This window comes from Bacillus sp. 22190, assembly GCF_052045575.1.
Taxonomy (GTDB): Bacteria; Bacillota; Bacilli; order Bacillales; family Bacillaceae; genus Bacillus; species Bacillus altitudinis.
In genome coordinates, this window is sequence record NZ_JBQEPF010000023.1 from 1 (window position 1) to 40,517 (window position 40,517).

A 40,517-nucleotide genomic window follows, 5' to 3' on the forward strand; every position below is an offset into this window, starting at 1 on the left:
GGGAGGTCTTTTTCATGTTTTTCCTTCAATCTCATCTATCATAATGATGGTGAAAATAAAAAAGATTGTAGAAAAACATGAGTTTCTCTACAATCTGAGAACTGCCAAGAGCAGTTCTTTTTTATTTATGCTTTAGTAAACACGCGAAATGGTTGTCCAACTGGCAGTACTGTACGACCAAAATGTGTATTCAGCACAACAGCTGCAGAACCATAAAATGAAAGAAGAGAAATAATCAATTCTGCAATACCAGCCATCGTATGAGTCACATCGTACATCACACCAAACGAGCTTAGGGACAGGCCAATGAATAAGAAATCAATAAAGACGAAAATCAAAAACAATACTTTATGTGTTTCCATTGCACCGATCGTCATAAATAAGCTGAAAATCAAATAACCAATAAAAGCAAAACCTAGTTGTTTTGGGTCCGCAGCTCCCGCAAGCGTTTTCCCAAAAACGCCCGCTTGAATGAGCCAAGTGGTTCCAACGCCCATCCAAAAAAGACCGAATGCGCCGAAGGCAGTGGCTCCAAAAATATTATGATGCTTTGAATCTTGTATGGACGCAATCAGCTGCGCGATTCCTCCAAGGAAGATAGCCCAAGGTAAAATAAGGGATGTGCCATCTGTGATTCCTAGTTTTTGTGAAGACGCAACAAGCGTCACCATTGCTAAACCAAACAAACCAAGTGGTGTTGGGTCTGCGATTGATAATCGAATTGCTTGAACATTCTGTTTTTCCATAATGACCTCCTACAATTTGCACTTACAAAAGATACTCGAATTCGATAGAAACGTCAAGCTCTTTTTTAGTAGACACTTGCAACGTCTTCCAAATAAATCTATATTTAATACAATACATCATACATGTGATAGAAAAAGAGGGATGAGAATGAGTAAAGGCTTAGCTGGAAAGACCATTGCCATATGCGGAACAAGAAAAACAGAAGAAATGCGTACACTTGTTGAAAAGCAAGGAGGACAAGCTGTTATTCGTTCTCTTCAGGGCACTGTATTTTTAGCCAAAGAGGAATTGAAGCCAGGCATAGAAACCTTTGTAAAGAAGGGAGCTGACTGGGTCATTTTAACAACGGGTATCGGCACAGACACATTAATTGAAAGTGCACAAGAGCTGCAGCTTGGAGAAGCATTTATGAACATTTTATCAAGTGCCCATATCGCTTCAAGAGGATACAAAACGTTTGCGGCTCTAAAAAAACACGGCATTCAGCCAGATGTTTCTGATGAAGATGGAACCGTTCGTGACCTCATTTCAAAGTTAGAAGACAAAGAACTTCAAGGTAAACGGGTCATGGTGCAGCTTCACGGCGAAAATGCACCAGCTCTCATTGATTTTTTACATCACAAGGGAGCAGACGTTTTGCAGCTCATGCCATATCAGCACACGCCCCCTGAACCAGAGGCGGCGGACACTTTGCTTCAAGAAATGAAAGAAGGGAAGGTCCATGCCGTTTGTTTTACAACCGCTGTTCAGGTTCATGCCTTTTTCAAACTAGCAGAAGAATGGGGCAAAAAAGAAGAACTGCAACATCTATTCGAGCAGCATGTATTAGCTGTAGCTGTTGGAAAAGTCACAGCTGAAGCATTAAAAGAAGAGGGGATAAGCCGAATTCTAGCCCCTTCACTTGAAAGAATGGGTGCAATGATTATGGAATTATCTCAATATATGAAAAAACAATCGACGCACGCATAGAAAAAACGCCTTTCACATGACGAGTGAAAGGCGTTTTCGTTAGATTGTCCGTTTTCGATTTGTGCGAATTTTTTTCAAAACGAAATACAGTACGATGAGAACGATGGCAATGACCATAATTGGTGTTGTATACGTGTGAGCGACACTTTGAATGTGGTCCCATTTTGTCCCAAGCTGCATTCCAAGATAAATAAATAGGATGGACCAAGGGATGGCGGCTAATCCGGTCAAAAGAACAAATTTCAGAAATGGCATCTTTGCAATACCAGCTGGAATTGAGATCGCGTGGCGCACGACTGGGATAAAACGAGCTGTAAATACGACACCCGTTCCATATCGGTCAAACCAGCGTTCTGCCGTGGCAATATGATGCTCATGGATGAATAAATACTTCCCATACTTTGTTAAAAAAGGTCTTCCGCCGTAAAGGCCGATCCAGTAAATAAAGCACTGGGCAAGTGTTCCTCCAATCACCCCAGCGATGACGGCTCCAACAAATCCAATGCTTCCTGTTGACACCATATATCCGCCGTAGGCAAGTACAATTTCACTCGGGATAATTTCAATCATCAGTCCAAGTGCAACACCTGCGTAACCAAGGCTTGTCAGCCAGGTTAAAATTTCATTAAACAAGGTTCCCATTCATTTCACTCTGCCTTTAAATACGAATTTTCTTCAAGCATCCTTATAAGAGCCTATGCTTGTTTTGCTTCTCTCATGAGTATGCTTTGCATATATGCTAGCATGGCTGGCCGCATATCATGACGCATCAATCCAATTTCAGCCGCTGCCTTAAATGAGCCCAGCTTATCACCAACGTCAAATCTCATCCCATCTAATTGTTTTGCATAAATGGGTGATTCATGTGCAATGATTTTCAGGGCATCTGTCAGCTGGATTTCGTTCCCGGCACCTCTCTCGATTCCTTGTAGAATAGGAAAAATCGATGGTGTTAACAGATACCTGCCCATCACGGCTAAATCGGAAGGAGCTTCATGAATAGCTGGCTTTTCCACTAAGTCTGTGACTTCAAACACTTGACCGTCTACTCTAGCTGGTCTTATCATACCATACTTACTGACATCTAGACGATCCACTTGCTGGACGCCAATGACCTCTCTTTGTTTATCTTCAAAGACGTCCATGAGCTGAGAGAGTGCAGGTCTTTTTGACACCATGACATCATCACCTAAAAGCACCGCAAAAGGATCGTTTCCAGTAAAATGACGTGCACATAATACCGCATGTCCAAGACCTAAGGGCTCCTTTTGACGAATATAATGAATATTGGCCATATCCGCAATATGTTTGATTTCAGCCAGCTGTTCTTTTTTTCCTTTTTCAAGCAACGTGTGTTCTAGCTCAATCGAACGGTCAAAGTGATCTTCAATCGATTTTTTATTTCTTCCTGTGATAATCAGTATATCTTCAATGCCTGATTGAACAGCCTCCTCAACTATGTATTGAATGGCGGGTTTGTCGATAATCGGTAGCATTTCCTTTGGCTGTGCTTTCGTTGCGGGTAAAAAACGTGTGCCTAATCCGGCTGCTGGTATAACGGCTTTTTTGATGTTCATTGAATCATCGCTCCATTTCTGATCGTTTATTTTCTGATGGAAACACCCATAGGCGGCTTCCAGTAAAAGTGATCATCATGCCAAGAAGGGTACCAATCGCTTTACTAATGAATAATGAGAAACCTGCTTGCTGCATGACATATAAGACAACATAGGTGAGGAGACACGCGACGCCGTTGACTGTGGCCCACTTGATCCATTCCCACCTATCCGCTTTCTTTTTTACTTGGAACGTCCATTTTCGATTCCAAACATAACTGTTCAGCATTCCTGCTGTATAGGACAGGCACTGTGCAAGAAAAGAGGGAACAAAGCAAGCAGTGAAAAAAAAGAAGAACAGAAAGTCAATCATCGTATTGCTTGCGCCTATAGTTAAAAATGTGACATAGGTCCGAATATTTTTCTTTGTCATGCGAAGGATCATCACCTCCTAGTGTTTGAGTGGGTGTATGAATACTGTACAAAAGCGAGTTGACGAATCAGTGAAGAAAAGATGAAAAAAACATGAACAAGCGATATCTGTTTTTTCACCAGCTCGTGATATAATTTGTAAGATGAAACGAACGGTGGTGCACATGCATGTATTTAACAATTGGAGAAACAGCTGAATACTTAGAAGTATCAGAAGCATATGTTGAAAAATTAATCCAGCAAAAAAAGATTCGTTACGTATTTGACAGGGAATCGTATCTCATTTATCAAGGGCAGTTTCAAACCCATATGAAACAGCTAGAACAATATAAAGAGCTCATTCAAGACATCTTAAATGAACCAATCCCTGAGGACCCGGACGTAAAAGATGAAGATTAAAAAAGACTGTACGAGAAGGGAGAACCTTTTCATACAGTCTTTTTTATTGGCTGACACCCGTTTGAACAATGTTCATATGACAATTCACTTGAACATCTGCATCTGGGTAGAGTTTTTGCCATTTCTCCGGTGTCATGGCTTTATCTTTAGAGCGATATCTCAAACCAAGTCCAAGTGGATCAATTTTTTGCTTTTTAAAGGATTGAACAAGGTCTCTTCCTTGCTGGGCCACACGCTTCTCCACTTCTTTTTCAACATGCTGCAAGATAGAAGGCGTATCGATTTTTTTTGATTTCATGAATTCTTTTAACTCACCTTTCAGCTTGATATCAATGGTGATATGAGGCTTTTTTGAAAGGTTTTCAGTTGGTTTAATGTGATAAGACACATGTGATTTGATATTTTCAATGACAACATGGGTTTTCTTTGTGTCATTAAATCGAAACTCATAAATCCCATTTTTATGAGTTTCAATCATCGCTTTAAACGTAAACGTATCTTCCCCTGGAATATGCCCAACCATTTTTTCTTGATCAAAAAGAGCGACACCTGACACTTTAATAGAGTTGCTTGTATTTTTAATGTAAGGGAGGTAGGCATCCACGCCTTTTGCCATCATCTGATTCATAAAAATATGCTGATTGGTCACAGGTTGATTGCCGTTTCGCATGTTTTGAGCCAGTAAATCTGAAAGATATACACCGATATTTAAGTTGGTTTGATTCATCTTTGTATACAACAAATCTTCAACTTCTCCGCCTACTATGGCAAATACTTGACGGGACCCAATGATCGGATCACGATAAATGTAATTCATCAAATCAATCATACCCACTTCTTTCGCCAGCTTTTCACTTATTAAAATCACGAGTACTTGTCCCATGACAACGGGGAAAGGCGATTTTTCCGACACAAGAAACTGAATATTACTAATGGTATTTGACTTAGCACTTACAATTTGATAACTTCCTTGTTCTTCGCTTTTAAAAACAGGGAAAACAAAGAAGCCCTTCATTTCTCCATCTTCCAATAAGTCAAATCCCGCCGCCTGCGAGATACTTAATTCATCTAAGAGACGAGGCTGTGCACAGCTCGTTAAGAAAAGGCTCAATAACATGAGACACACCAGAATATAATGTTTCATGTTCGTTTTTTCACCCACCTTTTTTTCAGCAGCAGCCCAATGATCATACATCCAATCAATCCATAGACGAGGATGTATCCGCTATATTCCACCCATTTATTAAATGTCTCAAATGAGGTAGCTCTAATAAAAAATGAAAACATGACGAGAATGAGAAGGCTGAGAACTATTAACGTGGTGCGCTGGCTCGTGTGAAACACTTGTTTTGCCATTCTGCTGGCTGCCCATAATGGAATGGCGATATTTGGAACGATAAGCAAAAGCCATAGCGACACTTCAATAAATTCAAAGCGCTGGATAAACGGAAGTTTGACAATGCTGGTTAATGTCAATGTTGGCCATTTCGTTAGTTTGAGCTGAGCACTTGAGTAGTACGCAATAGAGACGAGAAATACAAGCAAATTCAGGCATGTAGTCAGCAACACTCCCATATGTGCAAATTTTTGCGACGTTTGTGCCTTTTTAATAAAGGGATAATAGACAAGCAATGTTCCAAAACCAAACATGGATAAAGAGGCATCTTTGACCCCCATCATGAGTTGTGAAAATGAATGATCAAACATTGGGAACATAAACCGGATGTGACTATATTTCATGACATAAAAACAGATAAAGGTCATCCAGTACGTTAGGACAATGCTAAAGAATGCCCAACCGGCGATTGTTCTAAATCCGCCTGTGTGAATGTAATAGACGAGGATGAGCAGCACTGATGCAAATAAAAGACCAGGAATTTCTTTAAACAGCCAAACATGGATTACATCCATATAATGAACAAGCACAATCAAAGACAATGAAGAAAAATACAAAATGTAGAGAATGTTGATGAATTGTCCGAGCCATTTACCAAACACAGATTGCGTAATGTCACTAAATTCGTCAGAAGGTGCTTTTTTAAACAAAAAGTAAATGAGGAAGATCATCAAATTGACGCTTGCACCAGCAATTAAAATGGCGATCCACCCATCATTATTAATCGTCCGGACAAGATTCGTCTGGAAATTTAAAATACCAACACCTACTTGATTGGCATTGATCAGAAAAAACACAAAAAAAGGGGATACTTGAAATTTTTCTTTCACAGAAGAAGAGCTCATGCCTTCACTTCCTTATTCATAAAAATCATTTTTCCCCTTACGGCCTTGCTTTGGCTTTTGGCGGTGTATCGTTTCATTTTGCGGCCGTAAATTTTCTGGACGTTTTTTCAAAAAGCGGAGTTGGGGCCGAATCAAACTACCTTTTAAATCGGCCAATCGAAGTGGAAAGATTGGCTCTAAGTAAGGTTGTCCTATAGACGTTAATTTCATTAAATGTGTAAGAAGAAAAGCCCCCATTAGCGAAATCCCTAGCGCTCCCCACACTTGTGCAGCAAAAAGAAATGGGAAACGTAAGAGACGAATGGTTGTCCCCATTTTATATATAGGAGTGACAAAAGAGGCAAGAGCTGATAATGCGACGATAATGAGCAGGATATTACTTGTTAATCCCGCTGCAACCGCAGCCTGTCCTATCACAATACCTCCAACAATCCCGAGCGTCTGTCCGACTTTTGCAGGAAGGCGAGACCCGGCTTCCCTAAGCAGCTCAATCGATATCTCTAAAAATAATGCTTCAATAATAGGCGGAAAGGGCACGAGATAACGTGATGCTACGATCGTTTCTAATAAGTCCTTGGGAATCAGTTCATAGTGAAACGTTAAAACTGCTACATACAAAGGGGTTGCAAAAATAGAAAAAATCACAGCAAAAATGCGTAACAGCCGAAAGGAGGATGCTGCGATCCAAGACATGTTATAGTCTTCCATTGTAGAAAAATACTCGAGTAAAATTGTAGGTGCAAGCAGGGTATGAGGCGAACCGTCAACCATAATGGCTATTTTTCCTTCCGTTAAACCTGAGGAAACCCTGTCTGGCCGTTCTGTATTTAAAAACAATGGAAAGATTGTATTGGACACATCATAAAGCATTTGCGCAAGATAATTAGAATCTAGAATTTGGTCATAGTCAACATCTTGAATCCGCTGAAGAACGGTTTCAATGTTCTGCGGGTTGGCGATATTCTCTATGTATACAACGGCTACTTTCGTTTGAGAAAGGGTACCAACTGTGTGTTCAACTACTTTAAGGTCAGGAGTGGGCAGCCTGCGCCTAATCAAGTTTAAGTTTGTGTCCAGCCCTTCCACAAATGCTTCCTGCGCACTAATGATTCCGAATTCAATCTCAGGCGGGCCCACTTGTCTGCCTTTCTTTTCTTCAATCGGCAAGAGAAGCGTATTGCCCCAATCTGTCTCAATCCGAACAGCAATACTGCCTCGATGAAGAGCTTCTTCCACTTTTTGAAGGTCCTTCGTAATCACAGCTTGTTCAATTGGGATGTGTTCTTTCAACTCTTCAAGGGTGGGTGTTAGATGCAATTGTTGAATAAAAGGCAAGATTTGTTCATGAAGGAGATTGCCATTAATTAAAGATCGAAAAAAAGAAATTCTGTAAAGAAAACCTCCGGAACTTGATAATTCATTGATAAAATCAGAAGAGCGCGATAATGCTTCAAATACTGAATTCGGGTCTTTCTGTTTTGATTTGTTTTTCTTCAGCACTTGAACCATCTCCTTCCGCGATTTGCCTCTATTATCCAACCGATCTTCTGAAGATATGCATAAAAAAAGCGTTCAGCTTCATGAACTGGACGCTTTTTTTCCATATTGAACGGCTTCTAATAAAAAGTCAGCCAGATGAATCGCTCTCATGCTAGGCATATGTCCTGCCTTTTTGACGCCTGCTGCCATTTGTAGTTGACAGCCTGGATTCGACGTCACAATGGCAGCTGCAGCTGTGTTGTTCGCTTCCGTCATTTTATGATCTAAAATTTGCATCGACATGTCTGGCTGCAAGATATTGTAGATTCCTGCAGATCCGCAGCAGCGGCCAGCATCTTTCATTTCTTTAAACGTTACCCCTTGAATGGCTTTCATGAGCACCCTCGGCGCCTGTTGTACATTCATCCCATTTCGTAAATGACAGGAGTCTTGATAGGTGATCACTTGCGCTGGCAAAGCCAGTGGCAAGTGGCGGTGAAATTCCAGCTCTACAAGGATGCTTGAAATATCGGTTATTTTCTGTGAGAAGGCTTTACTTCGTTTTTGAAAATCTGGGTCATCCTGAAGCAAATGACCGTAATCACTTAAAAAGGCGCCGCAGCCGCCCGCGTTCATGACAATCGCATCGGCATCTGTTTCCTCGAATGCTTCAATATTCCGCTTGGCTAACTGTTTTGCTTGGTCTTTTTCTCCGCTATGACCATGTAGCGCGCCGCAGCACGTTTGTATAGGAGGAACGATCACATCGCAGCCTGCCAGCTGTAAGAGATGAATGGTCGCTTTGTTTGTGTTTGAGAAAACTGTATCCATTAAACAGCCAGTAAAAAACGCCACCCGTTTTTTTGCCTGACCAATGGCTTTATATTCATTCAAACGTTTTTTCTTTTTCTTTTGAGGCGGCACCTTTGGAAGTGCCTGTTCCATCAACTGTAAATGGGAGGGAAGCACCTTCAGTATGCGCGTCTTTCTGGCGGCTGTTTGCAGACCAGATGTTTGATAAAATCGAAGAAAACTAGCAGCTTGTCGCATACGACTTTGTGACGGAAAGAGACCTTTAAACACAACACGTCTCATCAATTTGACGGGAAACGATTGTTTTTTATGTTGTTGAATAATGTCTCTTGCATCTTCTAGCAGCTGTCCATACTTGACGCCAGAAGGGCAGACTGGTTCACATGCACGGCAGCCAAGACAAAGATTAAGGGAATGTTCAACATCTTCATCTGGCTCAATGACGCCATCTCTTACAGCTTTCATTAACGCAATTCGGCCCCGAGGGGAGTGCGTTTCTTGTTGTCCAGATTCAATATAAGTAGGGCAGGAAGGGAGGCAGAATCCGCAGCGCATGCAATTAAGCAGCTCCTTTTCATCCATTTGCTCCTGAAACTGCTGCTGGATCTCTTTTTGCTTAGAAGAAGAACTCATGAGACCACCACTCGCTTTCTTGAGGCTTTTCCAAACACTTTATCTGGGTTCATGATATGTGCAGGGTCAAGTGCCTGTTTAATCGCCTTCATGGCAGCGATTCCTTCTTTTTTGACCTTCAGCTCCAAATAGGGCGCTTTCATAAGACCCACGCCATGTTCGCCTGTAATCGTGCCGCCAAGTGCAACGGCTTTTTCAAAAATGGCCTGAAAGGCAGCTTCTACCCGTTTCATTTCTTCTTCATTTCTTGCATCTGTCGCACAAGTGGGGTGTAAGTTGCCATCACCTGCATGACCAAACGTACAAATGTTCACCTTATACTTTCGTGCAATGTCTTCAATTGCACGAACCATATTGGCAATTTCAGACCGGGGAACGGTAGCATCTTCTAAAATCGTTGTAGGACTTAATCGAGCGAGGGCAGATAAAGCAGAGCGTCTCGCTGTTAAGAGAGCACTTGCCTCTTCTTCTGAATGTGCAATCTTGACGCTTGTAGCCCCGTGTTGCTCACAGACTTCTGCGATTTTTTGGATATCACGAGAAACAGCTTCAGGGTTGCCGTCCTGTTCAATTAATAACACAGCTTGAACGTCAGTAGGCAGGCCGATGTTTGCAAAATCTTCAACGACTTCAAGGGTCGGCTGATCCATAAATTCTAATGTAGCAGGAATGATACGCTCAGCAATGATGGCCGATACAGAAGTCGCAGCTTCTTCAAGGCTTTCGTATAAACAAAGCATTGTTTGTTTCGTTTCTGGAAGCGGCAGGAGCTTTAGCACCGCTTCTGTGACAATCCCGAGTGTTCCTTCTGAACCAACGAACAATCGAGTCATATCATATCCAGCGACATCTTTTGCAAGCTTTCCGCCTGTTTTGATGATGTCACCATTTGGCAAAACCACTTCAAGCCCAAGGACATAATCCCTTGTCACTCCATACTTTAACCCCCGCAGCCCCCCTGAATTTTCGTTAATATTGCCGCCTAATGTGGAAATTTTCATAGAGCTTGGGTCTGGCGGGTAGAAGAGACCTTTTTCCTCTACTTGATGAATCAATTCCTGCGTAATTAAGCCAGGCTGCACCGTTGCGGTTAAATTTTCTTCGTCTATTTCTAATAATTGATTCATTCTAGTAAAGAGAATTACCAATCCGCCCTGAGTAGGGCATGTTCCTGCGCACAGATTCGTCCCTGAGCCTCTTGGGACGATCGGCACTTTGTAAGAGGCGCACAGTTTCACAATTTGCTGCACTTCTTCAGCCGTGTGAGGCCGCACGATCGCATCTGGCATCTGTTGAAAATTTGGTGTCGCATCATAAGAGTAGGCAAGACGATCCGCCTTGCTGTCTTGGACATTAGGCGCACCGACAATATCTTTTAATTGATTTGAAAATTCTGAATCTAGCATATACAATCACTCCCGCTCATTTAACGTCTCGTTTCTACCAGTATAAAAAAAGAACCGTCACATGACTATAGACGATTCTACAAAATATCAGGCTGTTTTATCGTATTTTTTGTATCATGATCTAAAAGCAGCAAGGCCAAATAAAAAAGCATCGCATCTTGCATACGCTTTGGATCAAGTGTCGTTAAATCCTGAATCCGTTTTAATCGGTAATGAAGTGTATTAATATGGACATGCATAGCTTCTGCTGTATGTTTCAATGAGTAATCCGAAGCGATGAGTACCCGCAATGTTTTCACTAGTTCTGGATAGGAGAAAAGGGACGCAATCGTTCGATCAAGAAACGCATCTTTTGTTTCCTGACTGATTTCCTCCATAAAAAGTTCAAGCGTCAAATCTTCATCAAACACAATGGGTGTTTCAGCATGCGCCAATTTTAAAGCGCGAAACGCTTGATGAAAGGACTGCTTCATGACATGAGAAGCTGCTGGTTTTCCTGCCCCCATTAAAATCCTCGATGGTGACAGCGCTGTGAGCGCAGCATGAATATGGAACAAGCGCTTGTGCCATGTATCACGACCATCTGGTGTGGCTTGTAGCATGAGCAAAAAACGTGCATGCCCCCAGCGCACAATGATCTCCTGATTGGTGAGTTGCAGTTTGTCCTTCATCAGTTTGTATTGATCCTGCTTCATAAACGATTCGTCTTGACAATCAATGAGAATAGCGACACGCTGCTTGTTGACATCAAGGCCAAGCCGCTGCGCCTTCTCGGTCATACCTGCCGCTGTCTCTGGCAGATGAAGCCAGTCGAACACAAATGCTTCAAGCTGCCGTTCATCTGTTTCCGTTTCTTGAAAAAATTCATGTTCTTGAATGAGCAGCTCCGTCATTTTCCGTAAAATGTCGCCAAAAGGGGAGACATGCCTAGGATCACCTGTCATTCCAATGACCCCAATGACTTCTTGTTTAAAATAAATAGGCAGATTGATACCGGCTTTGACGCCTTTCATCTGCAGCACATCATCCTTTGTGAGAATTCGTTTCTGCCCTTCTAAGGATGTGACATATGCTCCTTCATGAAATTGACCAATGCGTGCTGGATCTGTTGCAGCAATAATGGTACCGTTTGTTTGTGTGATGATGATTTCTTCCGTCAGTACCTTTTTGACCTCATCTACGATTTTTTCTGCCAGTGTCATTGTGAGCAAAACGGTCCCCTCCGAGATGTTTCTTTTTCCACTATCATACCATCATATGCTCAGGCATATCTTTCTTTTCATGTGTTATGCTAAAATAAAAACGCATATGAAGTAGATGAAAGGAGACACAGCCATGTCACTGCAAAATCGCTTACAAGATTTACTGAAAGAAGGGCAGGCGCTCACCGACTTTGAATATAACAAAGCCGCAAGTCAAAATTGGCCGCTAGAAGGGGCAAAAATGACAGAAGAAGCACGCTTTGCTGATGTTTATATAGAACGTGTAGACAAGGAATCGGAGGAAATGATTCAAACAGAAAATGCTTCCTTTTTAAATACACCTCTTACATACGTAAAAAAACAACAAAAAGAATTCATTTATATCGAGTCGAAGTGGTTTGATGTGGTGAGAGCCGACGGACTTGCCATAGAATGGGATGAAGTATTTCAGACGTATACCGTGTTATTCGGATTGAAGCGTCCTAAAAAAGATACTGGATTACTAAAAGAGATGCTCTCAACATTAAATGGTGCTCAGCTTCAATTTAATGGGCAAGACGGGTTATTTGATATCAACATTCCGCTTCTTGAACTAGAGGACATCAAAGAAGATACACCTTTGATTGGTGTGATCTCAGCAGTGTACCGCTATTTATTCAACTTGCTCATGCAGCTTGAAAATGAATGAATCAAAAAACGGCTCACATTCCTGAGCCGTTTTTTTAGAGCCATCCTCTTATGAATTGAGCCTCACCCATCCCAAAGCTCCAATCGGCGTCTCCATTTTTCACGATGGAGATCATCACATCCGACTTGGCAACCCCGCATTCTTTTTCTATACGTTCTGCGATTTGTGCATAAAGCTGTTCCTTTTGCTCTTTCGTCCGCTGTTTACTGACAACACTAATGACAACCAGATCCTTTGTTCTCGGATAACCAAGCCCAGTGTCTTCGATGATCATTTCTTCAGGGCGGTGCTGATGAACAATTTGATAGCGATCTCGTTCAGGTACCCCAAAGGCATCAACCATTGCTTCATGGCAGGTGTCCAGCAGTTTTTTTAATTCCTCTTTTGAACGGCCCTCTATCACGTCAAATCGTAACAACGGCATCAGGTCAACCTCCAAATATGTGTTTAATATACAATCATAATGTAACCAACACTTCGCCGGTTCACTCTTTTGCGCATAAGAAAAAAGCCAAAACATTGGCGCTTGGCTTTTTCGCTCTGGACTAAGGCGTGACAAATTTCACATCATGCTCTTTTCCATATTGAAGGTAATCTTCATTTGGTTGTTCATTCGTCACGACGATGTCTATGTCTTTTAAGTCACAAAACGTGGTCAAGGCATAATGGTCAAACTTACTATCATCGACTAATAAAAAGGTTTTGGCGTTTTTTTCAACGAGCGTTTTTTTAATATCTGTCTCAAGCGGGGAGGAATTCGTGACGCCATGATCAATGGATAAACCAGTTGATGCAATAAATGCTTTATTGACATTGTATGCTTTGAGACGCTCAACACTTTGATAACCAACGAAAGAATTTGTTTTTCGCTCTAGCATACCCCCGGTTGAAAAGATGGTGAGGTGTTCATAAGGCATAGCCTGTGTAATGAAATCCACGTTATTTGTCACAACGGTAATCCGTTTCTCCTTCAAATAGGGAAGCATCTCCAGTGTCGTTGTACCAGAATCAACAAAAATCATATCACCATGTTCAACAAAAGCAGCGGCTGCCTGTCCGATCAATTGTTTTTTACTCAGCTGACGAGTCTTTCGCTCCTGATACACCACCAATGTTGAGTGATTCACAGCGACGCCGCCGTACACTTTCTTTAGCACGCCGGATTCTACCAATGCTTGTACATCTCGGCGTATGGTGTTTTTTGAGACGCCAAAATGCGTCACAAGCTCATCAAGAGAGGCAGATTCCCGGTCAAATACATACTCTTTTATTTGCTGAATACGTTTTGTTTTTATCATGCTACAATCTCCAATCAATACGAATATGCTAGTTCTATTATAACAATAATTCCACGTAAAAGATGTCACTGATCAACATGGGAGAATCGAATGATCTTTTTCTCTTATCTTTTCTCATTTTTCATAAAAGCGTATGATAGAGAAAAGAGGATAGAAAGGATTTTCACTTCTATGAATGAACACAACATACAATTTTCAAAGCTTGCAAATTTTAGAGAGGTAGGGGGACTCCAAACAACGGATCAGATGGTCATCAAACAAGGAATGATTTATCGATCTGCTGATTTATCACGTCTCACGAAGCAAGACATAATGACGTTCTCAACACTTGGAATTCAAACGATTTGTGACCTGCGTACAAGCTCAGAACGAAAATCACACCCGCCAAAGATCATGGAACATGACAAAATTGTTCATATCCCTATGCAGCCTGACAGCATGATGCCTAGCAAATGGACCATGTTTCGTATGCTGATAGCAGAAGGAAAATCTCTATCCTTTACACCGATCATGAAAGATGTATATCAAAGCATGCTCTATGAGCGAAAAAAAGAGATTCAGCAATTGTTTACATTACTGTCCGATGAAAAAAATTATCCGCTTATGCTTCACTGTACAAGCGGAAAGGACCGTACAGGCTTTTTATCTGCTCTTATTCAATTAGCAGCGGGTGTGCCGGTGCATACCGTTTTAAGTGAATACATGCGTTCCAATGAAGGCGTGAAAATGCTAGTGAAAAGACAAGAACGATTTGTTCGCATGATGAGTTTATATCGGGTGTCAAAAGAACAAATTCAGCCCCTGCTTGGTGTGCAGCAAGATTATCTTGAAGATGTACTGAATGAGATGATGGATACATACGGAAGTGCAGAGCGGTATTTACTAGAAGCCTGCGACGTCCCGAAAGATCAGCTACTTAAAATGAAAAACATCTTGCTTACACCATCTGCTGGCATTCCATCACAAAACGCAGAATAAACTTAATATGAGGTGATGCAAACCATGCTGAAAAAGATCAGTATGACGGTTCTGACACTAGTTTTCATGGGTGTCTTCTTATTGATTCCGTCTAGCAGTCTAGCTCGTTCGATGCCAAAAGGGAAGCTTGAGAGCACAAGAGAGATGCGTGCAGTGTGGGTCGCATCAGTTTATAACTTAGATTGGCCTTCAAAGAAAGGACTGCCCGCAGATGAGCAGAAACAAGAGTTCATTCAACTGTTAGACGACATCAAAGCGATGAATATGAACGCCGTCATCATGCAAATTAAACCAACAGCAGATGCCTTTTATCCGTCGAAATTCGGGCCATGGTCTGAATATTTGACTGGTACACAAGGGAAAGACCCTGGATATGACCCGCTTGAATTTATGATAGAAGAAGCACATAAACGCGGCCTTGAATTTCATGCTTGGTTTAACCCTTATCGAATCACCATGAATCATACCGATCTCAACCGGTTATCAGCCGATCATCCTGCAAGAGCACACCCTGAGTGGACCATCGCCTACGGAAATCAGCTGTACTTTAATCCAGGCATTCCTGATGCTCAGGACTTCATTGTTGACGGGATAGAGGAAGTAGTGAAAAACTACGATATTGATGCGGTGCATATGGATGATTATTTTTACCCGAATAAAATCGCTGGTGTGCCATTTCCAGATCAAGAAACGTATGAAACTTACGGTCAGAAATTCACACATATAGAAGATTGGCGAAGAGATAATGTGAACGATCTAGTGAAGCAAATCAATAACACCATTAAGAAAGAAAAGCCGTATGTGAAATTCGGTATTAGCCCATTTGGTGTATGGCGCAACATAAAAGATGACCCAACCGGTTCAAACACAACAGCAGGGATGACCAATTATGATGATTTGTATGCTGATACAAGAGAGTGGATACAGCAGCACCATATTGATTATATCACCCCGCAAATTTATTGGAGTATTGGCTTTCAACCCGCTGCCTATGATGTGCTGACGAAATGGTGGTCAAATGAAGTGAAGGGGCAGCCTGTTCATTTGTACATTGGTCAAGCGACGTATAAAATCAATCAAAACAGTGATCCTGCTTGGTCTGATCCCGAGGAGTATTTTCGCCAGATCGAGCTGAACAGGCAGTCACAGCTCGTACAAGGAAGCATGCATTTTAGTCTGAAAGATATCAATCGGAATCCCTTGAATGTAAAGAAACGATTAATAGAAGAAACCTATAGCAAACCGGCTCTCATACCAGAGATGCCATGGCTTCATCAAAAAGCGCCAAAAAAACCAATCATCCAATCTGTGAAAAAGACAGAGGATGGTGCAGTTTTACGAATACAAAATGATCCGCGCTCTAGTGCATCCTATTATGCAGTCTATCGATTGTCGAATAAAGGGACATACGAATTTGTGCAAACGGTCAGAAAAGAAACTGGTTCCTTCACTCAAACGAAAGACATTTTAGCCAATCAAAAGAAGAGCTATACCTATAAAGTGACGGCACTCAATCGCCTTCATCATGAAAGCAAACCTTCTACAAAAACAGTAAAATAACAAAGACAGCATAAATGAGGGTTTTCCTCCATTTATGCTTTTTTGCTTTCTCTATTTTTCTACTATTTTTATTTTAATTTTCTGAATTCAATCAAGCTTGGCATGAAGCAGCTATTTCAATAATAAATATGATAGAAAAGCGCCAAAGGGGGAAGCACAATGGATTTTGAATTAACGAAAGAGCAGCAAATGATCCGTCAGATGGTCAAAGAATTTGCAAAAACAGAAATTGCACCGCACGCTCAAACTGTTGATGAACAGGCAGCATTTCCCGTAAAAACATTTCAAAAAATGGGGGAGCTCGGTTTTATGGGTATACCTTTTCCAGAGAAATATGGAGGATCTGGAGGAGATACGATCTCGTATGCACTGGCAGTCGAGGAAATTGGAAAACAGTGTGCGAGTACAGGTTTAAGTTATGCCGCAGCGGTTTCCTTAGGCGCAAGTCCACTTTATTACTTCGGCACGGAGGAGCAAAAGATGGACCATCTTGTTCCATTAGCCTCTGGAACAGCGCTTGGCTCCTTCGGATTAACAGAACCAAACGCCGGATCAGATGCAAAAGGAACAAAAACAAAAGCCATTCAAGACGGACAAGAATATGTCATCAGTGGGGAAAAGTGCTGGATCACAAATGCCAATTATGCCAGAACGATTATTGTCACCGCTGTGACAGATCATGATGAAAACGGACGTCCAATCATCTCCGCCTTTATTGTGGAGAAAGGACAAAAGGGACTGTCGATTACAAACCCATATGACAAAATGGGGGTTCGTGGTTCAGATACGGCTGAAATCATTTTAGATGAAGTGCGTGTACCAGCGCATCATATATTAGGAGACAAATCGAAAGGATTCAAGCAATTTTTATATACATTAGACGGCGGACGAATTTCCATTGCAGCCTTATCTGTCGGAATTGCGCAAGCGGCACTTGATGCTTCACTTTCCTATGCAAAAGAAAGAAAGCAATTTGGAAAGACGCTCTCATCCTTCCAGGCCATCCAGTTTAAGCTGGCGGATATGGCGATGCAAATAGAGCTTGCAAGACAAATGGTCTGGAAAGCCGCTTGGCTGAAAGATCAAGGCAAACCATTTACAAAAGAAGCGGCCTATGCCAAACTGTTTGCTTCAGAAATGGCCACAAAAGCGAGTCTTGATGCGGTCCAAATTCATGGCGGAACAGGCTATATGAAAGAATGCGGTGTTGAACGGCTTGTGAGAGATGCCAAGCTGATGGAAATCGGAGAAGGAACCTCTGAAATTCAGCGGCTCGTGATCGCAAGACAGCTGTTAGCGTAATACCTTAATGAAAACGCTTACTATACATGAGGGAGGAAAGCAATGATGTCGATTCATCCGCAAACGATTGGCTCCCTATTAAGAGAAAAAAAAGAACAGCATCCAGCACATGAAGCCATTGTTTACCCAGAACGTTCTTTACGTTATTCGTACGAAGCGTTTTATCAAGAGGTCAAGGCAACAGGTAAAGGTCTCATGGCATTAGGGGTTCAAAAGGGAGATCACATCGCCATTATGGCACCAAATATACCTGAATGGCTCATTCTTCAATTTGCCTGCGCCTCCATTGGTGCTGTTCTTGTCACTGTGAATACCAATTTTCAATCACAGGAACTCGCCTATTTACTCAAGCACTCTGACAGCAAAATGTTGTTTATTGTAGACGGCTTTAAAGAAACGTCCTATGTCAACATGCTTGAAGAGCTGATTCCAGAACTTCAAACCGCTCATCAAGAGGAGATCACTTCCACACAATTTCCTTATTTAAAAAGATGTATCTATATCGGTCAGCATCTACCAAACGGCATGCTCAGCTGGGATCGTCTTCAAGTGGCAGCCAAAAGAACCGAAGAGTTTGAATGGGAGAAGCGAATGAATGAGCTCACGCCTGATGACGTTATTAATATGCAGTACACTTCAGGCACAACCGGCTATCCAAAGGGCGTCATGCTCAGCCACACAAACATCGTCTGTAATGCGAGTCAGATCGCAGATTGTATGAAATTAACAGAGCAGGACCGTATGTGTATCCCAGTGCCGTTCTTTCATTGCTTCGGCTCTGTTCTTGGTGTACTTGCTTGTCTCACAAAAGGGGGAACGATCATTCCACTTGAATCATTCCATCCAGAACGAGTCCTTCAAACAGTAGAAAAAGAAAAATGCACCGTTCTTCACGGTGTACCAACCATGTTCATCGCAGAGCTCGATCATCCAAATTTCCACTCTTATGACCTGTCCACATTACGAACGGGCATTATGGCCGGTTCACTCTGCCCATCCCATGTCATGAAAGCAGTCATTGAAAAAATGGGACTGAGAGAGCTCACGATTGCCTATGGTCAGACCGAAAGTTCACCGGTCATTACCCAAACAAGAACCGATGATTCGTTTGAAAGACGAGTTCAAACGGTCGGACGTGCGCTTCCTCAAATTGAAGTCAAAATTGCTTTACCAGGAACATCAGAAGAAGTGCCAAGAGGACAGCAAGGGGAGCTTTGTACAAGAGGCTATCATGTCATGAAGGGCTATTATAAAAACGAAGAAGCAACAAATGAAGTCATTGATGAGGACGGATGGCTTCATACAGGGGATTTAGCTGAGATGGATCATGACGGTTATGTGAAGATCACAGGCCGGCTCAAAGATATGATCATCAGAGGCGGAGAGAATGTGTACCCAAAAGAGATTGAGGATGTCCTATACACTCACCCTGCCATTCTTGACGCACAGGTCGTTGGTATTCCTGACGAGACATACGGCGAGGAAGCAGCCGCATTCATTCGGCTGAAACAAGGGAAGTCGGTCTCAATTGAGACATTAACGAGCTATTGTCAGTCACAAATGGCACGCTACAAAATCCCGAAATACTTTTTCATTACAGATGAGTACCCAATGACCGCCTCAGGCAAAATTCAGAAATTCCGCTTGAAAAAGCAGGCGCTTGATCTAATAAAGGAGTGAAGGCAGCGATGTTTGAACAAGTATTGATCGCCAATCGAGGCGAAATTGCCCGTAGAGTGATTCGGACATGTAAACGGCTCGGAATCAAAACCGTTGCCGTTTATTCAGAGGCTGATCAGCATGCACTTCATGTGCAAGAAGCAGACAGCGCTTATTATATCGGCGGCGCTAAAGTTTCTGAAAGCTATTTAAACATGGAAGCGATCATTAAGGTTGCCAAACAAACAAATGCTGATGCTATCCACCCAGGGTATGGTCTTTTATCAGAAAATGCGGCATTTGCTGAGCGCTGCCGGAGCGAAGGCATTGCCTTTATTGGCCCATCTGCACAAGTCATTCAGCAGATGGGAAATAAAATTGAAGCGAGAAAAACGATGGAACAAGCGGGCATCCCAATCGTTCCTGGTGTTTCAGCCCCACTCCATGATGCAGACGAAGGGGTTCATAAAGCACAGACACTCGGCTATCCCATTATGCTAAAAGCATCGAGTGGTGGCGGCGGGATTGGTATGCAGCTCGTCCGTAACGACGAAGAACTGCATCGAGCGTTTGAAGGAAATCAAAAAAGAGCACAAAGTTTCTTTCAAGACGGTACTTTATACATGGAAAAGGTGATTGAACACGCACGGCACATCGAAATTCAAGTTCTTTTTGATTCGTTCGGTCACGGCGTTCACTTATTTGAAAGAGATTGTTCACTCCAAAGAAGACATCAGAAAATTGTTGAAGAGGCACCAGCCGTCTGTCTTGAAGAAACTGTGAGACAGCAAATGGGACAGATGGCCGTCAAAGCTGCCAAAGCGATTGGGTATGAAAATGCGGGCACGATTGAATGTTTAGTCGATCAAAACCAGCAATTTTATTTCTTAGAAATGAATACGAGATTGCAAGTAGAACACCCTGTCACTGAAGAAATTACTGGGATTGACCTTGTCGAGGAGCAGCTAAAAATTGCAGCATTAGAGCCCCTGTCTTTTAGCCAAGAGGATATTCATCAAATTGGGCATGCGATTGAAGTCAGAATATACGCTGAAGACCCTGTGACATTTTACCCTTCGCCAGGCACGATCACTCGGCTTTCTACACCTGATGCCCCATATATCCGTCATGAGTTAAGCGTAACGAGCGGAAGTGTCATTACCCCATTTTACGATCCAATGATTGCGAAAATGATTGTGTACGGTGATACTCGAAAACTCGCCATAGAACGATTAAAAGCAGCATTACAAGCATATGAAATAGAAGGGATCAAAACCAATGTACCGCTTTTAAAGGAAATGGCCGAATCAACTGCCTTTTTACATGGCAGCATCACAACCGATTTTCTGATGAAAAAAAGGGAGGAAAACCGTTCATGAAAACTGTCACGATACAAATGGCCGGAAACTTATGGAAGCTTCTTGTGAAACAGGGTGATGATGTGCAAAAAGGACAGGAAGTCGCCATCTTAGAATCCATGAAAATGGAGATTCCCATTGTTGCAGAAGAAGCAGGTGTGATCAGTAAAGTGTATAAGGCGGAGGGGGACTTTGTTGACGAGGGAGAGGTACTTTTGGAGCTGACAGAATAGGGGGAAAGCCGCATGGCATTACCAAAAAACGTGCTCATTAGAGAGGTCGGCCCGCGCGATGGCCTGCAAAATGAATCCGTTTGGCTGGACACAATGGAGAAGCGAACATGGATCCATTTACTCGAAGAAGCCCATCTTCCTTATATTGAAGTCACCTCATTTGTTCATCCGAAATGGGTTCCAGCCTTAAAAGACGCCAAAGAATTAGCCCAATCATTAAACAAAAAAGAGGATATTACCTATGCCGCACTCATCCCAAATGAAAAGGGGTTAGCTCATTTTTTTGAAGCAAACCTTGAGCTAGGGGCTATGTTTATCTCAGCGAGTGAGACACATAACAAAAAGAATATGAATCGATCTATACAGGAAACATTGCCTGTGATCAAACAAATGACAGCCGATTTAAAAGCAGAAGGACGGCAAACGCGGGCCTATATTTCAACCGTGTTTGGATGTCCTTATGAAAAACAAGTGCCGATGGACCAAGTGCTGCGATTAACGGAACAGCTGCTCTCCTTCGGCATTGATGAAATATCACTCGGGGATACCATTGGGGAAGCCCATCCGCTACAAGTAGAAAGACGGTTAGACCTTTTACTTGAACGCTTTCCTGCTGATAAAATTGCGCTTCATTTTCATGATACGAAAGGAATGGGGCTTGCCAATATTTATACAGCATTAAAAGCCGGCATCACCATATTTGATGCCTCTAGCGGGGGGCTTGGCGGCTGTCCTTATGCACCTGGCTCCAGCGGAAACGTGGCGACAGAAGACGTGGTGCACATGCTTCACAAACTCGGGATCGAAACAAATGTCGACCTCCCTCGCTTGATTAAAGCGGTTGAATGGATTGAAGCAAAAGTGGATCGAACCCTGCCAAGTCACTGTTTACGCGCTTTTCAGTCTCACACTACTTGATAAAGGGTGAATCACATGACTTCATTGGTCCATTTTTCAATACAAGATGATCACATTGGCATCATGACCTTAAACAGACCAGCACAAGCCAATGCTCTATCAGCTGCTATGCTAGAGGAAATCAATCAAACGATTCAAGAAATCAAACATGATGAAAACATCCGCTGTTTGCTCATGACAGGAGCTGGCGCTAAAGTTTTTTGCGCAGGAGCAGACTTAAAAGAACGGCGATTGATGACAGAACAAGAAGCCAAAGAAGCCGTTCTGACCATTCAGCAAACCTTTACAGACATTGAATCTTTGCCTGTTCCTGTCATTGCCGTGATAAACGGACACGCACTTGGCGGAGGTCTTGAGCTCGCGCTCGCCTGTGATCTCCGCATCGCAAGAGCGGGTGCAGCGCTCGGCCTGCCGGAAACAGGACTAGCTATCCTGCCGGGAGCAGGGGGCACACAAAGACTTCCGCGCCTGATCGGACCCGGGAAAGCGAAAGAAATGATCTTCACAGGCACTTCTTTACGAGCAGAAGAAGCCGTTCAAATCGGACTGATTGAACGTATCTCTACAGCCGATTCACTGATGAATGATGCCATCACACTCGCAAAACAAATCACCAAAAATGCACCGATCGCTTTAAATGAAGCAAAACAAGCCATTCAATCCAGCCTTGATCACGATTTACAAACAGGTCTGACGAAAGAATACGAAGCTTATCTGCGGCTTATTCATACAGAAGATCGACTAGAAGGTCTCAAGGCTTTTCAAGAAAAACGAACGCCTTATTACAGAGGGAAATAGCAAGAAAGGGGAATGTTTATGATCGAAGAATATGAATTAAAAAAACAACGAATTGAAAAGGGCGGGGCAGAACGCTACCATCAAAAAAATAAAGAAAAAGGAAAATTATTTGTCCGTGATCGGCTTCATTTGTTATTAGATGAGGATTCTTTCATTGAAGATGCCATGTTTGCAGAGTGCAAAGATGAACATTTACCAGCAGATGGTGTCGTCACAGGAACCGGGCGTATGAATGGGCAGACTGTTTGTGTCATGGCAAACGACTCTACGGTTAAAGCAGGATCGTGGGGCGTCAAAACAGTAGAAAAAATCATTCGAATTCAAGAAACGGCCGAGAAGCTCAATTGTCCTATGCTGTATTTAGTCGATTCTGCGGGTGCAAGGATCACCGATCAAATCGCCATGTTCCCAGGCAGAAGAGGAGCAGGGCGCATTTTTTATAACCAAGTCAAGCTGTCTGGGCGCATTCCTCAAATTTGTTTACTATTCGGTCCTTCTGCAGCCGGTGGTGCCTATATCCCTGCTTTTTGTGACATTGTCGTGATGGTCGAAGGAAATGCCTCTATGTATTTAGGCTCGCCGCGAATGGCTGAAATGGTGATCGGTGAAAAAGTATCACTTGAGGAAATGGGCGGTGCGAAAATGCATTGCAGCATTTCTGGATGCGGAGATATATTAGCCAAAACAGAGGAAGAGGCCATTCAAATTGCACGTGATTATTTAACCTATATGCCTGCCAACTATATGGAAAAACCAAAAACGACAGCAGCAAAAGCACCTAAACCATCTGAAACCACCATCCAAGACTTAATCCCTAAAGGCCAGAATACCCCATTTGATATGTATCAACTCATCGATTTACTGATTGATGAAGGGTCATTTTTTGAAATCAAAAAGCTGTTTGCCGCAGAGTTAATCACAGGCTTTGGCAGAATGAACGGTCAGCCTGTCGGTCTCATTGCCAATCAGCCAAGGGTCAAAGGCGGCGTATTATTCCACGACTCAGCTGATAAAGCCGCCAAGTTTATTCAGCTCTGTGATGCCTTTCATATCCCGCTGCTCTTTCTCGCGGACATACCAGGATTTATGATTGGAACAAAAGTGGAACAAGCCGGCATTATTCGTCATGGGGCAAAAATGATCTCCGCTATGTCAGAGGCGACCGTTCCGAAAATATCCGTCATCGTCCGTAAAGCATACGGAGCAGGACTATATGCAATGGCAGGCCCTGCTTTTGAGCCAGACTGCTGTCTCGCTCTTCCATCGGCGCAAATCGCTGTGATGGGTCCAGAAGCCGCTGTAAATGCCGTCTATGCAAATAAAATTGCAGAACTCCCGCCCGAAGAGAGGGCTTCATTTATACAAGAGAAACGGAAGGAATACCAGGAAGATATGAATATCTATGAGCTTGCCTCTGAAATGATTGTCGATGGCGTCATCCCATTTGACCGTCTAAGAACGGAACTTTGTCATAGATTACTAGCCTATTCATCGAAAGACATGACATTTACGAAACGAAAACATCCGGTCTATCCGGTCTAAAGGGGGCAGTCCTCATGATCAACCTGAAACCAGAATGGATACCGGAAGAAAAGCAGAGCCAAAAAACACGTTTGCATCAGTGGATGAAATCTCTTGGTTTTTCTACGTATGACTCATTCTATCAAGCCAGTATTGCACGCACAGACTGGTTTTGGAGAGAAGCGGAAAAGGCGGTTGGAATTCAGTGGAAAAAACCATATGAAGCGGCATTAGGTCACCACTCATTGATGTGGCCGAAATGGTATCAGGGCGGCACACTTAACATCACCGAAACGGCTGTGGACAAATGGGCAGAAAAAGAAGAGACGAAGCATCAGCCCGCCATCATTTGGAGCAATGAAGCCGGTGAAGAAAAGAAATGGTCATTTCTCGAACTTCAAGAGAAAGTGAGCCGTCTTGCAGCTGGCTTTTTGAAAGAAGGACTTCAAAAAGGGGATGTAGCCATCATCTATATGCCAATGCTTCCAGAAACGGTCGCCGTCATGCTTGCCTTTGCAAAGATTGGTGTGATTTTCAGCCCAGTCTTCTCAGGCTATGGAAGCGAGCCACTCGCTGTACGCATTCGTGCGTCAGGCGCATCCATTGTCGTCACAGCGAATGAAATGATGCGGCGAGGGAAAACGATCAACATGCGGGAATGTGTGGCTGATGCCATCAACAGAACCACAACTGTGCAAAAAGTGATTGTGCACACTTCCTCTCATACTGGATATCAGGACGATGTCCTGCTAAATGATTTGTTACAAGAACAGCCGATCACCGGCGCAACCTATGTCACAAATGAAGACCCGCTGATGATCTTGTATACGTCAGGCACAACCGGCACACCAAAGGGAGCCGTTCATACACACGCAGGCTTTCCGATAAAGGCAGCTTTTGATGCCGGGCTATGTATGGATGTGGCAAAAGGAGACCGGCTGTTTTGGCTGACTGATATGGGCTGGATGATGGGGCCATTCCTCGTCTTTGGCGGCTTGATCAATGGCGCTGCTATCGTTTTATATGACGGCGCTCCCGATTATCCAGATGAGCAGCAGCTCTGGTCATTCATCCACGAGAAGAAAGTCACTCATTTTGGGCTTTCCCCTACATTTGTTCGTTCTGCGATGCAGCAATCGATTGATGGGGTCGAGTTACCGCATGTCAAAGCCATTATTTCTACTGGGGAGCCGTGGAATGAAGCTCCGTGGCAATGGTTATTTCACACCATTGGTCAAAAGAACATTCCCATCTTAAATTATTCAGGAGGAACCGAGGTTTCTGGTGGCATTGTAGGCAGTACGCTGCTTCGACCCATCAAACCGATTCTCTTTAATGCGGCGATCTTAGGAATGGCGGCAGATGTATACAATGAAGCTGGGCAAAGCGTGATGAATGAGGTAGGGGAGCTTGTGGTGAAAAAGCCATGGGTCGGCATGACATGTGGTTTTTGGAACGAACCGGAGCGTTATGAAGATACGTATTTCAAACGATTTGATGGTGTATGGACACATGGAGATTGGGTCATGCAAACAGAGGACGGAGAATTCCACATCACCGGCAGATCGGATGATGTCATTAATACAGCAGGGAAACGTATCGGGCCAGCTGAAATTGAATCCATCCTTACATGGCATCCTGCCGTGCATGAAGCCGCTGTGATTGGGGTAAAGGATGAGGTGAAAGGGGAGGCGCTCGTCTGTTTCATCGTGACCAGTCCTCATGCTTTTGAAGAAGCAACCCTTATCCAAGAGCTTTCAGCCCATGTTGGTTCACATGCTGGTAAAGCGCTCACACCAAAAGAAGTTCATCTCATTTCAGCTTTACCGAAAACAAGGAATGGAAAAATTGTACGACGTTTACTGAAAGGGGCGTATGAAGAGCAGCCTTCACCCGATCTATCTTCATTAGACAATCCAGATGTATATAAGAGTCTGACCGAATACTTGAATAAGAAACAGAAAAAATAAAAAAGACAGGATGGTTCCTGTCTCTTTTTATTGCACATGAAAATTCGTTCCATCTGTTGTCTCTTTCACAATCCCTGCCCGAATGACATAATCGCCGAAATGTTCATTTTCTTCTCGTTCTTTTGCGTAGCGGGGGAGAATAGAGCCAAGTTCTTTTAGAATGTCTTCCTCACCCACATTTTCACGGTATAATTTACTTAATCTGCTGCCATCAAATGCGGCACCAAGATACATATTATACTTACCAGGTGATTTTCCGATAAATCCAATTTCTCCAAGCGCATGACGAGCACAACCATTTGGACAACCAGTCATTCGAATGGTGATTTCTTTATCACTTAATCCGTTTTCTTCAACGATGTCTTCGATTTTATCAATCAATCGTGGAAGGTAGCGCTCTGCTTCAGCCATCGCTAAACCGCAAGTTGGCAAAGAGACACAAGCCATTGAGCTGCGGCGCAGGGCAGAATGCTGCTGGCCGTCTGATAAACCAAACTTCTGAATGAGCTGTTCGATTTGTTTCTTTTTATGAGTTGTCACATTCCCAATGATTAAATTCTGATTGGCGGTTAGACGGAAGTCACCTGTATGAACTTTGGCGATTTCGCGGATGCCTGTCATCAGTGGATAATCATTATAGTCTGTGATGCGTCCGCCTTCTACAAACATCGTATAATGCCATCTGCCATTAATGCCTTTTACCCAGCCATAACGGTCACCGTTATGATCAAAATGATAGTCCTTTGCCTCTAAAAGAGTAAACCCAAGACGGCGCTCAAGTTCTTCTTTTACATTCTCAAGACCAAGGCGGTCCACCGTATATTTAAAGCGGGCATTTTTTCGCACGGAACGGTTTCCGTAGTCACGTTGAATGGTGATGACTTGTTTGGCAATTTCTACGACTTGTTCAGGTGTACAAAAGCCGATGACCTTTGCAAGCTGCGGATAAGTCGCTGTATCACCATGCGTCATACCCATTCCGCCGCCAATTGCGACATTAAAGCCGACCAGTTGATCGTTTTCTATAATGGCAATAAAGCCTAGATCCTGCGAAAAGACATCAATGTCATTAGCAGGAGGGACGGCCACGCCAATTTTGAATTTCCTTGGCAAATAAAGCGGACCATACATCGGTTCAACTTCCTTATCTGGCGTTGCCGCAACCTTTTCCTCATCAAGCCAAATTTCGTGATAAGCTCTTGTTTGCGGGAGCAGGTCATCACTTAATTTTTTCGCCAGCTCGTATACATCATGGTGCACTTCTGATTGATAGGGGTTTGAAGTACACATGACATTCCGGTTCACGTCGCCGCAAGCTGCGATCGTATCAAGCATTGTAGAATGAATGTCTTGAATGGTCTTTTTCATATTCCATTTTAAAATACCGTGAAGCTGGAAGGTTTCACGAGTTGTCAGCTTTAAAGTACCGTTGCCATATTGATGAGCAAGCTCATCCATCACAAGCCACTGCTTAGATGTGGCGATTCCGCCAGGCAGACGGACACGCAGCATAAATTGATAGGCAGGTTCAAGCTTTTGTTTTTGTCGTTCATTTCTCAGATCACGATCATCTTGTAAGTAGCTGCCGTGATGCTTCATCAGACGGTTGTCATCATCCGGAATTCCCGCTGAAATCGGATCAAGCATCACTTCTTTTAACGTACCCCGTAAATAATCACTTTTTTCTTTGATTTCCTCTACGTCGCTCGGAGGTCCATCCGGCGCTGTTAATGCTGTCTTCACCATGTAAGTAAAAGCTCCTTTCTTTCAAGCATCAAATCAATAAACGTCACGCTGATAGCGTTTTTGTTGCTGTAAGTTGGCAAGATAGCTTTCTGCTTTTTCTTTGCTCATCGCACCTTCTTCTTGAATGATGGATAGAAGGGTATTGTGGACATCATGCGCCATATGCTTTTCATCTCCGCAAATATACACGTAAGCACCTTGCTCAAGCCATTCAAATAATTCTTTGCTTTGTTTCTTCATTTGGTGCTGGACATATACTTTTTCCTCAGTATCTCTTGAAAAAGCCACGTCCATTTTCGTTAAGACGCCATCTTTTAACCACTTTTGCCATTCCGTTTGGTATAAGAAATCCGTCACAAAATGCTGATCACCGAAGAATAACCATGACTTTCCGTTTGCACCCATTTCCTCACGCTCCTGCATAAATGAACGGAAAGGGGCGATGCCTGTGCCTGGTCCTACCATAATGATCGGTGCATCTGGATCTTGAGGAAGCTTAAAGTTTTGGTTGTGCTGAATATAAACAGGTAACGTATCACCTGGCTGCAGGCGCTCTGCACATAGAATCGAACAGACACCTTGGCGTTCTCTGCCGTGCGCATCATATCTGACAGCCCCTATCGTCAAATGAACCTCTTCGTCATTTGCTTTGAGACTGCTTGCAATGGAATAAAGGCGTGCAGGGATTTTTCTTAAAATGGACGTGAAATCTGCGGCGGTTCCTTCAAAAGGACCGAAATCACGAGCCGCATCTACTAAGTCCCGGCCTGCGATATATTCTTTCAGTTTTTCTTCGTTTCCTTCTTCTAAAAGGGCATGCAAGGATTCGCTTTTTGTCAGTTCAGCGATCTTTTGAAGAAGTGGTTTTGTTAAAACCGTGATCTCAAAATGCGAGGTGAGTGCTTCTTTTAAAGGAAGAGTGTCTCCATTTTTATGAACGGTGACGGATTCTTCTGCATTCCACCCGCATGTTTGAATCAGTTCATCGACAAGCGCAGGATCATTTGTCGGGTAAATGCCGAGACTGTCACCTGGCTCATACACGAGACCTGAACCTTCAAGCGAAAGCTCTAAGTGACGTGTTTCTTTATTAGATCCACGCCCATTTAAGTTGATATTTTCAAGAACTTCAGCATAAAAAGGATTCGTTCTTGAATATTCAGAAACGGCTTGATTGTTGGCTCCCGCTGATTCTTGCGGCAGTGATACAGCTTCACCTTCACTCAAAGAAGAGGCAACACCTTGAAGCCATTCTGAAAACGGCTCATCATAATCAAGGTCACAATCCACTCGGTCAAACAGGCGAGTACCGCCAAGTTCTTCGAAGCGTTCATCAAATTCTTTTCCTGTCTGACAGAAGAATTCGTATGAGCTGTCACCTAATGAAAGGACAGAAAAGCTTAAATGATCGAGCTTTGGCGCACGTCTGCCGTGAACATATTCATGGAACGAAAGGGCATTATCCGGCGGATCTCCTTCGCCATGTGTGCTGACAATGACCAGTAAATTGTTTATTTTTTTCAGATTATTCGGTTTAAAATCGGACATAGAAGAGAGCGTCACTTGAAAGCCTTTCTCTTCAAGATGCTGGGCTGTCTTTTTTGCTAACCCTTCGGAATTGCCTGTTTGCGACCCATAAAGCACGGTCACATCTTTGCTCACAGGCTGGACAGGTGCTGCGGCAGAAGGCGCCGAAGTGACAGCTTCTGAGCCGGCAAGCGCTGCCTGCGCTGATAAATAACCAGTAAGCCAAATTTTTTGCTGATCTGTTAAAGTCGGAAGCAGCTGATTGAGTAACTCTGCCTGCTCCTGGCTAAACGGACTGTTCAATACATGAAGTTGCAACAATATCCACCTCACAAGGAATATAAACATAGATTAATTCGATAGGAATTATATATATAGGTTTAATTTGAACTTTACCGAAAGTTTGCCATTAAGTAAAATATATAATATTGATTGTCATGATTAAGATTTCTAATGACAAAACACGGATGAATAGGGGAGAGGGCACAAAAAAAGGAAAACGGATCACCGTTTTCCTCTTTTTCGCCTGACTTACGCCGTTGGAAGTCCCATCACAGCTTTCACTTCTAAATATTCTTCGATACCGAAGTCTCCCCATTCTCTTCCGATACCAGACTGCTTAAAACCGCCAAATGGGGCAAAGTAATCTGTTTCAGCATTGTTAATGGTGATTTGACCGGCACGAATATGTTCAGCGACAAATTTTAATGTTTTTTCATCTTGACCAACAACATACCCGGCAAGACCATACACTGTATCGTTGGCGATCTCAAGGGCATGATCGAGGTCTTGATACGTGATCACACTCATGACTGGCCCAAAGATTTCTTCTTGCGCAATGGTCATATCATTTTTCACATTGGTGAAAATGGTATGCTTGGCGAAATATCCTTTATCGATTCCGTCTGGCTTTCCAGTTCCCCCAGCAAGAAGGGTAGCACCTTCTTCGATTCCTTTTTCAATATAAGATTGCACCGTATCCCACTGCTTTTTAGAAACAAGCGGGCCAGTAGCGTGATCTTCTCTCGGATCACCAACTGTAAACTTCGGCAGGGCGTTCAGCAGCGCTTTTTCAAACTTGTCTTTCATTGATTCTGGAATCAGCACACGTGTAGCTGCAGAACACACTTGACCTGTATTCATCGCAATATGATGAATGGCTGTTTCTGCTGCTTCGTCCACATCTGCATCGTCTAAGACGATAAGAGGGGATTTTCCGCCAAGCTCAAGTGCTACTTTCTTCACATTGTCCGCTGCATTTTCCATAATTTTAGAGCCGACGGCACCTGATCCTGTAAATGAAACGAAGTCAATATCAGGATGTGAGCTAATGCCGTCACCAATCACGTCACCCGTTCCGTTTACTAAGTTGAAGACTCCTTTCGGTACACCTGCTTCATCAATAATTTCTGCAAGAATCATCGCAGCAAAAGGGGTAATTTCCGCTGGTTTTAAGACAACTGTTGAGCCTGCCGCAATGGCACCCGCAATTTTAAGAGATGTCTGATTCGTCGGGAAGTTCCACGGTGTAATCAATCCACTGACACCAATCGCCTCTTTTATAATCGTATGTCCACCGCGGTCTTCGGTAAATGTATAAGATTTCAGTGCTTCCGCAGCTTTAGAAAAATGTTCATAACCCATTTTGTAATGAACTTCTTCGGACACTTTCAGCGGTGCACCAAGCTCTTTTGTCATCACTTCTACAAGTTCATCCTTGCGTTTTTCGTACCCGCGCACAATGTTTTCCAGCATTTCTACTCGTTCATTTCGAGATGTTTTTGAGAAAGAAGGGAAGGCAGCTCGAGCTGCTTTGACAGCTTGATCTAAATCTTCTTTCGTTCCTAAACTAATGGTGCCAATGACTTCCTCTGTCGCAGGGTTAATGACCTCCGTCGTTTCGTTTCCTGTTGATGCGACCCATTCTCCATTAATAAAGTGTTTCTCTTGATTTCTCATTCTGACATGTCTCCTTTTTATATGTGATTCAATCCAATATTCTGTTTTCAGCTCATATAAAACTGTACCCACTGTGAAAAATCTAAAACGGAGAAACTGCATGAGAAAAAGTTTCTGATATAATACGCAAAGTGGGACATATGTCCTTTTCAACATGAGGGCATCTATCATTTAATGGAACTAGACTGAAAAAAGAAGGAGCTTTTGAACGAATGAAAGGTGTTATTTTCGCATTATTAGGAGGCGCTTGTATTACACTGCAAGGCGTAGCCAACGCCAGAATTAGTCAAGATATCGGGACGTGGCAGGCGGCAACGATCACGCAGCTGACAGGGTTTATCATCTCTCTCGTCATTTTACTCATCGTACGGGATGGCCACTTTAAGGAATACAAAAAAGTGCAGCCGCTTTATTTAATTGGAGGTGCATTTGCAGCCATTATTATCTTTAATGAGGTCACTGCCATTCAAATCATTGGTGTGACACTCACCATCGCTGCTTTACTTATCGCACAGCTTGCGTTTACCTTTGCCATCGATGCAAAAGGATGGTTTGGTGTTCAGAAGAAAAAAATGAAATGGCCCCATTATGCAGGCATCTTTTTAATGATTGCAGGCGTCATCATCTTAAAACTATAAAGGAGGGCATCAGATGGAGGAGCTGCATGATGAATCTCTTTTTTCCTCTTATATGAAGACGCATCAGTTACAGAATGTCTTTCATCAAAAACTCATCTCACATGTGAGCTTGTGGCGCTATCAGCAAGGTGAGCTGATTTGTTCAAAAGGGGATAAAAGGGAGTATATGTACTTGCTGGTGAAAGGAAAATTAAAGATTTTCACCACCACAAAGGAAGGAAAAACGTTTATTCTTTGCTTTAAAAACCCTCTTGAAGCGATTGGAGATATTGAATACGTTCAGCAGACAGATATGGTCAATACAGTTGAAGCCGTTACAGAAGTACATATGCTCAGGATTTCTCATCAAGCCCTCATGCGGCATGCAAAGGACGATCCACGAGTTTTAGCCTTTTTGCTCAAGGGCATCACAAACAAATTTTATACAAAATCAAATGATTTAAGCTTCCACCTTTTATACCCTGTAGAGGTCAGGCTTGCAAGCTATTTATTGTCTGTTTTAACAGGTGATGATGACGCGCGTGCACGCACGCTTCGCCTCACGGATGCAGCGAGCTTAATTGGAACAAGCTACCGCCATATTAATCGGGTCATTCAGCAGTTCCAAGAAAAAGGACTGATTGAAAGGCGAAGAGGAAAGATTACGATTTGTGATCAAAAAGGGCTTTTAGAAATAGCAGAACACAACATTTATGAATAGAAGAAACGAAGGGACTTATATATGATCATAGGAATAATATTAGCTGTCACTGCTGGGGCACTTGTCAGCTTACAAACCATTTTTAATAGTAAAGTCAATGAGCATACAGGCTCTTGGTCAACAACGACGCTAGTTCTAGGAATGGGCTTTATTGCTTCACTTTTGATGGGTCTTTTGTTAGAAGGAACCGGCATGTTTCAATTAAGGCATATGGAAGCCTGGTACTGGATAAGCGGAGCCATCGGGGTAGGCGTTGTCATCTGTCTTGTTCAGAGCATCAAACGTCTCGGTCCCACTTATGGAATCTCGATTGTTCTCACCTCCCAGCTAGGTTGTGCGCTTCTATTTGATTCGCTTGGCTGGCTTGGGTTAGAAAAAGTAACATTTTCTTTTACAAAATTATTAGGTGTACTTGTCATTGTGGCAGGAATCCTCGTATTTAAGTTAACCAAGCTTGAACCAGTAGAAGAGGAGCAGTCAACAGAAAAAGGGCTGCCACAAAAGTAGCTGCCCTTTTATTTAAATCAACCGCCGCCATAAAACCGTTATGGTAGATAAACCAGTTAAAAGGAGCCTTTTCATGAAAGGCTTTTTTTTCTGTCCATAGTCGCTTGCTTTATATTCTGTTCGATCTTTCGCTACGAGAACACTATAAGCGATTTTTCGTTCGATTGCTTCCGTAAGAGATAACGCAAATGGTGCACTATCAATCACCAAAATCGATTCAGTATTTAAAAAGCTGGATCTTGCATCTAGATTATATGTTCCAATAATACTTAAGTTATCATCAATGACCATTGATTTGGCGTGAATTGAATACGGACCTTGATATTCATACAAATGAACACCCGTTTTCATGAGTTCCTTTTTCGTGCTTAAATATCCTGCAAATGCTAAAGGGTTTGGTGTCGCTGTAAGAGAATTCGTCACGATCGTCGTTTGAATATCATTTGGTAATGGCGTGAGTCCGTCTTTCATTGGCCGTGTCGGTACGACATAAGGCGTCTGGATCAGAACCGAACGCTTTGACCGCTGTGCGAGATCGTTTAACTTTTTCAAGACGAGCGGACGTTTATTTAAGCGTTCCACTGGATTTGTGAAAAATGCAATCTGCTTTGCACGAATGGCGTCTTTTGCCCAATCATATGTGGACGTGACAAAGGGTTCTTTTGTACGAATGGCTTCCTGATAAGATCGAAGCAGCTGTTTTCTTAGCTTTTTTCCTTTTTTCGCTTTTGCCTTGGAAAATACATCTTTCGTTCTTTTCGTAAAATCATGATTCCACAAATAAACGAAATACTGCTCCATTTCATCTAATACTTTTCCTTTTTTGGCGTTGTACAGCAGCACATCTCGGTCATACGCAAAATCTTTCGGCGGCTGATCTGCAAAGTATTTATCACCAATATTTCTGCCGCCCATGACAGCGACCCTGCCATCTGCCAAAAGAAGCTTATCGTGAAGGCGGTTATGCCACGTCCATGGCTTGAACAAACGAAAAGGCTCATAAAAACGAATGGCCATATTCGGGTGATTCCCCACAGCATAACGCAAATGCTTCAGCGGTCCACGCAGGCTATGGCAAATGCCATCTAACAACAGCTGAACTTTTACTCCTCGATCAGCCGCTTCAATTAAAGCACCAAGCACCCATTCGGCGGTTTTTCCTTTTTGAATGGAATAATAACTCAAACGAATGTTCTTTTTAGCCTCTCGAATCATTTGAACTCTCACTTGACCTGATTCAAACCCGTCATCAAGCAGCATGACTTGATTTATGCCTTGGTCGTCTCCTGAGATGGAAGAAGCTTTATAGATGCAATGTTCTTTACAAGTTTTTTGAAACGGTAAATAAAACAAGACAAATGCGGTCAAAAATACATACACCACATATAAAAGGATCAGAAAAAACAAGAATTGCAGCACAGTGATCAACTCCTTTCACACAAACCGTTCTTTTTCTTAGCTTATGTTAAAAACAAAATTTCACTCATCCAGCTTTCTAATAAAAAATACAGGATAAAAGAATCACCTTGTTTTCATAGGGCATTTAATTATAGTATGAAATGAGTAAGGGGGAATCGCATTGAATGAACCATTATTTAATATTCCAAGTGATGTGTATCAAACGTTAAGTGAAACAGAACGTTATTTACTGCATTATATTCACCAGCATTTAGAGGATATCTCCACCTTATCCATCGTCACATTAAGTGAAAGAGCCAACGTGTCGACGGCGACCATTGTCAGACTGATGAAGAAAATCGGATACAACGGCTATACATCCTTTAAATATCGATTGAAACAAGAAAAGAAAATGACAGATGATAGTGATCAACTAAAAAATATTGACGAAGACATCAAACTAGCCATTCGAAAAAATGAAGAAGAGGTCTTAAAGACGATTCAACTGCAAAGTATTGGGCAAATTGAGGATGCAGTTCAAAAGATCCATGATGCGGACAAAATTTATATTTTTGGCAGAGGCTTTTCAGAGATGATCGCCAAAGAGATGACCATCAAATTGCAGCTCATCGGAAAAACATGTGAAGTTCATGACGACCCGAATATCATTCGGCTCAAATCGCGTGACATTGATAAAAACGAACTTGCCATCTTTGTTTCATTAAATGGAGAAACGTCAGAACTAGTGGAAGCCTGCCAAAACCTCAGTATGAAGCAGGTCACGACCATTACGGTCACAACGAGAATCGATTCTACATTAAGTAAAATATCAGATATGACACTCGTCGGATATAAAGGGGAACAATCATTCTTCCCAGATTATGAAGTCAGGTCCCGCCTGTCGCTTCATGTCATTGCCCGCATTTTACTAGACGCCTATGTGATTCGGATGAAATAAACACTCAAAAAGCCTTCCACACTTTATGATGGGAGGCTTTTTACCGTGAAAACCTTTACACAATCTGAAAACATTTTCACTGAATCGTATGAGATACTTTCTTTAGAGAAAAGAAAGAAGGTGAAACCAATTGATTTATACCTGCACCTTAAATCCTGCTATTGACCTATATATTGCATTAAAAGAAATGCGGGCAGATACAGTCAACCGTACGGAAGATGAGGATTATCAGCCAAATGGAAAAGGTGTTAATGTCTCCATTATGCTAAAGAAATATGGCTTCACCAGCACTGCATTAGGATTTATTGCTGGGTTTTCAGGTTCATATATTGAACAATCGTTAAACGATCTTTCCATTCAAACCGATTTTATCCCAGTGGATGGGATTACACGCATTAATGTATTTATTAACACAACAGAAGAATACAAGCTTGTGAATCAAGGACCTGCTATTGAGGCAAAAGCGCTTGATGCCTTTCGCGAAAAAATCTCGACCATTCCAAAAGGCAGCATCTTCATTATGTCAGGCAGTCTGCCTAAAGGCGTTCCTGCTAGCATTTTCTCAGAGATAGCCGCTATTTGTCATCAAAACAACGTGAAATTTATTTTAGACACAAGCTCTAAAGCGGTTTTAGAAACACTTCAATACAAACCATATTTACTAAAACCAAATGAAGAAGAGATTGCCGCATTTTTTGGAAAAACCCACCATTTATCAGAAACAGAACTCGTTGAATCAGGACGAAAGCTGATCGAGATGGGTGCAGAGCAAGTACTCATTTCCCGAGGAGGAGAAGGTGCACTATTCCTTACAAACGAAGCCGTATTAAAAGGAAATGCACCAATAGGAACGGTCGTAAACACGGCTTGTTCTGGTGATGCCATGCTCGCTGCATTCCTAAGTAAACAGCTGGAAGGACGACCTCATGAAGAATGCTTACGCTACGGCATTGCAACAGGGGCATCTACCGCCTTTTCAAAAGGGTTAAGTGATTTACATGACATTGATTCATTAATTGAGCAAATACACATTCAGAACATATAAGGGGGAGTTCACATGAGCCGCAAGAAAATTGTCGCTGCCACTGGCTGTCCAACAGGCATTGCGCACACATTTATGGCAGCAGAGGCATTAAAAATCGCAGCTGAGCAATTAGGGGTCGACATCAAAGTTGAAACGCATGGTCAAGTAGGAATTGAAAACGCTTTAACGGATCAAGACATTTTGGAGGCCGATGGGGTCATTGTCGCTGCTGACAAAGATGTGAATACAGATCGTTTTCACGGCAAACCACTCATTGAAGTGCCTGTAGCAAAGGGGATTCGCACACCAAATGAACTGATTCAAGGCATTATCAATGGAGAAGCTCCCGTTCATCAAGTGAAAGGAAGAGCTTCTGGAACAGAAAAAACATCTGCGCCTTCATCAACTCAACAAAAGTCAGCGAATAAGTGGATACACACCATCTACAAACATTTAATGAACGGTGTATCACACATGCTTCCATTTGTTGTTGGAGGCGGGGTCTTAATTGCTTTATCTTTTCTATTCGGTATTTACTCAGCTGATCCTCAGCATGAAACGTATCATCCGTTTGCTGCCTACTTGAAAAACATTGGCGGACTCGGCTTTAGCTTAATGGTACCTATTTTAGCAGCATTTATCGCTGATTCAATCGCCAAACGCCCAGGGATGGTTGTCGGATTTATCGGTGGCTTGCTTGCAAACGATGGAGGCGCTGGATTCTTAGGTGGTATTATCGCTGGTTTTGCAGCAGGGTATATCATCGTACTTCTTCAATTCCTGCTTCAAAAATTACCAGCATCACTTGACGGATTAAAATCAATTTTCATCTATCCTGTCATTGGTATTTTCTTAATTGGGGCTGTCATGACCCCGCTATTAGTTCCAATCACAGGGCTAAATCATTCATTAATGGATTTTCTCTCATCAGTTCAATCCACAAATCCATTGCTTTTAGGTTTAATTGTTGGAGCCATGTGTGGATTTGATATGGGAGGACCTTTTAACAAAGCAGCCTATGTCACAGGAACGGCTTTACTCGCAGAAGGTAACCTTTACTTCATGGCAGGGGTGTCAGCAGCATGTATCACACCGCCACTTATCATTGCGATTGCCACAACGATTTTCCGAAAACATTTCACACCACAAGAACGAAATGCTGGGATGATCAACTATATTCTCGGAGCGACTCATATTACCGAAGGAGCCATTCCATTTGCAGCAAAAAACCCAGTCGTTGTCCTGCCAATTATCATGTTTGGTTCCGCCATCTCTGCTATATTGACGTATCTGTTTGGCGTACAGGTTCCAGCTCCGCATGGCGGATTCCTTGTCCTTCCAGTCGTCACAGGCGCATTTCAGTGGGTGCTTTCCATACTCATCGGCTCACTTGTAGGTGCGATTTTATACGGACTTTACCGCAAGAAAATAGACAAACCCGCAGTTTAATAGGGAGGAAGAAAAATGATGGAACATATTTATATGAATCTACATGAAACAGCTTCTTCACAGGCTGGCGTTTTCGCAGCCATAGCTGACATTGCCTCTGAAGCAGGGATTTGTACATCTCCTGAGGCTGTCAAAAAAGGACTAGCTGAAAGAGAAGCTCTTAGTACAACCGGCTTTCAAGATGGATTTGCCATTCCGCATACACAGTCAGACGCCATTCAAGTACCGGCACTCGTCATCGTTCGTACAGAAACCGGAATCGAATGGGACGCTTTTGATGAGAAGCCTTGCTTTTTCTTCTTATCCTTACTCATTCCAAAAAGTGAAGCAAGAACCACTCACTTACAAGCACTTTCTGCTCTTTCACGCGGATTAATGGATGAAACGAAACGGCAAAAACTGCTCGAAACAAGAACAAATGAAGAAATGCTCGCTGTATTAAAAACAGATATTTTGACGAGAGAGGATGTTTGACCATGCCTTTACTTTCCACAACACCTATGCTTGAAGCAGCAAAAAAAGAAAAATACGGAATTGTCGCATTCAATGTACATTCCTTTGATAGTATTTACTGGGTACTCGAAACGGCAGCTGAATTAAAATCACCTGTCATTTTGCAAACAACGGTTGGCACGGTCCAATCGCTTGGCGCAAAAGCCATTGCAGATACAGTAAAGGCGGCAGCTGATCAATACCAAATACCAATCGGCCTTCATCTCGATCATTGCACTGATTTTGATGTGATTCTTACTTGTATACGAGCGGGATATACATCCGTGATGATCGATGCTTCCATGCATTCATATGAAGAAAATGTACGCCGCACAAAAGAAGTGGTGGACCTTGCCTTAAAAGTAGGTGTGAATGTAGAAGCCGAGTTAGGCAAGGTAGGCGGGGTAGAAGATGATATTGTCGTGGATGAAAAGGATGCACAAAAAGCCATTCCATCAGAATGCCGTCAATTTGTAGAAGAAACTAGTGTACCTACTTTAGCACCTGCGATCGGCACGGCCCACGGCATTTATAAAGGGGTGCCAGATATCGACTTTGACCGCATTGAACAAATTGCAGCGCTTGTCGATGTGCCGCTTGTCCTTCATGGTGGTTCAGCTTTACCAGATGAGGATGTCAAAAGATGTGTCGCACTCGGTATGGCAAAGGTCAATGTGTCCACTGAACTGAAAAATGCATACTCTGAAGCGATTCGTGATCATTTCTCAAACGAACCTGAAAGCTTAGATCCGCGTATGTATTTACAAAAAGCAAAACAAGCAGCCAAAGACATGGTCACATCTAAAATAAAGATCGTTGGCAGTGAAGGAAAAGCCCAATTTTTATATCAATAAGATGAAAAAAAGCAGAGCCGCATGGGACTGACCCCCTAAGATGAGACAAATAAAAAACACCTTCAAGTTTGAAAACGGATCGTTGTGATCCGAAATAAAACATGGAGGTGTTTTTTCTATGGGGACAAGAGTGAGTTATCCGGCTGAAGTCAAACAGAAGGCTGTAGAAATGAGATTGGCAGGCGTACCTATGAAAGAGATCATGCAGGAATTGAATATCAAGAATAAGACGCAGGTTCAGACATGGGTGAGATGGCATAAAACTGGGGATACACACAGGTTCGAACAACCTGTTGGAAAACAATATACCTATGGAAAGGGTCCCGAGTACTCTTCAGAATTAGAGAGACTTCAGGCAGAAAATCGCTATTTGAGTCAACAGAATGAGGTTTTAAAAAAGTACAACGAATTGGAAAGGAAGTTGATAAGGAAACGTCAATCAAACTGGTAGATGAATTGTGCAAAACGATGACGGTACAGGACATCTGTGTCCATTTAGGCATCTCACGCACTTCGTATTATAGATGGAAAAAGAATCTGACTCAGAATCATCCTAAAAGACAACTAGAGAAACAGGTCGGCACGTTGTGCCGAAAGCACAAATATCGATATGGTTATCGGAAAATCACAGCCATACTAAAAATGGGAATGCGTATTAACCATAAAACTGTTCAACGTATCATGCAGAAAAACCAGTGGCAATGCCGGGTTAAAATGAAAAAGCGTAAGAAGAATGGGCAGCCCTATGCCGTGGCTGGTAATATACTGGATCGGAATTTTCAGTCTGATCGCCCTCTTGAAAAACTAGTCACGGACATCACGTATTTGCCTTATGGACAGAAACAATTGTACCTTTCCAGTATATTGGATTTATATAATGGAGAAGTGATTGCTTTTACAATTGGTGATAAGCAGGACACAGACTTTATCTTAAACACACTTAATCAGCTCCCAGCACTTCCTGAGAATTGCGTGTTACATAGCGATCAAGGTTCTGTGTATACATCTTACGAGTATCAGAAAGCTGTTCATATAAAAGGCATTACCATGAGCATGTCCCGTAAAGGGACGCCCGCTGATAATGCCTCCATCGAATCGTTTCATT

Annotated in this window: 37 protein-coding genes and 1 pseudogene; 22 read left to right on the plus strand and 16 right to left on the minus strand. The window is 42.6% G+C overall.

What is annotated here, in order from left to right:
- Nucleotides 1-125 precede the first annotated feature (125 nt).
- Nucleotides 126-746 (minus strand): acetate uptake transporter, encoded by a 621-nt coding sequence (locus ACTJKA_RS18845; protein ID WP_007499188.1) that lies wholly within the window; start codon nt 744-746, stop codon nt 126-128.
- A gap of 148 nt (nt 747-894) precedes the next feature.
- On the opposite strand from ACTJKA_RS18845, the gene ACTJKA_RS18850 reads away from it, so the two are divergent.
- Nucleotides 895-1,716 carry a uroporphyrinogen-III synthase gene (locus tag ACTJKA_RS18850; protein WP_345910913.1) on the plus strand — a complete coding sequence of 274 codons (822 nt, stop codon included), beginning with the start codon at nt 895-897 and terminating at the stop codon, nt 1,714-1,716.
- Nucleotides 1,717-1,755: 39 nt separating this feature from the next.
- On the opposite strand, the gene ACTJKA_RS18855 is transcribed toward ACTJKA_RS18850, so the two are convergent.
- Genes ACTJKA_RS18855 through ACTJKA_RS18865 form a run of 3 tightly spaced genes read right to left on the minus strand, consistent with a single transcriptional unit; the run spans nt 1,756 to nt 3,717 of the window.
- Entirely contained in the window at nt 1,756-2,358 is a 603-nt protein-coding gene (locus ACTJKA_RS18855) for a DedA family protein (protein ID WP_007499192.1), read from the minus strand.
- A gap of 53 nt (nt 2,359-2,411) precedes the next feature.
- Nucleotides 2,412-3,293 (minus strand): UTP--glucose-1-phosphate uridylyltransferase GalU, encoded by an 882-nt coding sequence (gene galU, locus ACTJKA_RS18860; RefSeq protein ID WP_282833703.1) that lies wholly within the window; start codon nt 3,291-3,293, stop codon nt 2,412-2,414.
- A gap of 4 nt (nt 3,294-3,297) precedes the next feature.
- Entirely contained in the window at nt 3,298-3,717 is a 420-nt protein-coding gene (locus ACTJKA_RS18865; protein ID WP_144680472.1) for a GtrA family protein, read from the minus strand.
- A 155-nt stretch (nt 3,718-3,872) separates the two neighbouring features.
- Between ACTJKA_RS18865 and ACTJKA_RS18870 the strand changes: the two genes are divergently transcribed.
- A complete protein-coding gene (locus tag ACTJKA_RS18870) occupies nt 3,873-4,103 on the plus strand; it encodes an excisionase family DNA-binding protein (RefSeq protein WP_341041815.1) in 231 nt (76 codons plus the stop codon).
- A 43-nt stretch (nt 4,104-4,146) separates the two neighbouring features.
- On the opposite strand, the gene ACTJKA_RS18875 is transcribed toward ACTJKA_RS18870, so the two are convergent.
- The 6 genes from ACTJKA_RS18875 to ACTJKA_RS18900 all read right to left on the minus strand — a co-directional run bounded on the left by ACTJKA_RS18875 (nt 4,147) and on the right by ACTJKA_RS18900 (nt 11,886).
- Nucleotides 4,147-5,247, minus strand: coding sequence for a Ger(x)C family spore germination protein (locus ACTJKA_RS18875; RefSeq protein ID WP_345910912.1), 1,101 nt, complete (start codon nt 5,245-5,247; stop codon nt 4,147-4,149).
- Nucleotides 5,244-6,344, minus strand: a complete 1,101-nt coding sequence (locus ACTJKA_RS18880) for a GerAB/ArcD/ProY family transporter (RefSeq protein ID WP_017367399.1) — start codon at nt 6,342-6,344, stop codon at nt 5,244-5,246. Before ACTJKA_RS18880 ends, ACTJKA_RS18875 begins: the two co-directional genes overlap by 4 nt.
- A 12-nt stretch (nt 6,345-6,356) precedes the next feature.
- Nucleotides 6,357-7,844: a spore germination protein gene (locus ACTJKA_RS18885; RefSeq protein ID WP_019743946.1), complete on the minus strand. Its 1,488-nt coding sequence runs from the start codon at nt 7,842-7,844 to the stop codon at nt 6,357-6,359.
- A 78-nt stretch (nt 7,845-7,922) separates the two neighbouring features.
- Entirely contained in the window at nt 7,923-9,269 is a 1,347-nt protein-coding gene (locus tag ACTJKA_RS18890) for a (Fe-S)-binding protein (RefSeq protein WP_019743947.1), read from the minus strand.
- Nucleotides 9,266-10,675 (minus strand): glycolate oxidase subunit GlcD, encoded by a 1,410-nt coding sequence (gene glcD, locus ACTJKA_RS18895; protein ID WP_440607897.1) that lies wholly within the window; start codon nt 10,673-10,675, stop codon nt 9,266-9,268. Before glcD ends, ACTJKA_RS18890 begins: the two co-directional genes overlap by 4 nt.
- 77 nt (nt 10,676-10,752) lie before the next feature.
- Complete coding sequence (locus tag ACTJKA_RS18900; RefSeq protein ID WP_414092503.1) at nt 10,753-11,886, minus strand: CdaR family transcriptional regulator; 1,134 nt, start codon at nt 11,884-11,886, stop codon at nt 10,753-10,755.
- Between the two features lie 124 nt (nt 11,887-12,010).
- Between ACTJKA_RS18900 and ACTJKA_RS18905 the strand changes: the two genes are divergently transcribed.
- The gene (locus ACTJKA_RS18905) at nt 12,011-12,565 is read left to right on the plus strand and encodes a hypothetical protein (RefSeq protein WP_017367394.1); all 555 of its coding nucleotides are present in this window, start codon (nt 12,011-12,013) and stop codon (nt 12,563-12,565) included.
- A gap of 34 nt (nt 12,566-12,599) precedes the next feature.
- Here ACTJKA_RS18905 and ACTJKA_RS18910 read toward each other — a convergent pair whose 3' ends face one another.
- Both ACTJKA_RS18910 and ACTJKA_RS18915 read right to left on the minus strand, forming a co-directional pair.
- Nucleotides 12,600-12,989, minus strand: a complete 390-nt coding sequence (locus ACTJKA_RS18910; RefSeq protein WP_440607898.1) for a tautomerase family protein — start codon at nt 12,987-12,989, stop codon at nt 12,600-12,602.
- A gap of 121 nt (nt 12,990-13,110) precedes the next feature.
- Complete coding sequence (locus ACTJKA_RS18915; RefSeq protein ID WP_017359514.1) at nt 13,111-13,863, minus strand: DeoR/GlpR family DNA-binding transcription regulator; 753 nt, start codon at nt 13,861-13,863, stop codon at nt 13,111-13,113.
- A gap of 90 nt (nt 13,864-13,953) precedes the next feature.
- Here ACTJKA_RS18915 and ACTJKA_RS18920 point away from each other — a divergent pair, with 90 nt between their 5' ends.
- From ACTJKA_RS18920 to ACTJKA_RS18965, 10 genes are all read left to right on the plus strand, one after another.
- Nucleotides 13,954-14,841, plus strand: coding sequence for a tyrosine-protein phosphatase (locus ACTJKA_RS18920; RefSeq protein ID WP_008346636.1), 888 nt, complete (start codon nt 13,954-13,956; stop codon nt 14,839-14,841).
- Nucleotides 14,842-14,865: 24 nt separating this feature from the next.
- Nucleotides 14,866-16,401 carry a glycoside hydrolase family 10 protein gene (locus ACTJKA_RS18925; protein WP_440607899.1) on the plus strand — a complete coding sequence of 512 codons (1,536 nt, stop codon included), beginning with the start codon at nt 14,866-14,868 and terminating at the stop codon, nt 16,399-16,401.
- 159 nt (nt 16,402-16,560) lie between these two features.
- A complete protein-coding gene (locus ACTJKA_RS18930; RefSeq protein ID WP_008346640.1) occupies nt 16,561-17,703 on the plus strand; it encodes an acyl-CoA dehydrogenase family protein in 1,143 nt (380 codons plus the stop codon).
- Between the two features lie 42 nt (nt 17,704-17,745).
- Nucleotides 17,746-19,383, plus strand: a complete 1,638-nt coding sequence (locus ACTJKA_RS18935) for an AMP-binding protein (protein WP_411230677.1) — start codon at nt 17,746-17,748, stop codon at nt 19,381-19,383.
- A gap of 8 nt (nt 19,384-19,391) precedes the next feature.
- Nucleotides 19,392-20,741 (plus strand): acetyl-CoA carboxylase biotin carboxylase subunit, encoded by a 1,350-nt coding sequence (locus ACTJKA_RS18940; protein WP_025207460.1) that lies wholly within the window; start codon nt 19,392-19,394, stop codon nt 20,739-20,741.
- Nucleotides 20,738-20,953, plus strand: a complete 216-nt coding sequence (locus ACTJKA_RS18945) for an acetyl-CoA carboxylase biotin carboxyl carrier protein subunit (protein ID WP_008346646.1) — start codon at nt 20,738-20,740, stop codon at nt 20,951-20,953. Before ACTJKA_RS18940 ends, ACTJKA_RS18945 begins: the two co-directional genes overlap by 4 nt.
- Before the next feature lie 12 nt (nt 20,954-20,965).
- The gene (locus ACTJKA_RS18950) at nt 20,966-21,871 is read left to right on the plus strand and encodes a hydroxymethylglutaryl-CoA lyase (protein WP_440607900.1); all 906 of its coding nucleotides are present in this window, start codon (nt 20,966-20,968) and stop codon (nt 21,869-21,871) included.
- A gap of 15 nt (nt 21,872-21,886) precedes the next feature.
- A complete protein-coding gene (locus ACTJKA_RS18955) occupies nt 21,887-22,669 on the plus strand; it encodes an enoyl-CoA hydratase (protein WP_440607901.1) in 783 nt (260 codons plus the stop codon).
- An 18-nt stretch (nt 22,670-22,687) separates the two neighbouring features.
- A complete protein-coding gene (locus ACTJKA_RS18960) occupies nt 22,688-24,211 on the plus strand; it encodes an acyl-CoA carboxylase subunit beta (RefSeq protein WP_268359828.1) in 1,524 nt (507 codons plus the stop codon).
- Between the two features lie 14 nt (nt 24,212-24,225).
- Complete coding sequence (locus ACTJKA_RS18965; RefSeq protein ID WP_440607902.1) at nt 24,226-26,160, plus strand: AMP-binding protein; 1,935 nt, start codon at nt 24,226-24,228, stop codon at nt 26,158-26,160.
- 27 nt (nt 26,161-26,187) lie between these two features.
- Here the strand turns inward: ACTJKA_RS18965 and cysI are convergent, their stop codons facing one another.
- From cysI to ACTJKA_RS18980, 3 genes are all read right to left on the minus strand, one after another.
- Nucleotides 26,188-27,906, minus strand: a complete 1,719-nt coding sequence (gene cysI / locus ACTJKA_RS18970; RefSeq protein ID WP_046343702.1) for an assimilatory sulfite reductase (NADPH) hemoprotein subunit — start codon at nt 27,904-27,906, stop codon at nt 26,188-26,190.
- A 33-nt stretch (nt 27,907-27,939) separates the two neighbouring features.
- Entirely contained in the window at nt 27,940-29,751 is a 1,812-nt protein-coding gene (locus ACTJKA_RS18975) for an assimilatory sulfite reductase (NADPH) flavoprotein subunit (protein ID WP_440607903.1), read from the minus strand.
- A gap of 213 nt (nt 29,752-29,964) precedes the next feature.
- Nucleotides 29,965-31,392 carry an aldehyde dehydrogenase family protein gene (locus ACTJKA_RS18980; RefSeq protein ID WP_440607904.1) on the minus strand — a complete coding sequence of 476 codons (1,428 nt, stop codon included), beginning with the start codon at nt 31,390-31,392 and terminating at the stop codon, nt 29,965-29,967.
- Nucleotides 31,393-31,604: 212 nt separating this feature from the next.
- On the opposite strand from ACTJKA_RS18980, the gene ACTJKA_RS18985 reads away from it, so the two are divergent.
- Genes ACTJKA_RS18985 through ACTJKA_RS18995 form a run of 3 tightly spaced genes read left to right on the plus strand, consistent with a single transcriptional unit; the run spans nt 31,605 to nt 33,237 of the window.
- Complete coding sequence (locus ACTJKA_RS18985) at nt 31,605-32,030, plus strand: DMT family transporter (RefSeq protein WP_008343684.1); 426 nt, start codon at nt 31,605-31,607, stop codon at nt 32,028-32,030.
- Between the two features lie 13 nt (nt 32,031-32,043).
- Complete coding sequence (locus tag ACTJKA_RS18990; RefSeq protein ID WP_035391856.1) at nt 32,044-32,730, plus strand: Crp/Fnr family transcriptional regulator; 687 nt, start codon at nt 32,044-32,046, stop codon at nt 32,728-32,730.
- 21 nt (nt 32,731-32,751) lie between these two features.
- Nucleotides 32,752-33,237: a DMT family transporter gene (locus ACTJKA_RS18995; protein ID WP_171465454.1), complete on the plus strand. Its 486-nt coding sequence runs from the start codon at nt 32,752-32,754 to the stop codon at nt 33,235-33,237.
- Nucleotides 33,238-33,249: 12 nt separating this feature from the next.
- On the opposite strand, the gene ACTJKA_RS19000 is transcribed toward ACTJKA_RS18995, so the two are convergent.
- Nucleotides 33,250-34,656: a phospholipase D-like domain-containing protein gene (locus ACTJKA_RS19000; RefSeq protein ID WP_440607905.1), complete on the minus strand. Its 1,407-nt coding sequence runs from the start codon at nt 34,654-34,656 to the stop codon at nt 33,250-33,252.
- A gap of 160 nt (nt 34,657-34,816) precedes the next feature.
- Here ACTJKA_RS19000 and ACTJKA_RS19005 point away from each other — a divergent pair, with 160 nt between their 5' ends.
- The 6 genes and pseudogenes from ACTJKA_RS19005 to ACTJKA_RS19030 all read left to right on the plus strand — a co-directional run.
- Entirely contained in the window at nt 34,817-35,593 is a 777-nt protein-coding gene (locus ACTJKA_RS19005; protein WP_007499235.1) for a MurR/RpiR family transcriptional regulator, read from the plus strand.
- A 130-nt stretch (nt 35,594-35,723) separates the two neighbouring features.
- On the plus strand, nt 35,724-36,638 hold the full coding sequence (gene pfkB / locus ACTJKA_RS19010; RefSeq protein WP_217967094.1) for a 1-phosphofructokinase: 915 nt from the start codon (nt 35,724-35,726) through the stop codon (nt 36,636-36,638).
- Nucleotides 36,639-36,650: 12 nt separating this feature from the next.
- A complete protein-coding gene (locus tag ACTJKA_RS19015; RefSeq protein WP_286108889.1) occupies nt 36,651-38,066 on the plus strand; it encodes a PTS fructose transporter subunit IIC in 1,416 nt (471 codons plus the stop codon).
- A 15-nt stretch (nt 38,067-38,081) separates the two neighbouring features.
- The gene (locus tag ACTJKA_RS19020; protein ID WP_286108888.1) at nt 38,082-38,540 is read left to right on the plus strand and encodes a PTS sugar transporter subunit IIA; all 459 of its coding nucleotides are present in this window, start codon (nt 38,082-38,084) and stop codon (nt 38,538-38,540) included.
- A 2-nt stretch (nt 38,541-38,542) separates the two neighbouring features.
- The gene (locus ACTJKA_RS19025) at nt 38,543-39,412 is read left to right on the plus strand and encodes a class II fructose-bisphosphate aldolase (RefSeq protein WP_286108887.1); all 870 of its coding nucleotides are present in this window, start codon (nt 38,543-38,545) and stop codon (nt 39,410-39,412) included.
- A gap of 118 nt (nt 39,413-39,530) precedes the next feature.
- Nucleotides 39,531-40,517: pseudogene (locus tag ACTJKA_RS19030) on the plus strand (IS3 family transposase); the annotation flags it as partial.

What these genes read in the sequence shown, in the direction of transcription:
- ACTJKA_RS18935 (WP_411230677.1), top strand. Translation starts at nt 17,746, where the DNA reads ATGATGTCGATTCATCCGCAAACGATTGGCTCCCTATTAAGAGAAAAA.
- ACTJKA_RS18930 (WP_008346640.1), top strand. Translation starts at nt 16,561, where the DNA reads ATGGATTTTGAATTAACGAAAGAGCAGCAAATGATCCGTCAGATGGTC.
- ACTJKA_RS18910 (WP_440607898.1), bottom strand. Translation starts at nt 12,989, where the DNA reads ATGCCGTTGTTACGATTTGACGTGATAGAGGGCCGTTCAAAAGAGGAA.
- ACTJKA_RS18925 (WP_440607899.1), top strand. Translation starts at nt 14,866, where the DNA reads ATGCTGAAAAAGATCAGTATGACGGTTCTGACACTAGTTTTCATGGGT.
- ACTJKA_RS18985 (WP_008343684.1), top strand. Translation starts at nt 31,605, where the DNA reads ATGAAAGGTGTTATTTTCGCATTATTAGGAGGCGCTTGTATTACACTG.
- ACTJKA_RS18845 (WP_007499188.1), bottom strand. Translation starts at nt 746, where the DNA reads ATGGAAAAACAGAATGTTCAAGCAATTCGATTATCAATCGCAGACCCA.
- ACTJKA_RS19015 (WP_286108889.1), top strand. Translation starts at nt 36,651, where the DNA reads ATGAGCCGCAAGAAAATTGTCGCTGCCACTGGCTGTCCAACAGGCATT.
- ACTJKA_RS18995 (WP_171465454.1), top strand. Translation starts at nt 32,752, where the DNA reads ATGATCATAGGAATAATATTAGCTGTCACTGCTGGGGCACTTGTCAGC.
- ACTJKA_RS18905 (WP_017367394.1), top strand. Translation starts at nt 12,011, where the DNA reads ATGTCACTGCAAAATCGCTTACAAGATTTACTGAAAGAAGGGCAGGCG.
- ACTJKA_RS18965 (WP_440607902.1), top strand. Translation starts at nt 24,226, where the DNA reads ATGATCAACCTGAAACCAGAATGGATACCGGAAGAAAAGCAGAGCCAA.
- ACTJKA_RS18990 (WP_035391856.1), top strand. Translation starts at nt 32,044, where the DNA reads ATGGAGGAGCTGCATGATGAATCTCTTTTTTCCTCTTATATGAAGACG.
- ACTJKA_RS18955 (WP_440607901.1), top strand. Translation starts at nt 21,887, where the DNA reads ATGACTTCATTGGTCCATTTTTCAATACAAGATGATCACATTGGCATC.
- glcD (WP_440607897.1), bottom strand. Translation starts at nt 10,675, where the DNA reads ATGCTAGATTCAGAATTTTCAAATCAATTAAAAGATATTGTCGGTGCG.
- ACTJKA_RS18870 (WP_341041815.1), top strand. Translation starts at nt 3,873, where the DNA reads ATGTATTTAACAATTGGAGAAACAGCTGAATACTTAGAAGTATCAGAA.
- ACTJKA_RS18980 (WP_440607904.1), bottom strand. Translation starts at nt 31,392, where the DNA reads ATGAGAAATCAAGAGAAACACTTTATTAATGGAGAATGGGTCGCATCA.
- ACTJKA_RS18850 (WP_345910913.1), top strand. Translation starts at nt 895, where the DNA reads ATGAGTAAAGGCTTAGCTGGAAAGACCATTGCCATATGCGGAACAAGA.
- galU (WP_282833703.1), bottom strand. Translation starts at nt 3,293, where the DNA reads ATGAACATCAAAAAAGCCGTTATACCAGCAGCCGGATTAGGCACACGT.
- ACTJKA_RS18945 (WP_008346646.1), top strand. Translation starts at nt 20,738, where the DNA reads ATGAAAACTGTCACGATACAAATGGCCGGAAACTTATGGAAGCTTCTT.
- ACTJKA_RS18920 (WP_008346636.1), top strand. Translation starts at nt 13,954, where the DNA reads ATGATCTTTTTCTCTTATCTTTTCTCATTTTTCATAAAAGCGTATGAT.
- ACTJKA_RS19025 (WP_286108887.1), top strand. Translation starts at nt 38,543, where the DNA reads ATGCCTTTACTTTCCACAACACCTATGCTTGAAGCAGCAAAAAAAGAA.
- ACTJKA_RS18940 (WP_025207460.1), top strand. Translation starts at nt 19,392, where the DNA reads ATGTTTGAACAAGTATTGATCGCCAATCGAGGCGAAATTGCCCGTAGA.
- ACTJKA_RS18890 (WP_019743947.1), bottom strand. Translation starts at nt 9,269, where the DNA reads ATGAGTTCTTCTTCTAAGCAAAAAGAGATCCAGCAGCAGTTTCAGGAG.
- ACTJKA_RS18950 (WP_440607900.1), top strand. Translation starts at nt 20,966, where the DNA reads ATGGCATTACCAAAAAACGTGCTCATTAGAGAGGTCGGCCCGCGCGAT.
- cysI (WP_046343702.1), bottom strand. Translation starts at nt 27,906, where the DNA reads ATGGTGAAGACAGCATTAACAGCGCCGGATGGACCTCCGAGCGACGTA.
- ACTJKA_RS19020 (WP_286108888.1), top strand. Translation starts at nt 38,082, where the DNA reads ATGATGGAACATATTTATATGAATCTACATGAAACAGCTTCTTCACAG.
- ACTJKA_RS18875 (WP_345910912.1), bottom strand. Translation starts at nt 5,247, where the DNA reads ATGAAACATTATATTCTGGTGTGTCTCATGTTATTGAGCCTTTTCTTA.
- ACTJKA_RS18915 (WP_017359514.1), bottom strand. Translation starts at nt 13,863, where the DNA reads ATGATAAAAACAAAACGTATTCAGCAAATAAAAGAGTATGTATTTGAC.
- ACTJKA_RS18960 (WP_268359828.1), top strand. Translation starts at nt 22,688, where the DNA reads ATGATCGAAGAATATGAATTAAAAAAACAACGAATTGAAAAGGGCGGG.
- ACTJKA_RS18855 (WP_007499192.1), bottom strand. Translation starts at nt 2,358, where the DNA reads ATGGGAACCTTGTTTAATGAAATTTTAACCTGGCTGACAAGCCTTGGT.
- ACTJKA_RS18880 (WP_017367399.1), bottom strand. Translation starts at nt 6,344, where the DNA reads ATGAGCTCTTCTTCTGTGAAAGAAAAATTTCAAGTATCCCCTTTTTTT.
- ACTJKA_RS18865 (WP_144680472.1), bottom strand. Translation starts at nt 3,717, where the DNA reads ATGATCCTTCGCATGACAAAGAAAAATATTCGGACCTATGTCACATTT.